The organism is Pseudomonas sp. P1_A1, assembly GCF_056406935.1.
Genome location: NZ_JBFTZE010000002.1, coordinates 169,606 through 227,276, shown reverse-complemented (window position 1 = coordinate 227,276; position 57,671 = coordinate 169,606). Strand labels below are relative to the sequence as shown.

Genomic DNA, 57,671 nt, shown 5'->3' with positions numbered 1-57,671 from the left:
AGGCGGTTTCGTTCTTCACGGCGTTCTTCATCATTTCGTACCTGCACATCGTGGTCGGTGAACTGGCGCCGAAATCCTGGGCCATCCGCAAACCCGAGTTGCTGTCGCTGTGGACGGCGGTGCCGCTGTACTTGTTCTACTGGGCCATGTACCCGGCCATCTACCTGCTCAACGCCAGCGCCAACCAGATCCTGCGCATCGCCGGGCAAGGTGAACCCGGCCCGCACCACGAGCACCATTACAGCCGCGAAGAACTGAAACTGATCCTGCACTCCAGCCGTGGCCAGGACCCAAGCGACCAAGGCATGCGTGTACTGGCCTCGGCGGTGGAAATGGGCGAGCTGGAAGTGGTCGACTGGGCCAACTCCCGGGAAGACCTGGTCACCCTTGAGTTCAACGCTCCGCTCAAGGAAATCCTGGCGTTGTTCCGCCGCCACAAGTTCAGCCGCTACCCGGTGTACGACAGCGAGCGCCAGGAGTTCGTCGGCCTGCTGCACATCAAGGATCTGCTGCTGGAACTGGCTGCCCTGGATCACATTCCCGAATCGTTCAACCTCGCCGAACTGACCCGGCCGCTGGAGCGCGTATCGCGGCACATGCCGCTGTCGCAGCTGCTGGAACAGTTCCGCAAGGGCGGTTCGCATTTCGCCGTGGTCGAGGAAGCCGACGGCAACATCATCGGCTACCTGACCATGGAAGACGTGCTGGAAGTGCTGGTGGGCGACATTCAGGACGAACATCGCAAGGCTGAACGCGGGATCCTCGCGTATCAGCCGGGCAAGCTGCTGGTGCGGGGCGATACGCCGCTGTTCAAGGTGGAACGCCTGCTGGGCATCGACCTGGACCACATCGAAGCCGAAACCCTCGCCGGGCTGGTCTACGAAACCCTGAAACGGGTGCCGGAAGAGGAAGAAGTGCTGGAAGTCGAAGGTTTGCGGATCATCATCAAAAAGATGAAAGGGCCGAAGATCATATTGGCCAAGGTGTTGATGCTGGACTGAGCCACGCCCTTGTAGGAGCCGGCTTGCTGGCGATCAGGAGCGCTGCGGTGTCTCTGTTATACCGCGTTATCGTTCATCGCCAGCAAGCCGGCTCCTACTGCCCAACGCAAAGTTGGGCAACGCCCCCACCGGTTGATTGAACTGGTACGGAATCGACACCAGACCCAACCCGGTATTGCGCTGCACCACGAAGTGCAGGTGCGGGCCGCTGCTGTTGCCGGTGTTGCCCGACAGCGCCAGCGCACTGCCCACCACCACCCGCTGACCTTCCCGCACGCAGACTGAACCTTTCTTGAGGTGCAGGTACACGCCCATGGTCCCGTCATCGTGCAACACCCGCACGAAATTGCCCGATGGATCGTTCCCGCGCCCGGTCTGGCCATTCTCGGTTTTCACCACCACTCCGCCGCGCGCCGCGATGATCGGCGTGCCTTCGGGCATGGCGATGTCCATCGCGTAACGGTTCTTCGGTCCGTAGTGGCTGTATTGGCCATTGGGGCCCTGGGTCAGCCGAAACGGACCGCCACGCCAGGGCAACGGATATCGATAGGCCATGGCAGCCCCTGAGGGGTCGCCCAGGAAATATGCGAACCTTGGGTTATACACGATCGGCCTTCCGGCCTTCGTCGGCGTGAGCAGGGCCAGACGAAGGTTACTGCGCGCCGGCATCACCCGCCGGATCGGTCGGCTCGGCGCTCCGCTGACGTTCTGCAGTCTGTCGAAACTCAGCTCGATCTCGACCGGCGCATACAGGTCGTTGCGCACGAACACGCTGTCCATGCCATTCAGCCGCTTGATGTCGAGGTACACCTGCCGCTCAAGGTGTTCGACCATTCGGTCGCGAAAAACGAACACCTTCGCGCCTTTGGTGGGGCGGTCGCTGTAAGAGACCACGCCACTGGCATCAGTGGACTTGTAGATCGTCATGGCCACAGCCGAGGTGGAGGCCATGAAAAGACCACAGAAAAACAGCAGGCGCGCGAGCATGGGCAAAATTCTGTTGAGTAGGCCTGGGAAGGAGCCTAGCAGCAGAAATGGACCTGCGTAGTCGACAGATGTTTCAAATGATCATTCCCACGCTCTGCCTGGGAATGCAGCACGGGACGCTCTGCGTCCCATCCGAAGCGGACGCGGAGGCATTCCCACGCAGAGCGTGGGAACGATCAGCGGTACACGTTACGCACCCGGTACGAAGTGCTTCTGCGCGGTGCCACGGGCGATCAGGCGCGAGATGTAATCGAGCTTCTGTGCATCCTGGTCGACAAAGCGGAACGTCAGTTGCAGCCACTCACTGTCCGGCTTCGGCTCGTGGGCGACGATGGCGTGCAGGTAGCCGTTAAGACGGGCAGTTTCGGCATTGTCGCCCTGCTCCAGGTCGAGTACGGCGTTGTCGAGGACTTGCGGCAAGGTGTCGGTGCGTTTCACCACCAGCAGCGCTTCCTTGATGCTCAAGGCCTTGATCACGCATTGCTGTGTGCCGCTCGACAGGCGCAGTTGGCCTTGGCCACGACCGCCAGCGGAGGCAGCGGCAGGCGCCTTGACCGGTGGATTGTTGAGCAGGCCGCGAGACGGCGCCGCAGCCGGGGCTGGCGCGGCGGCAGGTTTGGCAAACGGGTTGACCGCTGCAGCCGAGGGTGCGACTACCGCCGCTTTGCCACCGGTCAATGCGCTCAGGGAATCGTTGCCGAACGCCGAGTTCATTTTGGTCGGCGCGCTGTTCATCAAGGTATCGAGCTTGCCGACCTTGTTCAGGGCCTGCTTGACTTTGGTCAACAGCTGCTCGTTGGTGAATGGCTTGCTGACGTAGCCGGAAACCCCGGCCTGGATCGCCTGGACCACGTTCTCTTTATCGCCACGGCTGGTCACCATCACGAACGGCATGGTCTTGAGGTTGTCCTGCTCGCGGCACCAGGTCAGCAGCTCAAGACCTGACATTTCCGGCATCTCCCAGTCACACAGGACCAGGTCGAACGCTTCCTTGGCCAGCATGGCCTGGGCCTTTTTACCGTTGACTGCATCTTCGGTCCGGATCCCCGGGAAGTAGTTGCGCAGGCACTTTTTTACCAGGTCACGAATGAACGACGCATCGTCCACGACCAACACACTGATCTTGCTCATCCAACACCCCTTTAAAAATCCCGGCAAGCATAACGCTGGCTGATGGCACTTTGCCAAAACTCTTCAGTCACGCCGGGACTTTTCGTTCGCGGGTGCTGCTTTTCAATTCGGCTTTTCAGTTCAAAAGCCACACAAACAAAAACGCCCGGCCAAGGGGCCGGGCGCTTTTTCTTGGGCAACCTTACTTATCGTCAGCTTTGTCCGGAACATTAGCGGTTTCGGCACTTGTGCCTTCCACTTCTTCCTTCATGCGCTTGAGGCCCAGGTGACGCACGTCGGTGCCGCGCACCAGATAAATCACCAGTTCCGAGATATTGCGCGCGTGATCGCCGATTCGTTCGAGGGAACGCAGCACCCAGATAATGCTCAAGACCCGCGAGATAGAGCGCGGGTCTTCCATCATGTAGGTGGCCAGTTCGCGCAACGCGGTCTTGTATTCGCGGTCGATGATCTTGTCGTACTGCGCCACCGACAGCGCCAGGTCGGCGTCGAAGCGGGCAAACGCGTCCAGCGCATCGCGAACCATGTTGCGCACCTGGTCGCCGATGTGGCGAACCTCGACATAACCGCGCGGCGCTTCGCCTTCTTCGCACAACTGAATGGCGCGACGGGCGATCTTGGTGGCTTCGTCGCCGATACGCTCGAGGTCGATCACCGATTTGGAGATGCTGATGATCAGACGCAAGTCCGACGCCGCCGGCTGACGACGGGCCAGAATGCGCAGGCATTCTTCGTCGATGTTGCGTTCCATCTGGTTGATCTGGTCGTCGACCTCGCGCACTTGCTGGGCCAGGCCGGAGTCGGCCTCGATCAGCGCGGTGACCGCGTCGTTGACCTGCTTCTCGACCAGCCCGCCCATGGCCAGGAGGTGGCTGCGCACTTCCTCGAGCTCAGCGTTGAACTGCTGGGAGATGTGATGGGTAAGGCCTTCTTTACTAATCATGTTGGCGTCCTTGGAGCGTCCGGTAAGGTGCGGTGGGCCGCAGCGTCAGTTCAGTGAGCAAACAACAGCTTCCTAGCCGTAACGACCGGTGATGTAGTCTTCGGTCTGCTTCTTCGCCGGATTGGTGAACAGGGTGTCGGTGTCGCCGAACTCCACCAGTTTGCCCATATACATGAACGCCGTGTAGTCGGAAACCCGCGCGGCCTGTTGCATGTTGTGGGTCACGATAACAATGGTGAACTTGGATTTCAGTTCGTAGATCAGCTCTTCGACTTTCAGCGTGGAGATCGGGTCGAGTGCCGAGCACGGTTCGTCGAGCAGCAGCACTTCCGGCTCCACGGCGATGGTGCGGGCAATCACCAGACGTTGCTGCTGACCGCCGGACAGACCGAGTGCCGACTCGTGCAGGCGATCCTTGACTTCATCCCACAGCGCCGCGCCTTTCAACGCCCACTCGACGGCTTCGTCGAGGATGCGCTTTTTGTTGATACCCTGGATGCGCAAACCGTAAACCACGTTTTCATAGATGGTTTTCGGGAACGGGTTGGGCTTCTGGAACACCATGCCGACGCGACGACGCAGCTCGGCCACGTCCTCGCCCTTGCGGTAGATGTTGTTGCCGTAGAGGTTGATCGCGCCTTCGACGCGGCAGCCATCCACCAGGTCGTTCATGCGGTTGAAAGTGCGCAGCAGCGTGGACTTGCCGCAGCCGGACGGGCCGATGAAGGCGGTCACGCGCTGTTTCGGGATATTCATGCTGACGTCATACAGCGCTTGTTTGTCGCCGTAGAACAGGCTCAACCCCGGCACTTCGATGGCCACGGTTTCCTGCTCGAGACTCAGGCTCTGTTTGTCGCGGCCCAGGGCCGACATGTTGATGCCGTGAGTGTGTGCTTCGTGCTGCATGGGAGGCTCCCTGTGCTAACAAATTCGGTTCAGTGAGCCGCTGGCCTCACAAGATGGGCCAGCGGTGTCGCCGCTCTGCAGGAGCGGCGGTAATTAGCTATCCAGCGCCTTGTACTTCTCGCGCAGGTGGTTACGTATATAAACGGCCGACAGGTTCAATGTCGCGATCACCAGCACCAGCAGCAGCGCCGTGGCATACACCAGCGGCCGCGCGGCTTCGACGTTCGGGCTCTGGAAGCCGACGTCATAAATGTGGAAGCCCAGGTGCATGATCTTCTGGTCCAGGTGCAGGTACGGGTAGTTGCCATCCAGCGGCAACGACGGCGCCAGTTTCACTACACCCACCAGCATCAGCGGCGCCACTTCACCGGCGGCACGGGCCACGGCGAGGATCATGCCGGTCATCATTGCCGGGCTGGCCATCGGCAGCACGATCTTCCACAAGGTCTCGGCCTTGGTCGCGCCGAGGGCCAGCGAGCCTTCGCGCACGGTACGAGGAATCCGCGCCAGGCCTTCTTCGGTGGCCACGATCACCACCGGCACAGCTAGCAGAGCCAAGGTCAACGAAGCCCACAGCAGACCCGGCGTACCGAAGGTCGGCGCCGGCAAGGCTTCGGGGAAGAACAACCGGTCGATCGAGCCGCCCAGCACATAAACGAAGAAGCCCAGGCCGAACACGCCGTAAACGATCGCCGGTACGCCCGCCAGGTTGTTCACCGCAATACGGATCACTCGAGTCAGGGTGTTCTGCTTGGCGTATTCACGCAGGTAGACCGCCGCCAGCACACCGAACGGAGTGACGATCATCGCCATGATCAGGGTCATCATCACGGTGCCGAAAATCGCCGGGAAGATCCCGCCTTCGGTGTTGGCTTCGCGCGGGTCATCACTGAGGAATTCCCAGACCTTGCTGAAGTAGAAGCCAACCTTGGTAAAGGTGCTCATGGCGTTCGGCTGATAGGCGTGAACCACTTTGCCGATGCCGATCTCGACCTCTTTACCGTTCGCGTCACGAGCCGTCAGGCTGTCACGGTTGAACTGCTTGTGCAGGTCGTTCAGACGCGCTTCGACTTCCTGATAACGGGCATTCAGCTCGGCGCGCTCAGACTCCAGGTCCGCCTGTGCGGTAGCGTCGAGACGGCCGGCCAATTCCAGCTTGCGACCGTGCAGACGCACACGTTCGAGACCGGCGTTGATCGCGCCGATGTCGGTTTTTTCCAGGCTCTTGAGCTGCCCAGCCAACTGGTTGACGCGATCGACACGGGCCTGCAACTCAGGCCATGCGGCTTCGCCTTCAGCGACGACCTTGCCGTCCTCTTTGACGTTGACCAGGTAGCCGTAGAAGTTGCCCCACTCGCGACGCTCGATGGTCATCAGCTCTGGCGGGGTTTTCTGGTTGGTCAGCCACTCGCCGACAATCCAGGTGAAGTCAGTGCCGTTCAGATCGCGGTTGCCGACCTTGATCAGCTCGCGGGTCATGAACTCCGGGCCCTGATCGGGCACTGGCAGGCCAGCGGTTTTCAGGCGCTCGCGTGGCACTTCTTCCTTCTGCACCACTTCGCCGATGACCAGGTGGTTGGCCTGGCCCGGCACGTCGTAATTGGCGTGGATCAGGTCCGCCGGCCAGAAGTGCCCCAGACCGCGCACGGCAATGACCGCCAGCAGGCCAATGGTCATGATGACCGCAATGGACACCGCGCCGCCGCTGATCCAGACGCCGGGGGCGCCGCTCTTGAACCATCCATTCAGGGAGTTCTGTTTCACAGACTTCTACCTTTGTTAAAGCGACGAGTATTTCTTGCGCAGACGCTGACGAATCAGTTCCGCGAGGGTGTTCATGATGAAGGTGAACAACAGCAGCACCAGCGCCGAGAGGAACAGCACGCGGTAGTGGCTGCCGCCGACTTCCGATTCGGGCATTTCCACCGCGACGTTGGCTGCCAGTGTGCGCAGGCCTTCGAACAGGTTCATTTCCATGACCGGGGTGTTACCGGTGGCCATCAGCACGATCATGGTTTCACCGACCGCGCGGCCCATGCCGATCATCAGCGCCGAGAAGATGCCCGGGCTGGCGGTGAGGATCACCACACGAGTCATGGTCTGCCACGGCGTGGCGCCAAGGGCCAGGGAACCGAGGGTCAGGCCGCGCGGCACGCTGAACACGGCGTCTTCGGCGATCGAGTAGATGTTCGGGATGACTGCAAAGCCCATGGCCAGGCCAACCACCAGAGCGTTGCGCTGGTCATAGGTGATGCCCAGGTCGTGGGAGATCCACATACGCATGTCACCGCCGAAGAACCAGGCCTCCATGTACGGGCTCATGTACAACGACAACCAGCCCACGAACAGAATCACCGGAATCAGAATCGCGCTTTCCCAGCCGTCCGGCACTTTCAGGCGGATCGACTCAGGCAGGCGACTGAAGACGAAACCGGCCACCAGAATGCCGATCGGCACGAGCATCAGCAGGCTGAAGATGCCCGGCAAATGCCCTTCTACATACGGTGCGAGGAACAGGCCGGCGAAGAAGCCGAGGATCACCGTCGGCATCGCTTCCATCAGCTCGATCACCGGCTTGACCTTGCGACGCATGCCCGGAGCCATGAAGTACGCGGTGTAGATCGCTGCGGCGACAGCCAGCGGCGCGGCCAGCAGCATGGCGTAGAACGCGGCTTTCAGGGTACCGAAGGTCAGCGGCGAGAGGCTCAGCTTGGGTTCGAAGTCGGTGTTGGCGGCGGTCGATTGCCAGACGTATTTAGGCTCGTCGTAGTTCTCGTACCAGACCTTGCTCCACAACGCGCTCCACGAGACTTCCGGGTGCGGGTTGTCGAGCAGCAACGGTTGCAGCTTGCCGCCCTGCTCCACGATCACGCGGTTGGCCCGTGGCGACAGACCGAACAGGCCTTGGCCGTCGACCACCTGATCCACCAGCAAAGTGCGGTGCGCGGTGCTGTGGAACACGCCGAGCTTGCCGGACGCATCAAGGGCAACGAAACCTTTGCGACGTTCTTCGGCGGTGATTTCAACAATCGGCGCACTGCCCATCTGGAAGGTACGGATCTGCTTCAGGCGCAGCTCGCCATCCGGGTCGCGGGCCATGAACCACTGGGCCAGGCCGCCCTTGGAGTCGCCGAGAATCAGCGAGATACCGCCCACCAGCTGGGTGCTGGCGGTAATCTCGGCCTCACCGTTTTCGAGCAATTTGTAGCGACCGTTGAGACTCTTGTCGCGCAGGCTGAACACATCGGCTTGAGCGCGACCGTTGACCACGTATAACCACTGCTGACGCGGGTCGACGAAGATGTTCTTCACCGGCTCGGTCATTTGCGGCAGGTCAATGCGCTTCTGCTCGTTGGTGACTTCGCCGGTCATCATGTTTTCTTCGCTGGTCAGCGAAATGACATGCAGCTGCGCGCCGGTGGAACCTGCTAGCAGCAAGGTCGAATCGGTCGCGTTGACGCTGATGTGCTCCAGGGCACCACCAGTCTCGTTCAGCGCGATTGGCGTTTCGCCGTATGGGTATTCAATGGCCGGCGAGATGGTTTTCTTGCCGTCCGGGTAACTGACTTTATAGGTGTGACGGAACACCAGCACCTGACCGTTGGACAACCCCACTGCGACCAATGGATGGCCGGGTTGATCTTCACCGATGGAGGTCACGCTGGTACCGGCCGGGATCGGCAGGTCGACGCGGCGCAGTTCGGCGCCGCTATCGATATCAAAGAATAGCGCCTGGCCCTTGTCGGAAACCCGCATGGCCACCTGGTTCTGTTCTTCAAGGGAGATCATCAGCGGCTTGCCGGCGTCTTGCATCCAGGCGGGCGTGATGGCGTCTTTGGCGGTCAGGTCGGCACCCTGGAACAGCGGCGCGACAACATAACCGAGGAAGAAGAAGATCAGGGTAATCGCGCCCAGGACGGCGAGGCCGCCGACAAGCACATACCAACGGGTCAGGCGATCTTTCAGCGCACGAATACGGCGCTTGCGGTGCAGCTCAGGCGTATTGAAGTCAATTCGCTTGGGGGGATTTGTAGTCATGGTGGAGTTGGCCAGATCATTCATGCGCACACCCTAGCGATCCTGTATGACAGAAAGATGACAATGCAGTGACGCAACAAATCCGCCGCCAGTGGAAACTGGCAGTGGATCGGAAGTTTGGGGGGCCGGGTTGCCAGCGTGGCAACCCTGAGCCTTTGCAGGAGCGAGCGATGCGGCGATTCCTTCGCGGGCAAGCTTCGCTCCTGCAGGTCCGGGTTTACCCCGGACCTAGGGTTTTACTTTTTTGCGACTTCAGCGCCGCCTTCCGCGAGACCCAGGTCAGCCAGCGCTTTTGCAGCAACCTTGGCTGGCAGTGGGATGTAGCCGTCTTTCACTACAACTTCCTGGCCTTGTTTAGACAGGACCAGTTTCACGAACTCGGCTTCCAGCGGAGCCAGAGGCTTGTTCGGGGCCTTGTTGACGTAGACGTAGAGGAAACGCGACAGCGGGTATTTACCGTTCAGGGCGTTTTCTTCGGTGTCTTCGATGAAGTCAGTGCTGCCTTTCTTGGCCAGGGCCACAGTCTTCACGCTGGCGGTCTTGTAGCCGATGCCCGAGTAACCGATGCCGTTCAGCGAAGAGCTAATCGACTGCACGACCGAAGCCGAGCCTGGTTGTTCGTTGACGTTTGGCTTGTAGTCGCCTTTGCACAGGGCTTCTTCTTTGAAGTAGCCATAAGTGCCGGATACCGAGTTACGACCGAACAGTTGCACCGGCTTGTTGGCCAGGTCGCCGGTCACACCCAGGTCGCCCCAGGTTTTCACGTCAGCTTTGGCGCCGCACAGACGAGTCGAGGAGAAGATCGCGTCGACTTGTTCCATGGTCAGGTGCTGGATCGGGTTGTCTTTGTGTACGAAGACCGCCAGGGCGTCCACGGCCACCGGGATAGCGGTTGGCTTGTAGCCGTACTTCTGCTCGAAGGCCGCCAGTTCGGTGTCCTTCATCTTGCGGCTCATCGGGCCCAGGTTGGAGGTGCCTTCAGTCAGCGCAGGTGGCGCGGTGGCGGAGCCAGCGGCCTGAATCTGGATGTTTACGTTCGGGTATTCTTTTTTGTAGTTCTCAGCCCACAGGGTCATGAGGTTGGCCAGGGTATCGGAGCCGACGCTGGACAGGTTGCCCGACACACCAGTGGTCTTGGTGTAGCTCGGGATCGACGGGTCAACAGCGGCGAACGCGTTGGCAGTCGCAACGCCAGCAGCGACAAAAGTCATTGCCGCCATCAAACGCTTCAGTTTCATGCCTTACTCCTAGCAGATAGGTGTGTTAAGTCGGGGCCAAGTATCAGCAGGCCGTGTGAACACTCTATGGCTGAAATATGACAATTGGATGAAAGGCCAGTATTCAATTGCCGGACACATTCTGACTCTCTGAGCAGGTTGACAAATAAGAACTAAAATATAGTCTTGTCAACCACGAGAGGAACCCATGATTAATGACCGAATCCGCCGCGCTCGCCTTCTGCGTGGCATATCCTTGGAGGCGCTGGCGCTCCAGCTTGGCGACATTACCAAGCAAGCCCTCAGTAAATACGAAAAAGGGTTAAGCACCCCGAACTCCTCGCGCCTGCTGCAAATGGCAAAAGTATTGGAGGTCAATCCTGAGTACTTTTTCCGTGCGGACGCCATCCCGCTTGCGCCGTTGGAGTTTCGCAAGCTTGCGAAAATGCCCAGATACCGTCAGGTGCAAGTCGAAGAACAGATTCGTGAACACCTTGAGCGCTACATGGCTCTGGAGGAATGTTTCGACCCAGCGGACATCCAGACTCCAACCACTCCGGCTCAAATGCTGCCCGTTTCCTCTATTGAAGAGGCTGAACACGCCGCCGAGTTACTTCGGGATTTCTGGGGAATTGGTAGCGACCCCATCGCTAATCTGACCGAGCAGTTAGAAGAGCACAGCATTAAGGTAGCGATGCTCATGGGGCCGGATGATTTCGATGGGGCCTGCGCCGCTACCGGAGACGGGCGCCATGTCTTGATCGCGTTAAATGCCGAGCGTCCAGGTGAACGTATACGCTTCACCGCTGCCCACGAGCTTGGCCATTGGGTCATGCAGCTACCCGACGACATGCCGGAGAGAGACAAGGAAAACTGCTGTCATCGATTTGCAGGTGCATTCCTCTACCCCGCAAAAGGCGTCACCAGCGACTTCGGCAGCCACCCACGTTCACGGGTTCATCCGCGCGAGTTACTCATCGCCAAGCGCCAATACGGGATTTCGATGCACGCAGCACTACGGCGCCTCAAGGATCTGAACCTGCTTAGCGATGCGGGTTACAAATCTCTAACCATCCAATTCAGCGCGAACGGCTGGCGCAAGGCTGAGCCAGAACCCATGCCCTGTAAGCCACCACAACGTTTTGAATCGCTGGTGTTTTGGGGATTGGCAGAGGGGCTGATAACCAAATCCCGCGCAGCCGAACTTTTACGTAAGCCAGTGAGCGCCCTTGACCCAAATTTCCTAGGCTCATTGGAGAGTGCATGAGTCTGATCTACATCAGCGATACAAATATCTGGATCGATTTCAGAAACGCTGGATTGCTGGAACAGATGTTCAGACTTCCGTTCACACTTTGCTGCACCGATTTCGTGATGGATGAGCTGGAGGACTTTCCCCATGACGAATTGCTCGCCCATGGGTTGATTGTCGAATCTTTCGATGGCCCCGGAGTGGCTCGACTTTTCAAGCTCAAGGTAGAGCACAACAACAGTTCACTGGCGGATGTCTCCTGTTATTTGCTCGCGCAGGAGACAGGCCGACCGTTACTGACCGGAGACGGCAAGCTCAGACGCCAGGCTCAACGAGATGGCTTGCAGGTCCACGGGGCGCTCTGGCTACTCGACCTAATGGTCGAGCACCAAGTTGTTCCACCAGCACACGCTGCGGATGCCTTGGATAACATGCTCGAACATGGAGCACGTTTACCGCCTGGAGAATGTGATGCAAGGCTTTCGCACTGGCGAAAGCATTAACATCCAACCGTTGTTACCGTCCTTTTTTCCAAAGATACGCCCCCACCCCAATCCCGACCCCGCAAATAATCGCCACGTAATAGGCCGGCCCCATCGGGCTTTCCTTGAGCAGCAGGGTGACGACCATCGGGGTCAGGCCGCCGAAGATGGCGTAGGCCAGGTTGTAGGAGAACGACAGGCCGCTGAAGCGCACCACCGCCGGGAAGGCTTTGACCATCACGTACGGCACCGCACCAATGGTGCCGACCAGCAAACCGGTCAGGGCGTACATCGGGAACAGCCAGTCGGGATGATTGAACAGGCTGTGATAGAAGGTCCACGAGGTCAGCAGCAGCAACGCGCTGCCGAACACGAACACCCGCCCGGCGCCAAAACGGTCAGCCAGTGCGCCGGAGGCCACACAGCCCAGGCTCAGGAACACGATGGCCAGGCTGTTGGCCTGCAACGCGGTAGTCGGCGGGAAGTGGTAAACAGTCTGCAATACAGTCGGCGTCATGAGGATGACCACGATGATCCCGGCGGACAGCAACCAGGTCAGCAGCATGGAAATCAGAATCGCCCCGCGATGGTCACGCAGCACAGCGCGCAGCGGCACTTCTTCGGCCAGGGCTTTACGCAATTGCAGTTCAGCAAACACCGGGGTTTCGTGCAGCCAGCGGCGCAGGTAGACCGAGAACAGGCCAAACACGCCGCCCAGCAGGAACGGGATCCGCCAGGCGTAATCCGACACTTCCAGCGGCGTATAGAGGCTGTTGATTGCCGTGGCGACCAACGAGCCCAAAAGAATGCCGGCAGTCAGACCGCTGGTCAGCGTGCCGCAGGCATAACCGATATGCCGTTGCGGTACGTGTTCGGAAACGAATACCCAGGCTCCCGGCACTTCGCCGCCAATCGCCGCGCCCTGGATCACTCGCATCAGCAGCAACAGGATCGGCGCCCACATGCCTATCTGCGCATAAGTTGGCAGCAAGCCCATGATCAGGGTCGGCACCGCCATCATGAAAATGCTCAGGGTGAACATCTTCTTGCGTCCCAGCAGGTCACCGAAATGCGCCATGACGATGCCGCCCAGCGGCCGGGCCAGGTAACCGGCGGCGAAAATGCCGAACGTCTGCATCAGGCGCAGCCACTCGGGCATGTCGGCGGGGAAGAACAGTTTGCCGACGACCGTGGCGAAGAACACGAAGATGATGAAGTCGTAAAACTCCAGCGCACCGCCCAGGGCAGACAGCGACAATGTCTTGTAGTCGTTGCGGGTCAGCGGACGTGCAGGTTGGGCTGGTTGCGCGATGCTCGAGGGCGCTGTGGTCATGGCAAGGGCTTCTCTTATAGTCGGATCTGCAACCTCAACAACGCTGGCGGAGGCTTGGGCAGGTTCGGCACGATAGCAAATTGTTCGAAAAAGCACATAGAGGTGCGTATTTGACGGTCGAAATGAGAACCGGACGGTCGTCTCGGAGTCTATCGACCGATATACTCACAACGTTGCAACGGTTTGTAAGGGGTTGCTGTGCGAAACCGTCGTTGGCACCTGCCAGCCGATTTCGCAGAGTTTCCCTTTAGGCGCCTTACGAAAAACGTGACGAACGTAGTATGTTCGGGGCTGAATCGTTTTTCCAAGACGGCTATTCACCTTGAAGTACCAATGAAGAGTCACGGGTCAGAGGCACCCCCGGCATGATAGAGCTCGAACAAGAAGATCCAATCCCGCAAGGCGACCTGGCCCTGCAAATTACCGCGCTTCCGCGTGAAACCAACGGCTTTGGCGATATTTTCGGCGGCTGGCTGGTGGCGCAGATGGATTTGGCCGGCACCGCAATGGCCAGCAAGGTTGCCGGTGGTCGCGTGGCCACTGTTGCGATCGATCGCATGGCGTTTCTGGTGCCGGTGGCGGTGGGTGCTCAGCTCTCCTTCTATACCCAGGCCCTGGAAATCGGTCGCAGCTCGATTCAGATGATGGTTGAAGTCTGGAGCGACGATCCACTGTCCAGCGAGTGGCGTAAAGTGACCGAAGCCGTGTTTGTATTCGTCGCCATCGACGGCAGCGGCCGCACTCGTTCGGTTCCGCCCAGAGCTCGTTAAACAAGGCGCTCGTTAAACGCGGTGACCGTTTTGCGGTCCATAGCAGTCATTGTTCCTGATTGAGAGTCGCCCCATGAGCACGCCCACCGTCGAAGCCGTGAAACTGGATGAACTGAACTGCTGGCGCATCCGCCACGGTCAGGCCGAATTGCTGGTGGCCCAGCAAGGCGCGCACATCCTCAGTTATCAATTGGCCGGCCAACCGCCGCTGATCTGGCTCAACGACGAGGCGGTGTTCAAGACCGGCAAAGCTATTCGTGCCGGTGTGCCGGTGTGCTGGCCGTGGTTCGGCAATCTGTCGCGCAACCCGCAGAGTGTCCAGGCCATGCGCATCAGCCAGGAGCCGCCGACGGCTCACGGGCTGGTGCGGGCGATGGACTGGGAACTGGTCGGCATCGAGTCCGAGGGCGAAAGCCTGAAAGCGGAGTTCGTCCTGCCCTACCCCGAAGGCGGCCTGCCGGGCTGGCCGCATCAGGTGGACTTGAAACTGAGCATTCGTCTGGATGAACAGTTGCATATCAGCCTGACGAGCGAAAACAAGGGCGCTGACCCCGTCACGATCAGCCAGGCGCTGCACAGCTATTTCGCGGTCAGCGATGTGCGCAACGTGCACGTTGAAGGGCTGGATGGCTTGAGTTACATCGAGACGCTGGACGACTGGAAAACCGTCAGTCAGATCGGTGATCTGCTTTTTACCGGTGAGACCGACCGCATCTATCTCAATACCCCACCAAAGCTGAGCATCGTTGACCCGCATTGGGAACGACGCATTGAACTGACCAGCAGCGGCTCTCGTTCAGCGGTGATCTGGAACCCGTGGATCGACCGCGCGGCGGCGTTCAGCGACATGGCTGACGATGGCTGGCAGCGCATGTTGTGCATTGAAACGGCGAATGTGATGGATGATGTGGTGACGCTGGCGCCGGGGGCTAGCCATACCCTGGGCGTGAGCATCGCCAGCAAACCGCTTTAAGATCAAAAGATCGCAGCCTGCGGCAGCTCCTACGCTGATCTATGTAGGAGCTGCCGCAGGCTGCGATCTTTTTTGTGGTAACCGTGCTTACAAATCCGATTCCTTGACCACCCGCACCTGCGCCGCATCCAGCGCATACGCCGCATCCGCCAGGTCGTTGCTGACCTTCTCGATCTTCAGCGTGCCGGTCACCCACAGCGGCGTGTAGATGTCATTCAGCTTCAGGCCTTTGGGATAACGCACCAGCACCAGTTGGTTAGGCGGCGGCGGTGGCACGTGGATGCAAGCGCCCGGGTACGGCACGAGGAAGAACAACGTGCTGCGGCCCTTCGCATCGGATTCCAGCGGTACCGGATAACCGCCGATGCGGATGTGCTTGTCGTTCATCGACGGCACGGTTTTGGTCGAATACATCACCGCCGGCAAGCCCTTGCTCTGCTTCATGCCACCTTTTTGGGTAAAGGTGCCATTGGCTTCCGGTGAGTTGTGATCGATTTCGGGCATGGCCTCGAGGGCCTTCTGGTCCGACTTGGGCATTAGCTCGAGCCAGTCGGTTTCCGGCAGTTCGCCGGCATGGGCCAAACCACTGCCCAGGAAGAGAAGAGTCAACAGAAGACGGCGCATGAAGGTGCTCGGCAAAGGAAAGGACGGTATAACGCCAAGCATTCTAGCCCTCTCCGGTGTTGGCGCAGAGAGGGCTTTGTCGCTTGAATCAGTTCTTTTTGATCAGGCCGTAGATCACCAGCAATACCACCGCACCCACCAGAGCACCGATGAAACCCGCACCCTGACCGGCCTGGTAAATGCCCAGGGCCTGGCCGCCGTAAGTGGCCGCCAGCGAACCGCCGATACCGAGCAGGATGGTCATGATCCAGCCCATGCTGTCATCGCCCGGTTTCAGAAACCGAGCCAGCAGGCCGACGATCAAGCCAATAAAGATGGTTCCGATAATTCCCATGGCATTTCCCTCTGATTGAATTGGCTAAAGCCTAGCCAGACTTTGGCATCCTGCCATCAGAGAACGGCGGCCTCGGAAGGTTCCGCCGCCGCCACATGAAACTATTCGGCAATCAGCGCTTCGACCTTGAGGATCTGCGCGGCAAGCGTCGCACGGTCAGCACAACGCAGGTTGGCGTGACCAACCTTGCGGCCGACCTTGAAGGCCTTGCCGTAGTGATGCAGATGGCAATCGGCGATGGCCAGGACTTTTTCGGTGTCCGGTACTTTGCCGATGAAATTGAGCATCGCGCTCTCGCCGACCTTGGCCGTCGAACCCAGCGGCAAACCGGCAACGGCCCGCAGGTGGTTTTCGAACTGACTGCACTCGGCACCTTCGGTGGTCCAGTGCCCGGAGTTGTGCACACGCGGGGCGATCTCGTTGGCCTTGAGGCCACCGTCGACTTCGAAGAACTCGAACGCCATCACGCCGACGTATTCCAGCTGCTTGAGTACCCGGCTGGAGTAGTCTTCAGCCAACGCTTGCAACGGGTGGTCGGTGCTGGCCACGGACAACTTGAGGATGCCGCTGTCGTGGGTGTTGTGCACCAGTGGGTAGAACTTGGTTTCGCCATCGCGAGCGCGCACGGCGATCAGCGAGACTTCGCCAGTGAACGGCACGAAGCCTTCCAGCAAGCAGGCGACGCTGCCCAGTTCGGCGAAGGTGCCGACCACATCTTCAGGCTTGCGCAGGACTTTCTGACCCTTGCCGTCGTAACCCAGGGTGCGGGTTTTCAGCACGGCCGGCAGGCCGATGGCGGCCACGGCGGCGTCCAGATCGGCCTGGGACTGGATGTCGGCGAACGCGGGAGTCGGGATCCCCAGGTCCTTGAACATGCTCTTCTCGAACCAGCGATCGCGGGCAATGCGCAGCGCTTCGGCGCTCGGGTACACCGGAACGAATTGTGACAGGAAGGCCACGGTTTCGGCCGGGACGCTTTCGAACTCGAAGGTCACCAGATCGACTTCATCGGCCAACTGACGCAGGTGATCCTGATCGCCGTAATCGGCCCGCAGGTGTTCGCCCAATGCGGCCGCACAAGCATCCGGCGCCGGGTCCAGGAAAGCGAAGTTCATGCCCAGCGGAGTGCCCGCCAGCGCCAACATGCGACCCAACTGGCCGCCACCGATTACACCGATCTTCATCGTCAACAACCTCAGGCGATGCGTGGGTCTGGATTGTCCAGGACGCTGTCTGTCTGCTCAGCGCGGAATTTTTTCAGCACGGTATGAAACTGCGGATGCTTGGCGCCCAGGATGCTCGCCGAGAGCAGGGCTGCGTTGATCGCACCGGCCTTGCCGATGGCCAGGGTGGCGACCGGAATGCCGGCTGGCATCTGCACGATAGATAGCAGCGAATCGACGCCCGAGAGCATCGACGACTGCACCGGCACGCCCAGCACCGGCAGGTGGGTCTTGGCCGCACACATGCCTGGCAGGTGGGCCGCGCCACCGGCACCGGCGATGATCACCTCGATGCCACGGGCCTCAGCCTCTTCGGCATACTGGAACAGCAGGTCCGGGGTGCGGTGGGCAGAGACCACTTTCACCTCGTAAGGGATGCCGAGCTTTTCCAGCATATCGGCGGTGTGGCTAAGGGTGGACCAATCGGACTTGGAGCCCATGATCACGCCAACCAGTGCGCTCATCGTCGTGCCTCTTCTCTCTGGGCGCCCGCAGGCGCGTCAAAAAACAACAAGCCACGCAAAATGCGTGGCTTGATTGTACGAATTATGGCCAGTCAAACCGGCCGAAGGCCGCGCAGTATACCTCAATGAAGCAGATAAACAGCCCCCCATACGACCATCTGTCATACGGCGCAAAGTGCCGGTTTTATTGACTTCAGGGTCAGCCAGGCGCCTGCAAAAAAAATCATTAAACCGCAGGGTTTTGCGCGGTGCCGCCTTCCAGCTTGCGCCAGAGCAACCGAACATTCGCCTTGCGCACCAGCGCGCAGCGATACAGCCGAATCTCCAGCGGCACATGCCATTGCGGGCCACCGCAGATGACCAACTCGCCGCGAGCCAATTCGGCGCGCACGCTCAAGCGCGGCACCCAGGCGATGCCCAGGCCTTCCAGTGCCATGCTTTTCAGGCTGTCGGCCATGGCGGTCTCGTAAATAGTGGTGAACCTCAGGGCACGCTGGCGCAACAGCATGTTCACCGAGCGCCCGAGAAATGCCCCGGCGCTGTAGGCCAGCAAAGGCACGCTGGTCTCGCCTTCCAGGTCGAACAACGGTTTGCCGTCAGCGTCCGCGGCGCACACCGGGAGCATTTCAGTGTCCCCCAGATGCAGTGACGGGAAAATTTCCGGGTCCATTTGCATCGCGGAGTCCGGATCATAGAACGCCAGCATCAGATCACACCCGCCTTCACGCAGCGCATGCACCGCATCGCCGACGTTGGTGGCCACCAGCCGCGTGGCAATGTTCAGCCCTTCGTTACGCAATTGTGCGATCCAGCGCGGAAAGAAACCCAGCGCCAGGGAGTGGGCAGCGGCGACCTGGATCACCTCGCCCTGCCCGCCTTCCAGGTGATGAAGATGACGTAACACTTCACCCAGCTGTTCGACCACGGTTCGCGCGGTCACGAGAAACAACTGCCCCGCTGCCGTCAGCTCGACCGGGGTGCGAGAGCGATTGACCAGGGTCAGCCCCAGTGCGGCTTCGAGGCTGCGGATCCGCCGACTGAAGGCGGGCTGAGTCACGAAGCGTCTTTCGGCCGCCTGGGAGAAGCTGCGGGTGGCAGCCAGAGCACTAAAGTCCTCCAGCCATTTGCTTTCCAGATTCATCACGCCCTCCCGGACATGCACCAATTTAGGTCACACGTTCGCCGCGTACGCGGCGTCACACCGACATTATGCCGAATGTGCATAGCCCAGTGTTTAACAGCATTGGCCCAAAATTCTTCACAAGCCTAGCATTTGCGCTGTTCCGGCATAGACCGGGTCCATATCGAGATGATTTCTATCATGTCCTCCGCTGCATCTTTCCGCACAGAAAAAGACCTGCTTGGCGTACTCGAAGTACCTGCTCAAGCGTATTACGGCATCCAGACCCTGCGAGCGGTGAACAACTTCCGTCTCTCCGGCGTTCCGATTTCGCATTACCCAAAACTGGTTGTTGGTCTGGCGATGGTCAAACAGGCCGCCGCTGACGCCAACCGCGAGCTGGGTCACCTGAGCGAAGCCAAGCACGCTGCCATCAGCGAAGCCTGTGCCCGATTGATCCGCGGCGATTTCCACGAAGAGTTCGTGGTAGACATGATTCAAGGCGGCGCTGGCACTTCAACCAACATGAATGCCAACGAAGTCATCGCCAACATCGCGCTGGAGGCCATGGGCCACAGCAAGGGCGAATACCAGTACCTGCACCCGAACAACGACGTGAACATGGCGCAGTCGACCAACGACGCCTACCCGACGGCCATCCGCCTGGGTCTGCTGTTGGGTCACGACGCGCTGCTGGCCAGCCTCGACAGCCTGATCCAGTCGTTCGCCGCCAAAGGTGAAGAATTCAGCCACGTTCTGAAGATGGGTCGTACCCAGCTGCAAGACGCCGTGCCGATGACCCTGGGCCAGGAATTCCGCGCCTTCGCCACCACCCTGAGCGAAGACCTGGCGCGCCTGAAAACCCTGGCGCCTGAACTGCTGACCGAAGTGAACCTGGGCGGCACCGCGATCGGTACCGGCATCAACGCCGACCCGCGTTACCAGGCCCTGGCCGTTCAGCGTCTGGCCCTGATCAGCGGTCAACCGCTGGTGCCAGCCGCCGACCTGATCGAAGCCACCTCCGACATGGGCGCCTTCGTGCTGTTCTCCGGCATGCTCAAGCGCACCGCGGTCAAGCTGTCGAAGATCTGCAACGACCTGCGTCTGCTGTCCAGCGGTCCACGCACCGGCATCAACGAAATCAACCTGCCTGCGCGTCAGCCAGGTAGCTCGATCATGCCAGGCAAGGTCAACCCGGTTATCCCTGAAGCCGTGAACCAGGTGGCGTTCCAGATCATCGGCAACGACCTGGCCCTGACCATCGCGGCCGAAGGCGGCCAGCTGCAGCTGAACGTGATGGAGCCGCTGATCGCCTTCAAGATCTTCGACTCGATCCGCCTGCTGCAACGCGCCATGGACATGCTGCGCGAACACTGCATCGTCGGCATCACCGCCAACGAAGAGCGCTGCCGTGAACTGGTCGAACACTCGATTGGCCTGGTCACCGCGCTGAACCCGTACATCGGCTATGAAAACGCCACCCGCATTGCCCGTGTCGCCCTCGAAAGCGGCCGCGGCGTGCTGGAACTGGTGCGCGAAGAACGCTTGCTCGACGAAGAAATGCTCGCCGACATCCTGCGCCCGGAAAACATGATTGCTCCGCGTCTGGTGCCTTTGAAGGCTTAACCAAACGCAGGCTCTTTTGAAGAGCACGCTCACCAGGTCGAGGGACTAGACACCTCTCACCTTTTGAGGGCTTGGGGATTTACTCCCTCAAGCCCTTTTTTTTCAACACTTTTGCGGATTTTACGAACATGTTGAATGTTTTCAGTACCGCAAAGATCGCAGCCTTCGGCAGCTCCTACCGGGTTTGACAGAGACCCGTAGAGGCTGCCGAAGGCTGCGATTTTTTGATTTTGCAGCGCTTACGTTTCGTCGCTCGCACCACAACCGTGCAGACGGACGGCACTCTCCTATGTATAGTGCCGGCCCTCTTCGTATGAGCGGTCGTCGATAACGAGGCCTAAACCCATGCGAACCCGAACTAATAACAACCCGCGAAATGGAACAGAGACGAACCTTCGGCCCACCTGTTGTGCCACGCACAATCCGGTGTAACGCGATGTGTCGACCACCCAGTATTCGCACACACAAAAAATAGCGAGGAATAATCCATGCTCGAAGTCATCAACGACTTCCTCTCAGGGAAAGTACTGATCGCGCTCATTGTCGGGCTCGGTAGCTACTTCACGATCCGCTCGCGTTTCGTCCAACTACGCCACTTCTTCCACATGTTCGCGGTGTTCCGCGACAGCCTGCGCAGTAGCGCCGGTCAACTCAGCTCGTTCCAGGCCCTGATGCTCAGCCTTGCCGGCCGCGTCGGTGCGGGCAACATCGCTGGTGTCGGTATCGCCGTGACCCTCGGTGGCCCCGGTGCGGTGTTCTGGATGTGGGTGACTGCGCTGGTCGGCATGTCCAGCAGCTTCTTCGAATGCTCCCTCGGCCAGCTCTACAAGCGCTGCGACTCCGAAGGCCAGTTCCGTGGCGGCCCGTCCTACTACATCCAGCACGGCCTGCAGAAACGCTGGTTGGGCATGGTTATGGCCGTGCTGCTGCTGGTGACCTTCGGCTTCGCCTTCAACGGTCTGCAATCCCACGCCGTTACCCACTCGCTGAACAACGCCTTCGGCCTCGACACCACGTACACCGGGCTGGCCCTGGCGGTATTGCTGGGCCTGGTGTTCATCGGTGGTATCAAGCGGATCGCCAAGGTCGCTGACCTGCTGGTACCGGTGAAAACCCTGGTGTACATCGGCGTGACCATCTACGTGATCGTGCTGCAGTTCGACCACGTTCCGGGCATGTTGATGACCATCGTCAAAAGCGCCTTCGGTCTGGACCAGGCCTTCGGCGGTCTGATCGGCAGCGCTATCGTCATGGGCGTGAAGCGTGGCGTGTTCGCCAACGAAGCAGGCCTGGGCAGTGCACCGAACGTGGCCGCCGTGGCCGCGGTCGAGCACCCGGTTGCGCAAGGCGTGGTTCAGGCATTCAGCGTGTTCCTCGATACCTTCGTGATCTGCACCTGCACCGCGTTGCTGATCCTGCTGTCGGGCTTCTACACCCCGGGCTTCGAAGGTGACGGCATTGCCCTGACCCAGAACTCCCTGGCAGCCGTGGTCGGTGACTGGGGCCGGATGTTCATCTCCGTGGCCCTGGCATTGTTCGTGTTCACCTCGATCCTCTACAACTACTACCTGGGCGAGAACAGCCTGCGCTTCCTGGTCGGTGAAAACCGCAAGGCGCTGATGGGCTACCGTGCGCTGGTACTGGCGTTGATCTTCTGGGGTGCCATCGAGAACCTGAGCACAGTGTTCGCGTTCGCCGACATCACCATGACCCTGCTGGCGTTCGTCAACCTGATCGCGCTGTTCCTGCTGTTCAAGGTCGGCATGCGGATCCTGCGTGACTACGATGACCAGCGTGCCTCCGGCATCAAGACCCCAGTGTTCGATTCGAGCAAATTCCCGGATCTGGACCTGGACCTGAAAGCCTGGCCGGCCAACCCGCCAGCCGCCGCGCCTCAGGCACAGCCTCAGCCGGAAGGCGTGACCGCAGCGCAACGCTGATCGGTAAAAAACCGGGCGCATCCCCTGCGCCCGGCGTGACACAACGTATGACCGGCGTCATGCTCGGTCGTACGTTGTTTTGGTGTCGAGCCTGAAGTCCAATCGCGAGCAGGCTCGCTCCCGCAAGTCATCGTTTTCGGAGAACCTCCATGAATTCCTCGACCTACCCTGCCGCGCAGCACGTCATGGTGCTCTACACCGGTGGCACCATCGGCATGCAAGCCAGTGCCCACGGCCTGGCCCCGGCGTCCGGCTTCGAAGTGCGGATGCGCGACTACCTGCACAGCCAGCCTGAGCTAGTGGTGCCGCAGTGGCGTTTTCGCGAGATGTCGCCACTGATCGACAGCGCCAACATGACACCCGCGTACTGGCAGCAACTGCGTGAAGCGGTGGTCGACGCCGTTGATGTCCAGGGCTGCGACAGCGTGTTGATCCTGCATGGCACCGACACCCTGGCCTACAGCGCCGCAGCCATGAGCTTTCAGCTGCTCGGCCTGAATGCCCGTGTATGTTTCACCGGCTCGATGCTGCCGGCCGGCGTGACCGACAGTGATGCCTGGGAAAACATCAGCGGCGCACTGGTTGCCCTTGGCCAAGGTCTGGCGCCGGGTGTTCATCTGTACTTCCACGGTGAACTGCTCGACCCGACCCGTTGCGCCAAGGTTCGCAGTTTCGGTCGTCATCCGTTCAAGCGGCTGGAGCGTCAGGGCGGCGGCGTGAAAGCTTCCTCGATACCTGCCCGACTGAACTACAACCAGCCAAAGCAACTGGCGAAGGTCGCGGTGCTGCCGCTGTTCCCCGGCATCGGCGCCGAACAACTGGATGGCCTGCTCAACAGCGGTATTCAGGGTCTGGTGCTGGAATGTTATGGCAGCGGTACCGGACCAAGCGACAACCCCGGGTTTATCGCCAGCCTGGAACGGGCACGAGACAATGGCGTGGTAGTGGTTGCGGTCACCCAATGTCATGAGGGTGGCGTGAAGCTCGACGTGTATGAGGCGGGCAGCCGTTTGCGCGATGCCGGTCTGTTGTCCGGTGGCGGCATGACTCGCGAGGCGGCATTCGGCAAGTTGCATGGATTGCTGGGTGCAGGACTTGAAACTGCAGAAGTGCGTCGACTGGTCGAACTTGACCTGTGTGGCGAACTGAGCTGACACAACACATAACCTTGTGGGATCGCCGCGCCGCCGCTCCCACAAGATCGTTGTTGGGCACATAACTTGCTCCCGTTCCAGCATCTCGACGCTGGAAGACTCCATGCTCCACTCCCACCTCACCACCCTCAACGCCGTCTCCCTGGTGCTCAACACCTTCAAGGCCGAAGGCCTGTCCAGCGAGGCGTTATTGGCCGGCAGCGGCATCAGCCCGGCGGATCTGAGCCGGGCGGACACGCGCATCACCACCAATCAAGAGATGCTGGTGTGCGCCAATGCCGTCGCGCTGCGCCACGATATCGGTCTGGAGTTGGGCCGGCGGATGCACGTTTCGTCCTATGGCATGCTCGGGTACGCCTTACTCACCAGCGCCACTTTAGGTGACGCCTTGCAGTTGGCGCTGCACTACCCGGCGCTATTGGGAACACTGTTCGAGTTGAGCCTGGAGGAGGATGGCGAGCGCATCTGGCTCACTGCCGGCGACTATCGGGAAAACCCCGCGCTGGCCCCGTTCAATGTCGAGTTTTGCCTGGTCTCGATGAAAGTCACCTGCGAAGACCTGCTCGGCCACCCTCTGCCTCTGCTTGGCGCTCGCTTCGATTACCCGGCACCGGACTATCAGGCGCGCTACAGCGAGCGTTTCGACTGCCCGTTACAGTTCGATGCAGCATCCAACGGATTTGCCTTCGACAAGCGCTGGCTCGAACACCCCCTGCCGCTGGCCGACGCCATCACCCACCAGGCCATGGCCGAACGTTGCCGCAAGCAAAACACCGAGTTCACCGGGCGTCAGGCCTGGCTCGGGCGCATCCGCCAATTGCTCGCCGCGCAACTGAGCGCGGCGCCGGGTCTGGACGGGTTGGCCGAACAGCTGAACTGCTCGTCGCGCACCCTGCGCCGCCATCTGAAGGACCTGGGATGCAGCTATCAGGAACTGCTCGATGAACTGCGATTCGAGCAAGCCAAACGCATGCTTTGCGAGGATCAACTGCCGATCTATCAAATCGCCGAAGCACTGGGCTTCAGCGAGACCGCGAGCTTCCGGCATGCGTTTGTGCGCTGGAGTGGCGTGGCGCCCAGCCAGTTCCGGCCCTGAAGATCAGAAGATCGCAGCCTTCGGCAGCTCCTACAGGGGAACGCGTGCTTCTGTAGGAGCTGCCGAAGGCTGCGATCTTTTGGGGCTCCGCGCACCAGTAAGGGGCGAATTGCGGTCAAATGTTTTGGCCACATAGATCCCCTTTTGGCCTTTCCTGCCATTCTCCCAAACGTCGCCTGCCGCAAGACTGTGTTCAAACCGAATCAGCCTGCGGAGAACAACAATGCTGACGATCTACTCGGACGATCACCACCTGCATCACGGCCGTTGTGAATTGATGGACGGGCAATTGATGCCCTGCTTCGAAATGCCTTCACGGGCCGATCACGTATTGCAACGGGTCAAGGACCAGAACCTCGGCCCGGTTGAAGTGCCGAAAGACTTTGGCCTTGATCCGATCGCGCGCATCCACAGCCGCGACTACCTCGACTTCTTCAAAGGCGCCTGGGCGCGCTGGACCGCATTCAATACCGACGGCGACTTGCTGCCCTACACCTGGCCGGCCCGCACCTTGCGCCGAATCATGCCCACCAGCCTCCACGGCCAACTCGGCTATTACAGCTTCGACGGCGGCGCACCGATTACCGCCGGCACCTGGCAAGCGGCGTACAGCGCAGCGCAAGTTGCCCTCACGGCCCAAGCGGCGATCCAGCGCGGCGCCCGCAGTGCCTTCGCCCTGTGCCGTCCACCGGGACACCATGCCGCCAGCGATTTGATGGGCGGTTATTGCTACCTCAACAACGCGGCCATCGCCGCCCAGGCCTTCCTCGATCAAGGCCACAAAAAGGTCGCGATCCTCGATGTCGATTACCACCACGGCAACGGCACTCAATCGATTTTCTACGAACGCAGCGACGTGCTGTTCACCTCGATCCACGGTCATCCAGAAGCCGAGTTTCCGTTCTTCCTCGGCTACGAAGACGAACGCGGTGAAGGCGCAGGCGAAGGATTCAACTTCAACTACCCATTGCCCGCCGGCAGCGCTTGGGACCGTTGGAGCGCCGCGCTGGAACAAGCCTGCAAAGAGATCGAAACGTACGGCGCCGACATCGTTGTCGTGTCCCTGGGCGTCGATACGTTCAAGGACGACCCCATCTCCCAATTCAAACTCGACAGCCCGGATTACCTGGCGATGGGTACCCGCATCGCAGGCCTCGGCAAGCCGACGCTGTTCGTGATGGAAGGCGGTTACGCGGTAGAAGAAATCGGCATCAACGCCGTGAACGTTCTCGAAGGTTTTGAAAGCGCCCAATGAGGAATTAGAACAAATGAACCGACTCAAGCGTTTTATCGCGCCAGCGCTCTTCCCCACAATGCTATGCGCCACGCTGCTCAGTGGCGCCGCCCATGCTGAAGAACGTACTTTGCGGGTCTACAACTGGTTCGACTACATCACCCCCAAAGCCCTGGACGATTTCAAGGCTCAGAACACCCAGACCAAACTGGTCTACGACATCTTCGACACCAACGAAGCGCTGGAAGCCAAGCTGCTGACCGGCAACTCCGGCTACGACGTGGTGGTGCCGTCCAACGTGTTTCTCGCCAAGCAGATCGAAGCCGGTGTCTTCCAGCCAGTGGACCGCAGCAAACTGCCGAACTGGAACCACCTCGATCCCAAGCTGATGAAGCTGATCGAAGCCAACGACCCGGGTAACAAATTTGCCGTGCCCTACATGTACGGCACCATCCTGATCGGCTTCAACCCGGCCAAGGTCAAGGCTGCGCTGGGCGACAACGCACCGGTGAACAGCTGGGACCTGATCTTCAAGGAAGAGAACATCAGCAAGCTCAAGCAGTGCGGCGTGGCCCTGCTCGACTCACCTTCGGAGATCCTGCCGCTGGCCCTGCAACACCTCGGCCTGGACCCCAACAGCAAGAAGCCGGCGGACTACGCCAAGGCTGAAGCGCTGCTGATGAAGATCCGGCCGTACATCACCTACTTCCATTCATCCAAGTACATGGCCGACATCGCCAACGGTGACATCTGCGTCGCGGTCGGGTATTCCGGCAGCTTCTCCCAGGCCGCCAACCGCGCCAAGGAAGCCAAGAACGGTGTGATTGTCGACATGCGCCTGCCCAAGGAAGGCGCGCCGATCTGGTTCGACATGCTCGCGATCCCCAAAGGCGCGAAAAACCCGGAAGACGCCTACACCTTCATCAACTACCTGCTGCAACCCCAGGTCATCGCACCGGTCAGCGACTTCGTCGGCTACCCGAACCCGAACAAGGACGCCACGGAGATGGTCGACCCGGCGATTCGCAACAACCCGAACCTGTACCCGACCGAAACGGCGATGAGCACGCTTTACACCCTGCAACCCTTGCCTCGCGATGCTGAACGGGCACGGACCCGGGCCTGGACCAAGATCAAGTCCGGGACCTGAAACCCGGCTGAACACCGAAGACCCGCACTCGCGGGTCTTTTTTTTACACGCGATATTTATATACCACCAGGCAAGTCGGCCGAGCCAATACCGTTCCCTGAATCAGCATTGCGCAATCAATTGCGCCCCCAGTCAGGAGACGACGACCATGCCCGAAACCGCTTCCCCGAGTGCAGAAGATGTACTCACCCAACTGGTCACCGGCCCCTCGATCAGAGAGGTCGCGGCGACTGCTTTAGCGCCCGCGCTCAATGAGTTGTATCCGTCGTTGAAAATCGATCCGACGCTCGCCACAGTCGTCACCCCGACGTGGGTTATCACTGACGACAGTGTCGTGCCGGGTGAAAACCTGTATGAATCCCTTACCGATGTGCTGGTGCGACTCGGGCTGTCGGGATCGGCTGTGACATTCATCGACGGTGAACACTTTTTGACCTTGCAACCCGGTGTCGAGCCACTGGCTCACCTACCGGTGAAAATCGATGCGATAGGACGCCTGATCAATACGCTCGCGCCACAGCTGTTCATCGCCTTTCAGCAACAACAGCTGGATTACTGGAACCAGGAAACAAAACCCTCGACCCCACGCTGGCATCAGCTTTCGCAGTCATTGCAGGACCTCTGGAACACCGCGCCCCCCACAGACTGGGACGTGGACCAGAAAGCGATGGCCCGCACCCTGTTCAATCACCCGGATCAGGTGACCCGACGGCCTCAGGACCGATACCTGAGCAAGGCCTGCCTGATCGACATCGACCACGTGGAAAACGGTGTGAACAAACATCTGCGGGTTCTGGACACCGCCGTTCTCGTGGGCACGTCGGGCAGTCGCAGCCTTGTACTGACGCACTCTATTGCTGAGGGGTTCAAGCGCTACGAATCTCTTGAGGCATTGGGTGAAACGCTGTCCAGTTCGAGACAGAGCCTGCAGTGGCGTCTGTATGAACCCGAAGGGAATTTTTTCCATCACCAGGCGTGCGCACTGATCGCGCTTGAAGCCGAGGCCATTGGTACCTTACAGACATTTCAGAACGCGTCCTCTGTGGGTCTTTCAACACAACTCAGTGCCGCCGCAAAAAACTTCACCGACTTTGAAACCTTGCCCTCGTCGCGCTTCAACAAGGTTAAGGGTTTATTGTCAGGCTGGCTGCAGACCGCTTCACCTGCGGATCTTACGCGTTGCAGCCGGCACTTGATGGATCTGGCGCTGCTGCGGGAACAGGACGCCGGAAAGTCCTTCGACGAGGGCATCGCAGCGCTGCCTGAGTTTGCCCTGCAAGCCCTGCGCGAACAAATGATCAAAGATCATCCCGCGGCAGCGGATCTGGCACTGAAGGACATTGAAATCAGCGTCACCAGCGCCGTTGTGCTGGGCACCATCGTGGTACCCGGCAAGACGCAGACGGTCACGCTGTCGCTGACTGAACTGGCATTGCAAAACCTGATTGCCGTTCCGTTGGGCAACAAGACCGTGCAATACAAGAACGGTGATGCCGCGCCGTCCTGGATGACCGTGGCATATCTGGAAAAGCTCGTTACGCAGGTAAACATCGGTGCGGTGTACCCGGCGTTGATCAAGGGCAAACTGCTTGACGATCCGCGGGAGAGCTTGCGACGACAAGACCTCTACACCCGGCACTTGCGCATTCAGCTACCGTTGCAGGCACTGCAGCACAAGATGCGTGGCGAAGCAGACATCAACGAACGTGGTTATCAATACGTGGTAGCGGCCATGCAGGAAAACGCGGCCGATCGCGTTGTCAATGGACAGCCAATCGTCATTCGTCTGCTGGCTTTCGTGACCGGCGATCGCACGGACACTACCGCCGACGTAGTCACCAACATGTTCGTGATTGGCCCCCGGAACCCGGATCAGGGACCGTGCCTGCTGTACCGTCCACTGCTCACCCCCTCGCTGACACAATATCCGAACGAAACCAATCTGCTATACGCAATCAAGCATGACAAAGCCTTGCGCCAATCGGTTCTGGCCTGGCTCCCTGACGATGTGCGCTTCAACTATTCCCAGTATGTGTTTTCAGGTGACCTGCCGTCGGTCTGGACGCTGACCCAATTGCTGGTCGATCCCACATCGGTACTGGCCAGGATGGGTACGGTGACACTCGGCACCACCGCACTGGATGACGATCCGTTGGCAACGCTGTTCAAAACCAACGCCAATGCGCTGATCAGCCTGGCGGATCGTCAATCGGTATCCAATGCGCAAGCTCGCTGGGCAACGTTCAAGCAGGGCGCCTGGATGCTGTTCAACATCGCGCTGCCCTTCCTCGGACGCAATATCGGCATCGCCGCCTGGATCTGGCAGATCATGGACGATTTACAGGAGGTGACCGATGCCGTAGAGAACGATGACGGTGATCGTGGCTGGACCGCCCTGACCGATCTGCTGTTGACGCTCGGCATGGTGCTCGCCCATCAGGCAGCATCTCGCCATAAACCGGTGACCCGGCCGCTGGGACAGCCTGAAATCCCCCTCGAAACGCCTGCGATCCAGCCAGCCCCAAAGCCGACGGTGACACGCCTGCCCGACCTCACCCGGTTACCGCCTACCCATGAAGCATCCCTGCATGCCGTCGCAGCACTCCCTGCTTCTTCCCTGGGCACTTTTCTCGATGAGCTGGCCATCACCGAACCCAAGGGCATGACCGCCGGTGCCCCGGAACCCGGACCTCACCAATACCTCGGTTCACTCAATGGAAAGTGGTATGCGCAGGTCGGTCAGCGATGGTTCGAAACCAAGCTCAACGACAACGGCGACGTGCAGATCATCGACTCTCGCCAGTCTCCCGCACGCACCGGCCCGCTATTGATCAAGAATGCCAAAGGCGAATGGTTCATTGATACGCGGTTGAGACTGAGGGGTGGAGGCAAGAAATTACAACAGAGAGAACAACGAACATCAGAACGTCAGATAGAACTGAAAAGCCAGATGAACGCGTTTGAAATAGAGAAAAAAAGTTGGGAGACGCAACTGAAGGAGGTGCAAACAAAAGCGCAGGCTTCGACAGCCACCGACACGCAGCGCCGCTTGTACCTTGAAATGCTCGACATGCAAATGGCATCGGTCAGCACCAACATCGAGCAGATGAAAGAGTTTCAATTTCGCGGGAAGATCGAAAACTACCGCGCAGCGATGATAAGCCGTCTGGGTTTTCAGCTTGGGCGGTTAGAAAAGTGGTTCGACCAGCAGGGCCCGGTCTACGAGAACCAGAGGCGCCTCGCCCTGGCCATTATTGACGGCGAAAGCACAGAAAACGCACAGACTGCTCATCAGACCTACCAGGACATGAGCGATCTCGTCGAAGCCTACATCAACAAAATCGAATTCGCGCAATCGCGTTTCGAGCAACTGAACGTCCTTGGTAGAGATGGCGCCGAAACGATACGTGAATTCAAAAAAATCATGCCTGCGATGGAGGTACAGGATCTGAAACTGTTCCAGATCACGCTGGCGCAAGAGTTGTGCGTCAACGAGGCCGGTACCACCGCTACCCAGGAGGTACGAGAGGCACTCGAGGACGTGGTCGAAGATGCCACCCTCTCCATCCAGTCTTCGCTTGATCTGGCCACTGAGGATGACGTCCTGCGTTTGCCCGAGCGGATCGACGGCCTGAGTGATCTACTCGAGCAACTGACCACCGTCAACCAGCGCATCATCGATCTGCCGGGCGAGTTCCCGGGTCAGCTGCTGCAACCACCGCTCGACCTGATGCGCCAACGTATAGAAGTGTTCCAGCAACAAACCGAGACGCACTTGGCGAGCCTGCTGCGAGAGCGCCAGAGCCTTGATCCGCAACCCGGGCCTTCCCGGCCACCAAACGCTCCTGCCAAGCGCATCGTCAAGACCCGCTTCCGGGGCACGGTGGTCGGCCAGATGCGCAGCGATCCGGGGATGAAGGGATCTGCACTGCTTGATGTGACATCAGCGCAGACCGGAAAAATCACGACCTTTCATGAAAAATCCCCAGGGGTCTGGGTTGAAAGGGTGAACCCAAAAGCGGTTTCACCCACCGCAAATATCCCCACGCTGGCCAACAGCATTTTCCTGGGACAAACATTGCTGGACGGTGTGGATGCGTTCATTCGGCGCACAGAGGCCCACTCAAAAGGGCTACGCAGAATTCCCGTGGAAATAGAGGAAATGTTCCATCAGCAGGCCCATCGACTGAATGAAGCGGCGAACGTTATCGACGAAGCCCTGACGTCCAGCAATTCGACCGATGGCGGCCCGGGATCCGCCGTTACGGTGGCCAAGCAACTCAACGACGAGGCCACCAGGCTTTACAGTAAAGGGCATCAGGTTCGAGTCAGCATGACCAAGCTGCAGCCTCCAACTGCGGGCCGCGTCCAGTGGTTGCATGAGGAAGGCGAAGTAAGCATGGTCAAAATGCCGGGCCGACGCTTGCTCAAGAGCCGCAAAAAAGATTACCTCGATGAATATGAGATTCGTGACGCCACCGACCAAAGCGTCTTGTGGTACGCACATTTCCACTACGGCGCCCCCGCGGCGCCTGTGCAAAACTTCACGGCGGCGCACCTGAAAACCGCTCAACAAAGGCGCTTGGGCGGCGCGCACGAAGCGCGTGGTACGAATGACAATCTGCAGGCGATTTCGATCTACCGCAGCGAGATCAGTCCTCAGCTGGCTAAAGCGCTGTTCTTCGCAAAGAAGACGCCGACAGCGCCTGAATCGTGAGTTGTAGCCCCGGATGAACTCGAGACCCGCCTTGGCGCGGGTCTTTTTTCCCCTGCAAGAGGCTCAGCGACGCCAGACCTTTTCCAGGCGCCCGAGCGCAGCGCTGATCGCCGTCTCGGGTACCGCCGCGAAACCCAGGACCAGCCCGGCACGCTGGTCCACCGGTCGTTGCGAATCCGGCAGCCAGTAGCTGCTCAGCGCATTGATCTCGACATTGACGCCGGCAGCCTGTTCCACCAGCTCGCGCTCACGGGCCTGCGAGTCGACCGGCACCGTCAGATGCAGCCCCGCCACGACGCTCGGCAGGCTACCGATACCGGGGATGTTCTGAGGCCAACCGGCCAGCAACGTATTACGTCTGCTGAGGGCCGCACGCCGCATGCGCCGGATGTGGCGCTGAAAGTGCCCGGCCGCCATGAACTCGGCCATGACCGCCTGGGTGCTCACTTCGGAATGTCGAACATCAACCGCACGGCGCTGCGAGAAGGCCTGAACCAAACCGGGCGGCAGCACCAGATAACCCAGTCTTAACGCCGGGAAGGCGACTTTGCCAAACGTCCCGACGTACAAAACCCGGCCCTGCCGGTCGAGTGCGGCCAAGGGTGCCAGCGGCGCGCCGCTGTAGCGGTATTCGCCATCGTAGTCATCTTCGACGATCCAGCCTTGGGTGCGTTCGGCCCAGGCCAGCAACTCAAGGCGTCGCGCCAGGCTCATCACCACCCCGGTCGGGTACTGATGCGACGGCGTGACATAGGCCAGTCGACAGTCGCTGAGCCCGGCCAGCTCCGTGCAGTCGATGCCCTCACTGTCCACCGCCACGCCATGTAATCGCGCACCGGCCACGGCGAAGGCATGACCTGCCGCCCGATACCCCGGATTTTCAATCGCCACGCCATTGCCCGGCTCCACCAGCAGCTGTGCACAAAGACTAATCCCCTGCTGCGCGCCGCTGGTGATCACTATTTGCTCAGCTGAACACTGCATCCCCCGTGAACTGCGCAGGTACGCGGCGATCATGCCGCGTAAACGCTCGTCGCCCGCCGGATCGCCATAACACAGCTGCTGTAAATCCGGCTTTCGCCAGAAAGCCGCGTTCAGCTTGGCCCACACGTCGAAAGGAAACAGATCGAATGCCGGAACGCCAACCCGAAAGGCCTTGGGTGGACCAGCCGGCGGCGTCTGCAAATGGTTCTTCTCCACGCGCCCCAACGCACCGTTGTGGATAACTTTACTGGATGAAACCACAGGTAAATCGAGCCAATTTGTGGATAAGGTTGTGGGTAACCCTGTTGACAACCCTGTGGATACTTTTGTGGATAATTTTTTTGCCGGTAGTGTGGGCTGGGGCAATTGCGCAACGTAAGTCCCGTCCCCCACTCTCCCTTCGATAAACCCCTCGGCGTACAGCTKATCGTAGGCACGTACCACGCTATTGCGGGAAATCGCCAGCGCCGCCGCCAGATCCCGACTGGCCGGCAATCGCGTACCGCTGGCAAGTCGTCCATCGAGCACCCGCAGGCGCAATGCCTGGTAGAGCTGGCGACTCAAGCCCTGACGGCGATCGAGTTCAATACCGGCGGGGTTGAATGACAGGGAAAGCGACGCTTCGCTCATGGCAATGGACCTATGAAATTGGTCGTTAATGGCTCTTACAACAGACCAATAGCCTGCCTAGGATGAAGGCATTCGCCAAGGAATTTTCCATGTACCTGCCACTTTGACGCGTTAAGGAATGAACATGAGTCAGATCGACATCCGCCAGGTCACCGCCGACGATCACGCTGCCTGGCTGCCGTTGTGGCAAGCCTACTTGCGCTTCTACAACACCGAACTGCCCGAGGCGGTCACTCAAAGCACCTGGCAGCGCCTGCTCGACACGAACGAACCGACCCACGGGGCGCTGGCCTGGGTCGACGGCAAAGCGGTGGGCATGGTGCATTTCATCTATCACCGCTCGAACTGGAGCATCGAGAACTCCTGTTACCTGCAAGACTTGCTGGTAACGCCTGAAACCCGTGGCACCGGCGTCGGTCGGCAACTGATCGAATTCGTCTACAGCACAGCCAAGGCCGACGGTTGCTGCAAGGTCCACTGGCTGACCCACGAAACCAACGCCACCGCGATCCAGCTCTACGAGCGCATCGCCGAACGCCCCGGTTTCATCCAGTTTCGCAAAGCCCTTTAAGGTTCAAGGAGAACACCATGTCGACTTCACTCGCAGACTGGAAAGGCGTTCCGGCGCCCTCGGTCCAACTGATCGAAGGGCGTTTCATTCGCCTGGAAAAACTCGACCCGGCGCGTCACACCGACGGTTTGTGGAAAGCCCTGGAAGGCCCGGGCTCGGACCCAAAACTCTGGGATTATTTGCCTTATGGTCCTTTCCCGGAACGCAGCGCATTCAACGACTGGCTGAACAACCATGCGGCCAACAGCGATCCGTATTTCTTCACGGTGATCGACCGTGCCAGCGGTGATGTCCAGGGCATCCTCAGCCTGATGTCGATCGTTCCTGCCCAGGGTCGCATCGAGATCGGCCATGTGACCTTTGGTGCACCGATGCAGCGCTCGCCGAAAAGTACCGAGGCGGTTTACCTGCTGGCCAGGGAAGCCTTTGCGTTGGGTTACCGGCGCCTGGAATGGAAGTGCAACAACGGCAACGCTCGCTCCAAGTACGCAGCAGAGCGGTTGGGGTTCAGTTTTGAGGGGGTGTTCCGCCAGCACATGGTGGTCAAGGGTCAAAACCGCGATACGGCGTGGTATTCGATTCTGGATTCGGAATGGCCGGTGATTCAGGCGGGGTTCGAGCGGTGGTTGAGCGATGAAAACCAGACGGAATCGGGGCAGGTGAAAACGTTGGTGGAGTGCCGGGGCTAAAAACCTTAACGGCAAAAGATCGCAGCCTCCGGCAGCGCCCACAGGCGCGTAGGAGCTGCCGAAGGCTGCGATCTTTTGATCTTTCTTTTTTACACCAACGTCTACACCAGCTTTTGCGCCAACACCGCAATATGCTCCGGCCCGATCCCGCAGCACCCGCCCAAATGGCTGGCCCCGCGCTTGCGCCAATCGGCCGCCCACTGCAGATAACCCGGCGGGTCGAGATCATCACGCAACGGGTCCAGACCGTCGTTGGCCGTGGCCTCTTTCGGCTGCGGCGGGAAGGCATTGGCGTATGCGCCAATGTGAATCTTTACCCCCAAACGCTCGAAGGTTTCCCGCGCCGCATCAATCGCCGCACCGATCACTTCCGGCTGGCTGCAGTTGAACAGCAACGTCTCGACACCCAACTCAGCCGCCACCGCGGCGGCCTCAGCCACCGGCTCACCGGAGCGTAAACGTGGCACTTCGTCGGTGTCTTCATCCTTCAAGGTAAACGACAGCCACAACGGTTTGCCGTCCTTCGGCAGCCCGGCATGGATCGCCCGTGCTTCGACGATCGAGCTCTGGGTTTCGGCCAGCCACAGGTCGACATGAGGCGCCAGGCCATTGACCAGAGGGGTCAGCAGTTCAGTCACCCGAGCAGCGTCGAACAAGTCCGGGCGATAGGAGCCGAACAACGGCGGCAATGAACCGGCCACGCGCACCGGTTGGCCCGAAGCATCGACTGCACGCCGAGCCAGCTCGCCGGCCAACGCCGCAAGGGCTTGGCCTTCAGCCGCAAAACGCTCCTCGCCAATGTGGAACGGCACCACCGCGTAACTGTTGCTGGTGATCACGTTGGCACCGCTTCCGATATAAGCCGCGTGCACTGCCTCCACGGCTTGTGGCGCCTCGCTCAAGGCCAATGCCGACCACTCGGGTTGCCGGAACGGCGCCCCTCGGCGTTGCAGCTCCCGACCCATGCCGCCATCCAGAATTACCGTGCTGTTTGCGCCCATATGCTTTTCACTCATAAGCTTATGAAAATAACTCACTATCAGAGTCGTTCTTATAACTATTTAATGCGCACCATACGGTTAATAACAACCTCTTTTTTCAGGGATCAACTGTGAAATTTCAACCGCTGCTGGCCCTGGGCCTGACGATACTGGCTGCCTCCACCCAAGTCTTTGCGGGCGCCACTCTGGATCGCATCGAACAAAAGAAAGAACTGGTCGGTGTGTTGATGGAAAGCTATCCACCCTTCTCGTTCCTCAACGATCAAAACCAGCTCGACGGTTTCGACGTTGAGGTGGCCAAGGCCGTGGCGGATAAGCTGGGCGTCAAGCTGCGCCTCGAGACGCCGTCCTGGGATGTGATCGCCGCCGGCCGCTGGAGCGGGCGTTACGACATCTGCATCTGCTCCATGACCCCGAGCAAGGCCCGCGCCGAAGTCTTCGACTTCCCGGTCGAGTACTACGCCTCCCCCGCCGTGATCGTGGTCAATGCCAAGGACGATAGCATCCACAGCGCCAAGGACCTGAGCGGCAAGAAAGTCGGCCTCACCAGCGCCTCCAGCTATGAAAGCTACCTGAACAAAAACCTGGTGATCGAAGGGGCCGAAGACACCCAACTGCAATATCCGTTCGAGAACGTGCAGATCGCCCCGTATGACACCGACAACGTAGCGTTCCAGGATCTGGGCCTGGGCGCTGGCGTGCGTCTGGACGCGATCCTCACCAACCTCGTCACCGCGCAACCGCGCCTGAACGAAGACAAGCGCTTCAAACTCGCCGGCCAGCCGCTGTACTCGGAGCCGAACTCGGTGGCCATCGAAAAAGGCGACGCCCAGTGGGACGCCAAAGTGCGTGAAGTGTTCGCTCAGTTGAAACAGGACGGCACCTTGAGCAAGCTGTCGCAAAAATGGATCGGCGCCGACATCAGCAAATGACTTCTTTCCCCAAACCTCCTCAGCCACCGCAACCGGTGGTTGAGTCATTACTGCAACGAGCCTTCGGCTTCCGCACCCGGCTGTACCTGACCTGGGCAGCGATGTTCGGCTTGTTCGCCAGTTTCTTCCTGAGCTTCGACCTGAAGTTCTCGATCATCCTCGACAAACTGCCGAACCTGATCGGCCTGCACCTGGCGCCCAACGGCTTTCTGCAAGGCGCGGCGCTGACGCTGTTTTTATGCCTGTGCTCGATTGTGGCTTCGTCGCTGCTGGGCTTCATCACGGCCCTGGCTCGACTGTCGAAAAGCGCCGTGGCGTTCGGCATCGCAAGCTTCTATGCCTCGTTCTTTCGCGGCACGCCGCTGCTGATCCAGATATTGCTGATCTACCTCGGCTTGCCGCAATTGGGCGTCGTGCCGGGCGCCATCGCCGCCGGCATCATCGCCCTGTCGCTGAACTACGGCGCGTACCTGAGCGAAATTTTCCGCGCCGGCATCCTCGGCGTTCCCCACGGCCAACGCGAAGCATCGCTGGCCCTGGGCATGCGCGAAACCGTGATCTTCTGGCGCGTCACCCTGCCCCAAGCCATGCGCACCATCATCCCGCCCACCACCAACCAGTTCATCTCCATGCTCAAGGACTCATCACTGATCTCGGTGATGGGGGTTTGGGAAGTGATGTTCCTGGCGCAATCGTACGGGCGCTCGAGCTATCGCTATATCGAAATGCTGACGACGGCGGCGGTTATTTATTGGCTGATGTCGATTGGACTGGAGCTGATTCAGGCGCGGATGGAGCGGCATTACGGGAAGGCGTATGTGAGCCGGTAGGAGCTGCCGAAGGCTGCGACGTTTTGATCTTCAACGTTCGGCAGCTGCGTTTCTGAGGGCGCGATAGCCCCCCCGCATCTTGATTCTTTGTAGGAAAAAGCATCAGCTCGAACGGGTAAAAACAGCCTCTCTCAAACGGCTGGCAATTTTCTACACAACCTTCTGACATCCCCCGCAAGCTCGCCGGAAGCAGCTGACATCGGCACCTATAGCCTCCCTCTTAGAGTTTGGCCTCCTGTCAAAAGAGGCCAAACTCGATGCCCGTTCAACACAAATACCGACCACAACATCTGGCGTTGGCCATTGCGCTTGCGTTGGGTTGCACCGATTTCGCAATTGCCCAGCAGATGGCATTCGACTTCTCTACAAATCCCGCTGAAACACCCGATGAACTGATAGCGATACTTGACGCTTTCATCAGTGATCCGAAGACCGTCAAGACCGAAGTCAAAAGTAAACTCAAGGTAAAGGACGGCGCTTCCCTGCAACGGGACAACCGGAATGATTTGGTCATTGTGCTGCCCAGAGGCGGATTCGCCGGGCTGGTGGACGGTGGTGGTGGCGAAAACGTTCTGCAACTCGATGCAAAGGAGGGCACGCTGGGCGAATCCCGGAACTTCCTGGGGCTGGAGGTCAAACAGGGAACCTGGACACGCAATGGAGACGCAGACTTCAGTATTGGGGTTCTGGTTCGCTCCAAGGCCACATTCACTAATGAAGGACATATCACTGGTCGTGCATTGACCGAAGGCATATTCATCAATAAAGGCCAGATCGGAGCCAGTGCCAATGTGCTCTCTGGTGGGGATCTGACCAACTTGGGGAGCATTGCGGGCACCGTCGACGTTCACGAAAATGGCCATTTCGCCGGTAGCGGCGCGATCGGCGCATTGAACGTCCGGGGACGTTTTTCCGTGGACCACGTGTACGGCGCACCTAAGGTTGCAGGAGACCTGAACCTGTCCAGCACGGCGGTATTGGTCTATGGAATCACTGCCGACGCTCCTGGCGAGACTATCGATGTCGGTGGCACCGCCAGCCTCGGCGGCGCAACCCTGAAGATCGTCGCTGTACCCGGTGACTACCCGCAAAGCAGCCAGTACACCATCATCAGGGCCGCCAATATCAAGGGCGAATTCGGCGCCGTTGAAAACAACCTCGCGTTCATGACCCCTACCGTGAAGTACCCCGAGGGAGAAGTCATCCTGACCTACGCTCGCAACGAAGTGCCAATCGAGAGTGTTGCAACTACCGAAAACGGTCGAGAATTTGCCCGCAGTCTGGAGGAGCCAAAAGTCGGTGCAGCGACGCCGTCGCCAACCCGCACGGAAAACACCCCCGCGACTCAACAGCCATCCAACGCCGCCGTTACAGCCCTGCTCGCCTCCAACAAGGAAACCGCTTCACGGACCATCGAGCTGCTGGCCGGCGGCAACAACGCAAACCTCGCCAAGGCAACCCTGAACAGTGACAGTCCTGTCAGCGCCACCCTGCTTTCGGCGATGCGCCAATTGGACAGCGCCAGCGCTTACAACAAACCCGGCAGTCAAACCAACGCACCACGCCTCGCCGCCGGCAGCGAAGAAAACGGCAGAGTCTGGTTACAAGCCTTGGGCCACGGCGGAACGCTGGATCGCGACCACGATGCCTTGCAACACTCCACCAAAGGTCTCGTTTTGGGCGCGGATTGGGGCATTGATGAGGAATGGCGCATCGGTGTGATGGGTGGCAAATCCGAAACTCGCCTGGACAGTCGCGAACTCGACGGCGATCTCGACAGCTGGCACATCGGCGCATATGCCCTACGCCAGAGTGGCCCCATGTCGCTACGCCTGGGGGCGACTTATAGCAATCACGACGGCAGCACTAAACGCCGGATTGTCTTCAACGGTTTTAGCGACCGTCCCGAAGGCCGTTACGATGCCAGCACTCAGCAGGCCTTTGCGGAAGTGGGTTACAACCTGAGCCGAGCAAATGTCAGCATCGAACCGTTTGCCAGCCTTGGCTATCAACGCTATCAGCGTGACGGCTACACGGAAAAAGGTGGCGCCGCAGCGCTGAAAGTCCACGGCCAAACCCAAAACAACCTCAACAGCACATTAGGCCTGCGACTGGCGAAGATCAACACACTCGATAACGGCATGCAACTGACGCCGCGATTCAGTGCCGGCTGGAAACACACTTACGGGGATATCGAGAGCGACACCCGCCAACGATTGGCAACGGGCGGGAAAAACTTCACCGTTTCCGGCGCCCCACTGGATCGTGACAGCCTGAAGCTGGTTACCGGTCTAGACCTTGGTTTGTCAGCCAAACATACTCTAGGCGTAAGCCTCAACGGTGAGATCGGCACAGACAGTCGAAGCCATGGCGTAACAGGTCAATGGCGGATGAGTTTCTAATCCCTCACAAATCCAGGGCAAAAAAAAGGGGAGCACATGCCCCCCCGAGGTTAAAGCGTTATATCGAGGCTGTTAAATCAGCCTTCGATCTCGATCAGGATCTCGCCCGGGTTCACCCGGTCGCCCTTGGCCACGTGGATGGCGGTGACTTTACCGGCGATGGCCGACTGGACTTCGGTTTCCATCTTCATCGCCTCGGTGATCAGCACGGCCTGGCCGGCTTTCACGGTGTCGCCTTCCTTGACCAGCACATCGACGATGTTGCCCGGCATGGTGGTGCTGACGTGGCCTGGTGCAGTGGCTTGCTTGCGCTTGCTGCTGCCGCCGCTGACGAATTCGTTGAGCGGTTCGAACACCACTTCTTCCGGCATGCCGTCGATGGACAGGTAGAAGTGGCGCTTGCCTTCAGCCTTGACGCCGACACCGGTGATGTCGACGCGGTAGGTTTCGCCGTGAACGTCAATGACGAACTCGGTCGGCACACCTTCGCCACCGGCCGAAGCCACACCGCCCGCTTCCGGAATCGGCAGCAGCACTTCCGGGGTCAGGGTGCCGGCTGCGCGTTCTTCGAGGAACTTGCGGCCGATGTCCGGGAACATGGCGTAGGTCAGCACGTCTTCTTCAGACTTGGCCACGGCGCCGATTTCGGCACGCAGCTTGGTCATTTCCGGCTTGAGCAGATCGGCCGGACGCACGTCGATCACCTCTTCGCTGCCGATGGCCTGACGACGCAGCTTTTCGTTCACAGTGCCCGGCGCCTTGCCGTAGCCGCCTTGCAGGTAAAGCTTCACTTCGTTGGTGATGGTCTTGTAGCGCTCGCCGGCCAGCACGTTGAAGAACGCCTGGGTGCCGACGATCTGCGAGGTCGGGGTCACCAGCGGAGGGAAGCCGAGGTCTTCACGAACGCGCGGGATTTCCGCCAACACTTCGCTCATGCGGTTCAGGGCGCCCTGCTCTTTCAACTGGTTGGCCAGGTTGGAAATCATCCCGCCCGGAACCTGGTTGACTTGCACGCGAGTGTCGACGGCGGTGAATTCGCTTTCGAACTGGTGGTACTTCTTGCGCACGGCGTAGAAGTACAGGCCGATTTCTTGCAGCAGTTCCAGGTTCAGGCCGGTGTCGAACTCGCTGCCTTTAAGGGCGGCGACCATCGACTCGGTACCCGGGTGGCTGGTGCCCCAGGCGAAGCTGGAGATCGCGGTGTCGATATGGTCGGCGCCGTTTTCGATGCCCTTGAGTTGGCACATCGCAGCCAGGCCGGCGGTGTCGTGGGAATGGATGAACACCGGCAGCGACTGCTCGGCTTTCAGTGCCTTGACCAGTTCGCCAGTGGCGTACGGGGTCAGCAGACCGGCCATGTCCTTGATCGCCACAGAGTCGCAACCCATGGCTTCCATTTGCTTGGCTTGCGCCACGAAAGCCTCGATGGTGTGCACCGGGCTGGTGGTGTAGGCGATGGTGCCCTGGGCGTGTTTGCCAGCAGCCTTCACCGCTTCGATGGCGACTCGCAGGTTACGCACGTCGTTCATGGCGTCGAAGATGCGGAACACGTCGATGCCGTTGACCGCGGCCTTGGCGACGAAGGCTTTGACCACGTCGTCGCTGTAATGGCGGTAACCCAGCAGGTTCTGGCCACGCAGGAGCATTTGCAGACGCGTGTTGGGCAACGCGGCACGCAGTTGGCGCAGACGCTCCCACGGGTCTTCTTTCAGGAAGCGTACGCAGGCATCGAAGGTCGCGCCGCCCCAGACTTCCAGCGACCAGTAGCCGACTTTGTCGAGCTTGTCGCAGATCGGCAGCATGTCTTCGGTGCGCATGCGGGTGGCGAGCAGCGATTGGTGGGCGTCGCGCAGGATTGTGTCAGTTACATGGATCTTCTTGGACATTGTCATATTCCTCACAGGCCTGCGTGGGCGGCGATGGCGGCGGCGATGGCCAGGGCCAGCTCTTCGGGTTTGCGCTTGATCGAGTAGTTGGTCAGTTCAGGGTGGCTTTCAACGAAGCTGGTGTTGAACTGGCCGCTACGGAATTCCGGGTTACGCAGGATTTCCTGGTAGTACGCGGCGGTGGTCTTGACCCCTTGCAGACGCATGTCGTCCAGGGCACGCAAGCCACGGTCCATCGCCTCTTCCCAGGTCAGCGCCCAGACCACCAGTTTCAGGCACATCGAATCGTAGAACGGCGGAATGGTGTAGCCGGTATAGATCGCTGTGTCGGTGCGCACACCCGGACCGCCGGGCGCGTAGTAACGGGTGATCTTGCCGAAGCTCGGCAGGAAGTTGTTTTTCGGGTCTTCGGCGTTGATCCGGAACTGCAACGCGAAACCGCGGTGCTGGATGTCTTCCTGTTTCACCGAGAGCGGCAAACCGGACGCGATACGGATCTGCTCGCGAACGATGTCGATGCCGGTGATTTCTTCGGTGATGGTGTGTTCCACCTGCACCCGGGTGTTCATTTCCATGAAGTACACCTCGCCCTCGGCGAGCAGGAACTCCACGGTGCCGGCGTTCTCGTAACCCACGGCCTTGGCTGCACGCACCGACAGGTCGCCGATGTAGGCGCGCTGTTCCGGGGTCAGTTGCGGACTCGGAGCGATCTCGATCAGCTTCTGGTTGCGACGCTGGATCGAGCAATCACGCTCGAACAGGTGCACCACGTTGCCGAAGCTGTCGCCGAGGATCTGCGCTTCGATGTGTTTCGGGTTTACGATGCATTTTTCCAGGAACACTTCCGCCGAACCGAACGCCTTGGTGGCTTCGGAAATCACTCGCGGAAAGGCTTGTTCGAGTTCTTCGCGACTGTTGCAACGACGAATGCCGCGGCCGCCGCCACCGGAGGTGGCCTTGAGCATCACCGGGTAACCGATACGGTCACCTTCGGTCAGGGCTTCTTCGATGCCCGACACGTTGCCTTCGGTGCCCGGGGTGACCGGCACGCCGGCCTTGATCATGCTGCGTCGCGCTTCGGTCTTGTCGCCCATGCGGCGAATGACTTCCGCCGACGGGCCGATGAATTTGATTCCGCGTTCGGCGCAGATGTCCGCCAGCTCGGCATTTTCCGAAAGGAAGCCGTAACCAGGGTGCAACGCATCGCAACCGGTTTCCACCGCCAGGTTCACCAGCTTGCGCGGGTTCAGGTAGCCGGCCAGTGGCTCGGCACCGATGCTGTGGGCCTCGTCCGCACGCTTCACATGCAAGGCATGACGGTCGGCGTCGGAATAGATCGCGACCGAGCGAATGCCCATCTCGGCGCAGGCGCGCACGATTCGTACGGCAATCTCACCACGGTTGGCAATCAGGATCTTTTTTATCACTTGGAGGTTCCCTTGAGCCGGTGGCACCCACGACCCGATTAGACAGGTCGACGCGTGACCAAATGTTTCAATTCAGTCGCAGCTCCACACTAGCTCTCGCAAGGGATTAACAAAAATGAATAATAATTGGGTCAGGCATAAGCAAAGACTTATAGTTGAGCCATCGGCCTTCGCTCAGGATTTATAGAAAATGCGTAAGTCATTGATGCGTATGACATTGCGTCAATTGCAGATCTTCAATGAGGTGTGCGATTTAAGGTCCTACAGCCGCGCTGCCGACGAAATGTCTCTCACACAACCTGCCGTGAGCCTACAGATTCGTCAACTCGAAGAGCTGATCGGTCAGCCCTTGTTCGATTACGTCGGCAAAAAACTCTACATGACCGAGGCGGCCGAAGCGCTGCAGCGCGCCAGCCGGGATATTTTCGGCCGCCTGGAAAACCTCGATATGCAGCTGTCGGACATGCAAGGTTCATTGCAGGGTCAGCTGAAACTGGCGGTGGAATCCAGCGCCAAGTATTTCGTGCCGCACCTGTTTGCCGCGTTCAAGCGCCAGCACCCGGAAGTGAACCTGCACCTGACGGTGGTCAACCGCGGCCAGGTTATCCGGCGCCTGTCGGATAACCGTGATGATCTGGTGATCATGTCGATGGTTCCACAGGACATGGGGCTGGAGTTTCTGCCGTTCCTCAACAACCCGATTGTAGCCGTGGCGCCGCCGGATCATCCGCTGTGCCACATGGGGCCGCTGCGCTTGCAGGATCTGGAACCCTACACGCTGCTGTTGCGCGAACCCGGTTCCGGCACGCGACTGGCCTGCGAGGAGTATTTCAAAGAGAAGCGCGTGCACTTCACCCAGACCCAGGAGGTCGCGTCGGCGGAAGCTCAGCGTGAATGCGTGCTGGCGGGTCTGGGCCTGGCGCTATTGACGCGCCATGCCCTGAACCTTGAATTGGCGACCGGCGCCCTGATTGAGCTGCCGGTCGAAGAGCTGCCGCTGCTGCGTAGCTGGTGCCTGGTGCAGGCCAAGGCCAAACGGCTATCGCCGGTGGCCCACGCATTCCTTGCGTTTATCCGCAGCGAACGGGCACAAATCAGCGCACTGGTTGAGCGTTTCGACGGGAAGTTACCGGTGCTGCCTGCCAGTAGTTGAGCTCGAGGTCGTCGGGAAATTCGCCGATTTCGGCCAGAAGCTGGCGGCGCTCGCAGCGATCTTCGATGGCGCGGCGAAATTCCATGCGGCGCTGGTCTTCTTGCTGACGACGGGTTTTGACGGCGCTGTTGCGTTCTTCGTAGGGCTGGGCCATTTCGAGTCTCCCAAGGCGAGTACGGGAGTTTCAAGATAGGCGCGGGGGATGACGGTTTGGCGGCGGGAGGGTTACAGGGAGGTTAAAATTGTAAAAGCAAAGATCGCAGCCTTCGGCAGCTCCTACAAGTAAACACATTCCCTTGTAGGAGCTGCCGAAGGCTGCGATCTTTTGATCTTAATCGTCCAGCGCTTTTACTGACTTTGGCGACAACCGCAAGCTGCGAAGGCTGCGCTTGACGCTCTTCAGGTGATTGACCAGGCTCGGCCCACGAGCCATGGCCACGCCCATCGCCAACACATCGATCACTACCAGGTGGGCGATGCGCGACGTCAGCGGCGTGTAGATTTCAGTGTCTTCGTGCACGTCGATCGCCAGGTTAACGGTCGACAGCTCGGCCAACGGTGTCTGGCTCGGGCACAGGGTGATCAGCGTGGCGCCGCTTTCGCGCACAAGATTGGCGGTGATCAACAGGTCCTTTGAGCGACCGGACTGAGAAATGCAGATCGCCACGTCGGTCGGCTTCAAGGTCACCGCCGACATCGCCTGCATGTGCGGGTCGGAATACGCCGCCGCAGTCAGCAACAAACGGAAGAACTTGTGCTGGGCATCCGCTGCCACCGCACCCGACGCACCGAAGCCGTAGAACTCGACACGCTGGGCCTGGGACATCGCGGTCACGGCTTTCTGCAACGCTACCGGATCAAGTTTCTCGCGAACTTCCATCAGGGTGTGCAGGGTGGTGTCGAAGATTTTCAGACTGTAGTCGGCAACCGAATCGTCTTCATGGATCGCGAATTGCCCGAAGCTCGCGCCGGCCGCCAGGCTCTGCGCCAGCTTCAGTTTCAAATCCTGGAACCCGGAGCAACCGATGGCGCGGCAAAACCGCACGATGGTCGGCTCGCTGATGCCTACGCTGTGGGCCAGGTCGGCCATGGAACTGTGCATCACCGCCGCAGGATCAAGCAGCACGTGGTCGGCGACCTTGAGCTCCGACTTGCGTAACAGGTGGCGTGACTGGGCGATGTGTTGCAGCAGATTCAAGGGGCTGGACTCTTTGTCATTGGCAGGTGCCGGGGATGTAGCACGCTTGTAGTTATACTACATGAATCGGCTTTTTGCCTGCTCAATGCGTAACTCAATGTCCCCATATCACGCGACATATGCTCCATGTAGCACCTACGAGGTTTTTTCGTCCGCGCGCAACAGCTCAGCCAGGTCAGTAGCCTCAACCGGACGACTGATCCAATAACCCTGCACTTCATCACAACGCTCGACCTTCAGAAACTCCAGCTGCTCCGGCCGTTCGACGCCTTCGGCCACCACTTTCAACGACAGGCCGTGGGCCATGGCAATAATCGCCCGGGTGATCGCCGCGTCCTCGCTGCTCTCTCCCAGACCACGGATAAATGCCTGATCGATCTTCACGTAATCCACAGGAATACGTTTGAGGTAGCTCAGAGACGAATACCCGGTACCAAAATCGTCGATCGCCAGCTTCACCCCCAGATCGCGCAATTGCTGGAAGGTCGCGATGATGTGCTCGACGGTGTCCAGCAACTGGCTTTCAGTAAGTTCCAGTTCCAGGTAGCGTGGCGCCAGACCGGTTTCCTCCAGCACCTGACGCACCAGGCTGACCAGTTTCCCCTGACGCAGCTGATGCACCGACAGATTGACCGACACCCGAATCGGCTCAAGCCCCTGACGCTGCCATTCGCAGGCTTGCCAACAGGCCTGACGTAATACGAACTCGCCGATAGCGTTGATCAGGCCGGTTTCCTCGGCCAGACCGATGAAATCCCCCGGCGGTACCTGGCCAAGGGTCGGGTGATTCCAGCGCACCAGCGCTTCGGCGGCATTCAGCCGGCCGGTGGCGAGGCAGAGTTTCGGTTGATAAAACACCTTCAACTGCTTTTCTTCGATGGCTTTGCGCAATTGGTTCTCAAGCTGCAAACGCTCGAGCGTGCTGGCCTGCAGGCTGTCCGTGTAGAACTGGAAGTTGTTGCCGCCCAAGTGTTTGGCATGCTGCATGGCCATGTTCGACTGGCTGACCAGCGCGGAAATCTCCCGCGCGGTGTCCGGCAACAGGCTGATGCCCATGGACGCGCTCATCACCAGTTCATGCCCCTCGACGGTGATCGGCAAACGCAGCTTGGTCGACAATCGGGTCGCCACGCGCGCCAGACTCGACAGGTTGCCGTAGGCGTCGAACAGCACCGCAAATTCATCGCCGGACAACCGGGCGATGGTGTCCGCTTCCGGCAACGCATTGACCAAGCGCCGGGCCATTTTCTGTAACAGCTGATCGGCGATTTCGTGACCGAGGCTGTCGTTAAGCAGTTTGAAGCGATCCAGATTGATGTGCAGCAACGCCAGGCTGCGGCGACCGCCCTGGCGCACCCGCTGATGAGCCTCGTGCAGCCGTTCCCGGAACAACGAACGGTTGGCCAGCCCCGTGAGTTCGTCGTAATGGGCGAGGTAGCGCATACGCTCTTCGGATTCACGCCGAGCGGACAGGTCGGCGAAGAAGCCGACGATATGACTGACATTTCCCCGCAAATCGCGCACGGCATTCAGTTGCAGCCACTGCGGATACAACTCGCCATTCTTGCGGGTCTCGACCAACTCGCCCTGCCAACTACCGTGCTGCTCCAGCGCCTGACGAATCGCTGCGTAATGCCGACGGGCGTCGCGGCTGCAAGGCAAATCGACCACGTTACGCCCAAGCATGTCGTCGATTTCATAGCCAGTCACCCGACTGAAAGCCTGATTGACCGCGATAAGCGCGTAGTTCGGGTCGAAAATCACGATGCCTTCGCTGGCCGCCTCAAACACCGTCGCCGCCAGTTGGCGCTGTTCTTCCAGGTGCTTGCTGGCGCTGATATCGCGGCGGGTGCCGACCATGCGGATCACCCGGCCGTTTTCACTACGCTCGACCGCTCGACCTCGGTCCTCGATCCAGACCCAATGGCCATCGCCATGTCGCACCCGGTACTCGATCTGATAATCCTCGGTACGGCCCTTCAAATGCTCGACCAGCGCCCGCTTCAGTGCTGGCAAGTCGTCGGGATGCAGCCTCGGCTTGAGGTGGCGGAGCATCGCTGTCACGTATTCCGGCTCCAGCCCGAACAACTCCTGGAGCTGAGTGTGATGAACTTCGTCGGTCTGCAGGTTCCAGTCCCACAAACCAAGTTCACTCGCTTTCAACGCCAGCGCCAGCCGCGCTTCGCTCTTGCTCAAGGCCTGGTTGGCCGCATCCAGCTCCAGACTGCGTTGGGCAACCCGGTTTTCAAGGTCGACCTGGGTTTCGCGCAATTCGTCTTCGGCGCGACGACGCTGGTCGATTTCCTTGGCCAGTTCGTGATTGAGTTGCTCGCTGCGACTTTGCGCCTGCTGCAAGTGTTCGATCAGCGCCTGATTTTGAAAACGCCGCAACAAACCCTGATCGATCAACCGATTGACCTGCCAGGCGACCACGCTCAACGAGCCCAGAAGAATCAGCCCGAACCAGCCCCAGCCCTGCTCCTGTTCATCGCCGCCCCAGAACAGATAGCCGATGGCGGGCAACAGACAGGGCAAGGTAAAGGATAGAAATGCTGGCAGGCTGACCGCATAAGCGACGCTGGCCGAGAGGGCTGCGGCGCCGATCAGGCCGAACACCCAGGCTTGCTGGATGAAATTGTCAGCGGGCACCAGCGCGATACCGGCACCGGCCAGCGTCAGGCCGGTCATCGCCGAACCGAGCAGAAACATGCGACGCCAGATCGGATGGGCCTGACGGTTGGGAATCGCCGAATCGAAGGCCGCGACCTGAATCACTCGCAACGCCACCAGCGACAACAACCAGATCAGCCAGACGCTGACCACGAAGTAACGCTGCGGGCTCCAGAGCAACCCGGCGCAGACCAGACCGTTGATCAACATGAATAGCGTCGGCAACAGCGAGCCCTGGTACAGCAGACGCGTGCGTTCGACCGCCATCTCCATGGCGTATTGTTTGCGGATAGCCCGAGGCTCCACAGAGGGGCCCGACAGGTCGGAACTGAGGGTCATAGGCAATGTTCTTGTTCTTATAGTTGAGCATGCGAGCCCGAATTGTGGACGGAGCATACACAAGCAAATGCCCGGACCAAACTGCCTCAGGTCATAAAATAGACAAAAGTTTTAGTCGCCCGCATCCGGCGCAAAAGCATCCAGACGAGCCCCGCCCCTGCTCGCAGCCAGTGACCGACCGGTCGTCATCGGTGCTTCTTTCATCGGCTAATGCAAAGCTCGGTTTGCCCGGTGTGACGGCGCACCCTAGAATGCCTCGATGCGCGATGATCTCTCCCTTCTGCTGAACTCCCTCAACGATGCCCAACGCCAGGCCGTAGCTGCCTCCGTGGGTCGTCAGTTGGTCCTGGCCGGTGCTGGCTCCGGTAAAACCCGAGTGCTGGTGCACCGTATCGCCTGGTTGATCCAGGTCGAAAACGCCTCGCCCCACTCCATTCTGTCGGTGACCTTCACCAATAAGGCCGCTGCCGAGATGCGTCATCGCATCGAGCAGCTGATGGGTATCAACCCGGCCGGCATGTGGGTCGGAACCTTCCACGGCCTGGCGCACCGCTTATTGCGGGCGCACTGGCAGGAAGCGGGCCTGAGCCAGACCTTCCAGATTCTCGACAGTGATGACCAGCAACGGCTGGTCAAGCGGGTGATCCGCGAACTGGGCCTGGACGAGCAACGCTGGCCGGCCCGGCAGGCCCAGTGGTTCATCAACGGGCAGAAAGACGAAGGTCTGCGTCCGCAACATATTCAAGCCAGCGGCGATCTGTTCCTGGCGACCATGCGCAGCATTTATGAAGCCTACGAGGCTGCGTGCCTGCGCGCCGGCGTCATCGACTTCTCCGAACTGCTGCTGCGCGCCCTCGATCTGTGGCGCGACCACCCGGGCCTGCTCGCCCATTATCAGAAGCGCTTCCGGCACATTCTGGTGGACGAGTTCCAGGACACCAACGCCGTGCAGTACGCCTGGTTGCGTCTGCTGGCCAAGGGCGGCGACAGCCTGATGGTGGTCGGCGACGACGATCAGTCGATCTATGGCTGGCGCGGCGCGAAAATCGAGAACATCTATCAGTATTCCGACGACTTCCCGGATGCCGAGATCATTCGTCTGGAGCAGAACTACCGCTCCACCGCCGGGATCCTCAAGGCCGCCAACGCCCTGATCGCCAACAATACCGGGCGCATGGGCAAAGAGCTGTGGACCGATGGTGGCGAAGGCGAAGCGATCAATCTGTACGCCGCGTTCAACGAACACGATGAAGCACGCTACGTGGTTGAAACTATTGAAAGCGCGCTGAAAACCGGCTTGGCTCGCAGTGATATCGCGATTCTGTACCGCTCTAACGCCCAATCGCGCGTTTTGGAAGAAGCCTTGCTGCGCGAGCGCATCCCGTACCGCATTTATGGCGGTCAGCGCTTCTTCGAACGGGCAGAAATCAAGAACGCCATGGCTTACCTGCGTTTGTTGGAAGGCCGTGGCAACGATGCGGCCCTGGAGCGGGTGATCAACGTTCCGGCCCGTGGCATCGGCGAAAAAACCGTCGAAGCGATTCGCGATCATGCGCGCCACAGCGACGTGTCGATGTGGGAAGCCATGCGTCAGCTGGTGGCCAACAAGGGCCTGACCGGTCGCGCTGCCGGCGCCCTTGGGGCGTTTATGGAGCTGATCGAGAACCTCGCCGCCAAGTGCATGGAAATGCCGCTGCACCTGATGACCCAGACCGTCATCGAGCAGTCGGGGCTGATCGCCTACCACCAGGCGGAAAAAGGCGAGAAAGGCCAGGCCCGGGTAGAAAACCTTGAGGAACTGGTCAGCGCCGCGCGCAACTTCGAAAACCCAGAAGAGGACGAAGAGCAATCGCCACTGGCGGCATTCCTCGGCCACGCCTCGCTGGAGGCCGGGGACACCCAGGCTGACGAGCACGAAGACAGCATTCAGTTGATGACCCTGCACAGCGCCAAGGGCCTGGAATTCCCTTACGTGTTCCTGGTGGGCATGGAAGAAGGCCTGTTTCCGCACAAAATGAGCCTGGAAGAACCCGGTCGCCTTGAGGAAGAGCGTCGTCTGGCCTATGTCGGTATCACCCGGGCGATGCAGAACCTGGTGCTGACTTATGCCGAAACCCGACGCTTGTACGGCAGCGAGACCTACAACAAGGTGTCGCGCTTCGTACGTGAAGTGCCGAAAGGCCTGATCCAGGAAGTGCGACTGTCCAACAGTGTCAGCCGTCCGTTCGGCGGCGGCCAGCAGCAGAGCTCCAGCAGCCTGTTCGGCGGCAGCGAGATCCCGGACACCGGGTTCAGCCTCGGTCAGACTGTGCGGCATTCGGTGTTCGGCGACGGTGTGATCCTGAATTTCGAAGGCGCCGGTGCTCAGGCGCGGGTGCAGGTGAACTTCAGCGAAGGCAGCAAGTGGCTGATGCTCGGTTACGCCAAGCTGGAAGCGATCTAAAGCGTGATGATCGTTCCCACGCTCTGCGTGGGGAATGCATCCCGTGACGCTCCGCGTCCAGGGTGGCGTTCAGAGCGTGGGAACGATCTATCATGGTGATCTCGCAGTGGCGCTGGTCGCCTTTCCTACAGAACTTATCCACTCCTCCTACAGACCAAAGTTAACAGGCCCTATTGCACTGACTGAACCTGAACAGAACCTGTCAGGCAAAAGCCCGAAACACTCTGCCGCTAGCCAGTGACACTTCAGCTGTGCAACATGGCGCGCGTGCCATCCACAAATGGGAATTCCCTTTATGAAACGTTTTCTTAGCATCGCCATGGCGTTGTGCATCGGCCTGACGATGAGCCTGGACGCCAACGCCAAGCGCTTTGGTGGCGGCAAGAGTGTCGGCGCTGCGCCGACTCACCAGACCAGCCAAATGGCTCCTTCTTCTCCTGGCGTGGGCGGTGCAGCCGCCACTGCCGGCGCGGCCGGTGCCGCTGGCGCTGCCGCCAAGGCCGGCGGTGCTTCGCGCTGGCTCGGCCCTCTGGCCGGTATCGCGGCCGGTGGCCTGCTGGCCTCCATGTTCATGGGCGGCGGCTTCCAGGGCATGCAGTTCTTCGACATCCTGATCATGGCGGTCATCGCCTTCCTGGTCTTCCGCTTCATCGCCGCTCGTCGTCGCAAGCAGCAGGAGCACCTGGCCCCGGCCGGCGCGCCGATGCAACGTGAAGTATTCGAGCAGAAGCCCGCCATGGGTTCGATCTTCGGCGGTTCGGCTGCACCTGCTGCCGCTCGTCCGGTGATCAATGCTCCGGCCTGGTTCAACGAACAGCGCTTCGTCGAAGCGGCCCGCAACCACTTCCAGTCCCTGCAGCAACATTGGGACGCCAACGAAATGGACAAGATCGCCGAGTTCGTGACCCCGCAGTTGCTGGAGTTCCTCAAGCGCGAACGTGCCGACCTGGGCGACGGCTTCCAGTCGACCTACATCGACAACCTCCAGGTACAACTGGACGGCGTTGATGACCGTGCGGACAAGACCATCGCCACCCTGACCTTCAGCGGCGTGTCGAAGACCTCGCGTTTCGACCAGGGCGAAGTGTTCAGCGAAAGCTGGAACATGGAACGTCCACAGGGCGAAAACCAGCCTTGGCTGGTAGCAGGTATCCGCCAGAACGGCTGATAACTCCGCGTTTCGCATGCTGTAATGAAAACCCCGGCTCTGCCGGGGTTTTCTATTTCACGGTTGCATCTATAGCGAGCTACTGTATAAACCGCCCCAACTAAACCGCGCCATCAAGCAAGAGGATCCCGGACGTGGAAGAAATCATCGAACAACTGCGTGAAGCCAACGAACCGGTACCGGTCCCCTTGGAGTTGCCCGACGAAGATCTGCTGGTAGAAATCGAAGAACAACTGTTCATCGACATTCCCTTCGTATTCAGAGAATTCCTGCTGACCGTCAGCGATGTAGTCTACGGCAGCCTGGAGCCGGTGACCGTTACCGACCCGCAATCCCACACCTACCTGCCGGACGTTGCCGCCAACGCCTGGGACGCTGGTGTTGATCGCAGCCTGATCCCGATCTGCCAGGACGGTGACAACTACTACTGCGTCGAAGAAGACGGCACCGTGGTGTTGTGGCTGGCCGAAGAAGAGTTACTCGCCGAAGAAACCTGGGAATCGGTCTGGCACTGGGCGCGGGACGTCTGGCTGGAAAGCTGATCCACCCCTGCACGACTTTTTGTAGACGCGCAACGTCAGTGGCTTGAGGAGTCCTTGTGGTTATCCAGGGTTTCCAGCAAGGCCACCTGCATCCGCGTATGCACGCGGATGAACCAGCGCCAGAGCAGCGCCGCCACCGCGGCCGCGACCACTACAATCAGCACCAGCAACTTGTTGGTCGGCAGAATACTGGCCGACAAGGCCGCCAGCAGCAGGAAAATCACCAGCAGCGAGAGGATCGGGATCACTTCGGCGATCACCCGACGCACTCGCTGCGTGTGGCGACCGGCCATCTCCGACTTCACCCCCATTTCTGCCAGCAGCATCGACAGCGCCTTGAGCTTGCGATAGGCGGCGATCAGGAACGGCAGCGACAACAGCAACGCCCCGCCCCAGATCAACGCCTTCTGCCAGCTCGGATCGCTGATCCAGTCTTGCAGGTAAACGGACATGCGCTCGGCGAAGAAGGCGCCCGATAAAAAGATCGCAACCACCAGCGCCAGATTGACACCCACCTGCAACAGAATCCGCCGAATCATCGACGCCAACAGCGCGCCCTCGCCCTGAGGCTGGATGCTGCGCAGCCATTCGCCATACATCCCCAGCACACGAGCCAGACGCTGCGGCATTACGGCAGCAAGCTTGATCGACAGCGGATCGGCCGCGCGGATCAGATAGGGCGTCAACAGCGTGGTGATCACCGAGACGGCCACAGCCACCGGATAGAGAAAGCTGCTGGTGACCTGCAGCGTCATGCCCAGCGCGGCGATGATGAAAGAGAATTCGCCAATCTGTGAAAGCCCCATCCCCACGCGCAGTGAGGTGCGTCCGTCATTGCCGGCGATAAACGCGCCGAGGCCGCAGGACAGCATCTTGCCCAGCACTACCGCCACAGTGATCACCGCAATCGGCCAGGCGTATTGCAGCAGGATCATCGGGTCGAGCATCAGGCCGATGGCGACGAAGAAAATGGCACTGAACAGGTCGCGAACCGGCTCGATCAACTGCTCGATCTTCAGCAGCTGGCGCGATTCGGCCATGATCGCGCCGATCAGGAATGCGCCGAGAACCATGCTGTATTCAAGTTTGACCACCAGCAGGCAGAAGCCGAAACACAGGCCCAGCACGGTAATCAGCAACATCTCATTGCTTTCGAATTTCGCCACATAGGCCAGTAGTCGCGGCACCAGCAGAATGCCGATGACCAGTGCGACAATCATGAACAGGGAAAGCTTGCCGACGGTGGAAAAGACTTCGCCGGAACTGACCGTGCCGCTGACCGCGATGCTCGACAGCAAGGCGATGATGCCGATACCGAGGATGTCCTCGACGATCAGTACGCCAAAGATCAACTGCGCAAAACGCTCGTTCTTCATCTTCAGGTCGTTGAGCGCCTTGACGATGATGGTGGTCGAGGAAATCGCCAGGATCGCGCCGAGGAACAGCGAGTCCATGGTATTCCAGTCGAACCAGCGGCCGATTTCGTAGCCGATCCAGATCATCAGGACGATTTCCAGGAAGGCCGCGATAAACGCCGTGGCGCCGACCTTGAACAGCTTGCGCAGGCTGAACTCCAGCCCCAGGCAGAACATCAGGAAAATCACCCCGAGCTCGGCGAGGGTCTTGATGGTTTCTTCGTCGTGGATCAGGCCGAAGGGCGGCGTGTGCGGGCCGATAATGAAACCGGCGACGATGTAGCCGAGCACCACCGGTTGTTTGAGACGATGAAAGAGCACGGTCACCACACCCGCGATCAACATGATCACTGCCAGATCCTGAATGAAACTGATGGCATGCATGGTGTGTGGCTCCTTCGGGGGTGGGCTTTTGAAGGGTAACACCACGACTTCCGCCGCAAAGACGGTGCAATATATGGAAACAGATCGCTTCGGGCGTGACGGCGCCTCCCCGCCCGGCGTCCCGATAACTGTTGGTTTGAAAAACACCGACAAGCACCCACAGAGGTGTAACCCCCAAACCCTGCCTTGAACCCGTGAGTACGTTATGGAACCCGGAAACGCCCAGCTGTCGATGACGGTATTGATGACCCCCGACATGGCCAACTTCTCTGGCAATGTCCACGGCGGCACCTTGCTCAAATACCTCGATGAAGTGGCTTACGCCTGCGCCAGCCGGTATGCCGGCCGTTATGTAGTGACCTTGTCGGTGGATCAGGTGATCTTCCGCGAGCCGATTCATGTCGGTGAGCTGGTGACCTTTCTGGCCTCGGTCAACTACACCGGTAATACCTCGATGGAAGTGGGCATCAAGGTCGTGACCGAGAACATTCGCGAGCGTTCGGTGCGCCACACCAACAGCTGCTTCTTCACCATGGTCGCGGTGGATGACCAGCGTAAACCGGCCTCCGTCCCGCCACTGCAACCGCAGAACAGCGAAGACAAGCGTCGGTACATGCAAGCCCAGCAGCGTCGGCAGATTCGTCAGGAACTGGAAAAGCGCTATCAGGAAATCAAGGGCGACGCCTGACGTGTTCGGTCTTTAGATCGCTTTCGCGGGCAAGCCTCGATCCTACGGGTAATACACCATCCCTGTGCAGGAGCGAGGCTTGCCCGCGAAGCTTTTAAAGACTGATCGCGGTCGCCTCGAACCGCACCCGCGGATGGGCGATCCGGTCCTGCGCCCGCACCAGTTCCAGTTCATAGCTGGCACACGCCTGGGTTTCCAGCAGCACTTCATGCACCGCCGCCGCGGTGAATTCGAAGGCGCTCAGTAGACTGTCACCCAGCAGCACACGCGCCAGGAACAGCCCGGAAGTCAGATCGCCAACGCCCACCGGCTGACGCGGGAACGCCAGCAACGGCCGACGCAAGTGCCAGCTGCCTTCAGCGGTCACCAGCAACATCTCGAAGCCATCCGTCAGTTTGCCGGGATAGTCGAGATGCTTGACCAACACCGCCTTCGGACCGCGCGCCAGCAGCGCCCGCGCCATGGCCAGGCAATCGAACAGTGACTGCGCCTTGCGCCCCGAGAAGCTGTTCAGCTCCAGCTGATTCGGGCACATGAAGTCGGCTATCGCCGCAGCCTCTTCCAACAGGAAATCGCTGACTTCGGCTGGAACGCTGCAGCCCTTCTCCGGATGGCCCATCACCGGATCGCAGAGGTACAAGGCTTTGGGATTGATCGATTTGATTCGCTCCACCCCCGCCAGAATCGCCCGCCCTTGGGCCGCGCTACCGAGGTAGCCGGACAACACGGCGTCGCAGTTGCCCAGTTCGCCAATCGCCGCGATGCCTTCCACCAATTCCGGAATCTGATGCGGGGCCAGCACTTCCCCGGCCCACTGGCCATATTGCGTGTGGTTGGAGAACTGCACGGTATTGAGTGGCCAGACGTTCACCCCGACCCGCTGCATCGGGAAAACCGCGGCGCTGTTGCCAGCGTGGCCGAACACCACATGGGACTGGATGGCGAGCAGATGGGGCGTACGTTTCATGCGGTGAGTTTTCCATAAACCGATTGAAATTCGAGCCGCGCAGTATGCGACTAAACGCAGCCTGTACGACAGACCAGAGACGCAGTTAAGCTGACACTATCTTGTTGGAGCACCCTGTTGATGCTGACCCTAGGAAATATCTTCGTGCTGATGCTGCTCGCCACCGGTGGCGCATGGCTGTGGCACAACCACGGCTTGCGCGAACGCGCACTGGAGCGGGTTCAGCAGCATTGCGCCAAGCTGCGGATCGAGCTGCTGGACGGCAACGTAGCCTTGAAAAAGATCGCTTTCATTAAAGACGCCAACGGCCGTCGGCGCCTGGCCCGTGTGTATAACTTCGAATTTACCGTGACCGGCGAAACCCGCCACAACGGCACCATCACTCAGTTCGGCGCCCATAGCGCACACATCGAGCTCGCGCCCTATCCAATGCCATTCGACGACACACCGCCGGTGGTCGAAGTCGCAAAACCCAGCGCCGAGGTGATTGAATTGAGCCAGTGGCGGCAAGAACACACCAAGTGGCGTCCCTGAAGATTAAAAGATCGCACCATAGGAGCTGCGGTCTTTTGATCTTCACCCCGACCGGCAATCGGCCAGATCTCTTTGCAGTGACTCAACACCCTGTACCTCACTGAAAATCAGCTCGATGCGCGAATCCCGTCGCCATTCGCTGGGTTGCCAATCCAGTAACGAGTTATCCAGTGCGTTGGCCGACACCCAGCCCTCGACACTGTGGATAACCAGCTTCGCCCGCAGCCATTCAAGGCTCTCAAGCCACTTTCCGACAAGCACGGCATCGAATGTCTGACTCGGATGCCAGCGCCAGCCGACGCTCCAGCCACCCTCTTGCGCCTGACTCAAGCAAATCGGCTGCGCAGGGTCAGTCCAGATGGCCGGCATCTGCGCCAGCCCCTTGGGCACGATGAAGTTATCCACACCCGCGACAGCCTGAGCCTTGAGGCCCGGTAACTCACTCAACGGCAAAACAGCCTGCTGCGTCCAGTACAAACGACGCGACGGCAACTGTGCGACAACTCGCTGGCGATCACTGTCGTTCAGGCTTTCCGCCTTGTTCAGCAACAGCAACCCGGCACTGTCCAAGGCTTGCTGTTGCGCCGCTGGCAGCGGTTTTCCGGCCGCGAGTGCCCGGGCATCCAGTACCAGCACGCAAGACTGCACCGCCAGGACGCCTTGCCACGGCGCCTCGCTCAATTGCCTGAGCAACTGAGCCGGATGCCCCAGTCCGGACGGCTCGATGAACAGTCGATCCGGTCGTGCCTTGCGCAGCAACCGTCCGAGGCCGACCTGAAACGGCGCACCATTGACGCAACACAAACACCCCCCGGCCACTTCCCCCAGTGCGATACCATCGGCGTCCTGGGTCAGCAACGCAGCATCCAGGCCGATCTGGCCGAATTCGTTGATCAGCACCGCCCAGCGCTCACCGGCCGGCCGCTGCGCCAGCAGGTGCTTGATCAGGCTGGTCTTGCCGGCACCCAGCGGGCCGGCGATGACGTGGGTGGGAATGTTCTGCAACATGGTCGAAGTTTTCTGAGGAGGTAAAGGATGCGGTTGATGGGATGGTCGTTGCTTCTGGCGCTCACGTCGGGTGAAGCGCTGGCCCAGGCCTGCGT

Annotated in this window: 47 protein-coding genes (2 of these 47 only partly in view); 24 read left to right on the top strand and 23 right to left on the bottom strand. The window is 59.8% G+C overall.

Going from position 1 to position 57,671, the window contains the following annotated elements:
* Positions 1-1,001: the 3' portion of a hemolysin family protein gene (locus AC1D2Q_RS03920; protein ID WP_007934513.1), read on the top strand. It extends 340 nt beyond the left edge of the window; the window shows 1,001 of its 1,341 coding nt (coding positions 341-1,341); its start codon lies off the left edge, out of view; the stop codon is at positions 999-1,001.
* A 66-nt stretch (positions 1,002-1,067) separates the two neighbouring features.
* Here the strand turns inward: AC1D2Q_RS03920 and AC1D2Q_RS03915 are convergent, their stop codons facing one another.
* The 7 genes from AC1D2Q_RS03915 to AC1D2Q_RS03885 form a co-directional block, all read right to left on the bottom strand.
* Entirely contained in the window at positions 1,068-1,988 is a 921-nt protein-coding gene (locus AC1D2Q_RS03915; RefSeq protein ID WP_018927394.1) for a peptidoglycan DD-metalloendopeptidase family protein, read from the bottom strand.
* A gap of 189 nt (positions 1,989-2,177) precedes the next feature.
* Positions 2,178-3,119: a response regulator gene (locus tag AC1D2Q_RS03910; RefSeq protein ID WP_305410567.1), complete on the bottom strand. Its 942-nt coding sequence runs from the start codon at positions 3,117-3,119 to the stop codon at positions 2,178-2,180.
* 181 nt (positions 3,120-3,300) lie between these two features.
* Positions 3,301-4,062 (bottom strand): phosphate signaling complex protein PhoU, encoded by a 762-nt coding sequence (gene phoU / locus AC1D2Q_RS03905; RefSeq protein ID WP_007934507.1) that lies wholly within the window; start codon positions 4,060-4,062, stop codon positions 3,301-3,303.
* A 72-nt stretch (positions 4,063-4,134) separates the two neighbouring features.
* Positions 4,135-4,968, bottom strand: a complete 834-nt coding sequence (gene pstB / locus AC1D2Q_RS03900) for a phosphate ABC transporter ATP-binding protein PstB (RefSeq protein WP_008150054.1) — start codon at positions 4,966-4,968, stop codon at positions 4,135-4,137.
* A gap of 93 nt (positions 4,969-5,061) precedes the next feature.
* Positions 5,062-6,732, bottom strand: coding sequence for a phosphate ABC transporter permease PstA (gene pstA / locus AC1D2Q_RS03895; protein WP_477812317.1), 1,671 nt, complete (start codon positions 6,730-6,732; stop codon positions 5,062-5,064).
* A 15-nt stretch (positions 6,733-6,747) separates the two neighbouring features.
* The gene (locus AC1D2Q_RS03890; protein ID WP_477812460.1) at positions 6,748-8,781 is read right to left on the bottom strand and encodes an ABC transporter permease subunit; all 2,034 of its coding nucleotides are present in this window, start codon (positions 8,779-8,781) and stop codon (positions 6,748-6,750) included.
* 461 nt (positions 8,782-9,242) lie between these two features.
* Positions 9,243-10,244, bottom strand: a complete 1,002-nt coding sequence (locus AC1D2Q_RS03885; RefSeq protein ID WP_462047848.1) for a phosphate ABC transporter substrate-binding protein PstS — start codon at positions 10,242-10,244, stop codon at positions 9,243-9,245.
* A gap of 187 nt (positions 10,245-10,431) precedes the next feature.
* Here AC1D2Q_RS03885 and AC1D2Q_RS03880 point away from each other — a divergent pair, with 187 nt between their 5' ends.
* Together AC1D2Q_RS03880 and AC1D2Q_RS03875 are read left to right on the top strand one after the other, a co-directional pair.
* Complete coding sequence (locus AC1D2Q_RS03880) at positions 10,432-11,490, top strand: helix-turn-helix domain-containing protein (RefSeq protein ID WP_477812316.1); 1,059 nt, start codon at positions 10,432-10,434, stop codon at positions 11,488-11,490.
* Positions 11,487-11,978 carry a PIN domain-containing protein gene (locus AC1D2Q_RS03875; RefSeq protein WP_477812315.1) on the top strand — a complete coding sequence of 164 codons (492 nt, stop codon included), beginning with the start codon at positions 11,487-11,489 and terminating at the stop codon, positions 11,976-11,978. The genes AC1D2Q_RS03880 and AC1D2Q_RS03875 overlap by 4 nt, the downstream gene beginning before the upstream one ends.
* Positions 11,979-11,991: 13 nt before the next feature.
* On the opposite strand, the gene AC1D2Q_RS03870 is transcribed toward AC1D2Q_RS03875, so the two are convergent.
* Complete coding sequence (locus AC1D2Q_RS03870) at positions 11,992-13,290, bottom strand: MFS transporter (protein WP_477812314.1); 1,299 nt, start codon at positions 13,288-13,290, stop codon at positions 11,992-11,994.
* Between the two features lie 365 nt (positions 13,291-13,655).
* Here AC1D2Q_RS03870 and AC1D2Q_RS03865 point away from each other — a divergent pair, with 365 nt between their 5' ends.
* Positions 13,656-14,060: an acyl-CoA thioesterase gene (locus tag AC1D2Q_RS03865; protein ID WP_007896491.1), complete on the top strand. Its 405-nt coding sequence runs from the start codon at positions 13,656-13,658 to the stop codon at positions 14,058-14,060.
* A gap of 73 nt (positions 14,061-14,133) precedes the next feature.
* The gene (locus AC1D2Q_RS03860; RefSeq protein ID WP_477812313.1) at positions 14,134-15,033 is read left to right on the top strand and encodes a D-hexose-6-phosphate mutarotase; all 900 of its coding nucleotides are present in this window, start codon (positions 14,134-14,136) and stop codon (positions 15,031-15,033) included.
* Positions 15,034-15,120: 87 nt separating this feature from the next.
* Here the strand turns inward: AC1D2Q_RS03860 and AC1D2Q_RS03855 are convergent, their stop codons facing one another.
* The 5 genes from AC1D2Q_RS03855 to AC1D2Q_RS03835 form a co-directional block, all read right to left on the bottom strand.
* Entirely contained in the window at positions 15,121-15,657 is a 537-nt protein-coding gene (locus AC1D2Q_RS03855; RefSeq protein ID WP_026286519.1) for a DUF3299 domain-containing protein, read from the bottom strand.
* Between the two features lie 88 nt (positions 15,658-15,745).
* The gene (locus AC1D2Q_RS03850) at positions 15,746-15,991 is read right to left on the bottom strand and encodes a GlsB/YeaQ/YmgE family stress response membrane protein (protein WP_008030708.1); all 246 of its coding nucleotides are present in this window, start codon (positions 15,989-15,991) and stop codon (positions 15,746-15,748) included.
* A 101-nt stretch (positions 15,992-16,092) separates the two neighbouring features.
* On the bottom strand, positions 16,093-17,175 hold the full coding sequence (locus tag AC1D2Q_RS03845) for a 5-(carboxyamino)imidazole ribonucleotide synthase (RefSeq protein WP_477812312.1): 1,083 nt from the start codon (positions 17,173-17,175) through the stop codon (positions 16,093-16,095).
* An 11-nt stretch (positions 17,176-17,186) separates the two neighbouring features.
* A complete protein-coding gene (gene purE, locus AC1D2Q_RS03840) occupies positions 17,187-17,678 on the bottom strand; it encodes a 5-(carboxyamino)imidazole ribonucleotide mutase (protein ID WP_003196369.1) in 492 nt (163 codons plus the stop codon).
* A 226-nt stretch (positions 17,679-17,904) separates the two neighbouring features.
* On the bottom strand, positions 17,905-18,819 hold the full coding sequence (locus tag AC1D2Q_RS03835) for a LysR substrate-binding domain-containing protein (protein ID WP_477812311.1): 915 nt from the start codon (positions 18,817-18,819) through the stop codon (positions 17,905-17,907).
* Between the two features lie 180 nt (positions 18,820-18,999).
* Between AC1D2Q_RS03835 and aspA the strand changes: the two genes are divergently transcribed.
* From aspA to AC1D2Q_RS03800, 7 genes are all read left to right on the top strand, one after another.
* A complete protein-coding gene (aspA, locus tag AC1D2Q_RS03830; RefSeq protein WP_105342433.1) occupies positions 19,000-20,424 on the top strand; it encodes an aspartate ammonia-lyase in 1,425 nt (474 codons plus the stop codon).
* Between the two features lie 488 nt (positions 20,425-20,912).
* A complete protein-coding gene (locus tag AC1D2Q_RS03825; protein ID WP_477812310.1) occupies positions 20,913-22,364 on the top strand; it encodes an alanine/glycine:cation symporter family protein in 1,452 nt (483 codons plus the stop codon).
* Positions 22,365-22,513: 149 nt separating this feature from the next.
* Positions 22,514-23,518 (top strand): asparaginase, encoded by a 1,005-nt coding sequence (locus AC1D2Q_RS03820; RefSeq protein ID WP_477812309.1) that lies wholly within the window; start codon positions 22,514-22,516, stop codon positions 23,516-23,518.
* A gap of 103 nt (positions 23,519-23,621) precedes the next feature.
* Entirely contained in the window at positions 23,622-24,614 is a 993-nt protein-coding gene (locus AC1D2Q_RS03815; protein WP_477812308.1) for an AraC family transcriptional regulator, read from the top strand.
* Positions 24,615-24,837: 223 nt separating this feature from the next.
* A complete protein-coding gene (locus AC1D2Q_RS03810) occupies positions 24,838-25,869 on the top strand; it encodes a histone deacetylase family protein (RefSeq protein WP_018927381.1) in 1,032 nt (343 codons plus the stop codon).
* 13 nt (positions 25,870-25,882) lie between these two features.
* Complete coding sequence (locus AC1D2Q_RS03805; protein WP_477812307.1) at positions 25,883-26,998, top strand: polyamine ABC transporter substrate-binding protein; 1,116 nt, start codon at positions 25,883-25,885, stop codon at positions 26,996-26,998.
* Positions 26,999-27,146: 148 nt separating this feature from the next.
* Positions 27,147-31,715, top strand: coding sequence for a dermonecrotic toxin domain-containing protein (locus AC1D2Q_RS03800; RefSeq protein WP_477812306.1), 4,569 nt, complete (start codon positions 27,147-27,149; stop codon positions 31,713-31,715).
* A 63-nt stretch (positions 31,716-31,778) separates the two neighbouring features.
* Here the strand turns inward: AC1D2Q_RS03800 and pdxR are convergent, their stop codons facing one another.
* The gene (gene pdxR, locus AC1D2Q_RS03795; protein ID WP_477812305.1) at positions 31,779-33,329 is read right to left on the bottom strand and encodes a MocR-like pyridoxine biosynthesis transcription factor PdxR; all 1,551 of its coding nucleotides are present in this window, start codon (positions 33,327-33,329) and stop codon (positions 31,779-31,781) included.
* Positions 33,330-33,453: 124 nt separating this feature from the next.
* Here pdxR and AC1D2Q_RS03790 point away from each other — a divergent pair, with 124 nt between their 5' ends.
* Together AC1D2Q_RS03790 and AC1D2Q_RS03785 are read left to right on the top strand one after the other, a co-directional pair.
* Complete coding sequence (locus tag AC1D2Q_RS03790; protein ID WP_477812304.1) at positions 33,454-33,900, top strand: N-acetyltransferase family protein; 447 nt, start codon at positions 33,454-33,456, stop codon at positions 33,898-33,900.
* Positions 33,901-33,917: 17 nt separating this feature from the next.
* A complete protein-coding gene (locus AC1D2Q_RS03785; RefSeq protein ID WP_477812303.1) occupies positions 33,918-34,589 on the top strand; it encodes a GNAT family N-acetyltransferase in 672 nt (223 codons plus the stop codon).
* A 101-nt stretch (positions 34,590-34,690) separates the two neighbouring features.
* Here the strand turns inward: AC1D2Q_RS03785 and AC1D2Q_RS03780 are convergent, their stop codons facing one another.
* The gene (locus AC1D2Q_RS03780; RefSeq protein WP_477812302.1) at positions 34,691-35,590 is read right to left on the bottom strand and encodes a homocysteine S-methyltransferase family protein; all 900 of its coding nucleotides are present in this window, start codon (positions 35,588-35,590) and stop codon (positions 34,691-34,693) included.
* A 110-nt stretch (positions 35,591-35,700) separates the two neighbouring features.
* On the opposite strand from AC1D2Q_RS03780, the gene AC1D2Q_RS03775 reads away from it, so the two are divergent.
* The 3 genes from AC1D2Q_RS03775 (at position 35,701) to AC1D2Q_RS03765 (ending at position 39,754) form a co-directional block, all read left to right on the top strand.
* Positions 35,701-36,522, top strand: coding sequence for an ABC transporter substrate-binding protein (locus AC1D2Q_RS03775; RefSeq protein ID WP_253417513.1), 822 nt, complete (start codon positions 35,701-35,703; stop codon positions 36,520-36,522).
* Positions 36,519-37,352, top strand: coding sequence for an amino acid ABC transporter permease (locus AC1D2Q_RS03770; protein ID WP_477812301.1), 834 nt, complete (start codon positions 36,519-36,521; stop codon positions 37,350-37,352). Before AC1D2Q_RS03775 ends, AC1D2Q_RS03770 begins: the two co-directional genes overlap by 4 nt.
* A gap of 257 nt (positions 37,353-37,609) precedes the next feature.
* Positions 37,610-39,754, top strand: coding sequence for an autotransporter outer membrane beta-barrel domain-containing protein (locus AC1D2Q_RS03765; RefSeq protein ID WP_477812300.1), 2,145 nt, complete (start codon positions 37,610-37,612; stop codon positions 39,752-39,754).
* A 77-nt stretch (positions 39,755-39,831) separates the two neighbouring features.
* On the opposite strand, the gene oadA is transcribed toward AC1D2Q_RS03765, so the two are convergent.
* Both oadA and AC1D2Q_RS03755 read right to left on the bottom strand, forming a co-directional pair.
* Positions 39,832-41,640: a sodium-extruding oxaloacetate decarboxylase subunit alpha gene (oadA, locus tag AC1D2Q_RS03760; RefSeq protein WP_019580380.1), complete on the bottom strand. Its 1,809-nt coding sequence runs from the start codon at positions 41,638-41,640 to the stop codon at positions 39,832-39,834.
* 11 nt (positions 41,641-41,651) lie between these two features.
* Positions 41,652-43,067: an acetyl-CoA carboxylase biotin carboxylase subunit gene (locus tag AC1D2Q_RS03755; protein WP_007896523.1), complete on the bottom strand. Its 1,416-nt coding sequence runs from the start codon at positions 43,065-43,067 to the stop codon at positions 41,652-41,654.
* Between the two features lie 190 nt (positions 43,068-43,257).
* Between AC1D2Q_RS03755 and AC1D2Q_RS03750 the strand changes: the two genes are divergently transcribed.
* Positions 43,258-44,220 (top strand): LysR family transcriptional regulator, encoded by a 963-nt coding sequence (locus AC1D2Q_RS03750; protein WP_007934452.1) that lies wholly within the window; start codon positions 43,258-43,260, stop codon positions 44,218-44,220.
* Here AC1D2Q_RS03750 and AC1D2Q_RS03745 read toward each other — a convergent pair.
* The 3 genes from AC1D2Q_RS03745 to AC1D2Q_RS03735 all read right to left on the bottom strand — a co-directional run bounded on the left by AC1D2Q_RS03745 (position 44,162) and on the right by AC1D2Q_RS03735 (position 48,427).
* Positions 44,162-44,374: a PA3496 family putative envelope integrity protein gene (locus AC1D2Q_RS03745; RefSeq protein WP_019020903.1), complete on the bottom strand. Its 213-nt coding sequence runs from the start codon at positions 44,372-44,374 to the stop codon at positions 44,162-44,164. The genes AC1D2Q_RS03750 and AC1D2Q_RS03745 overlap by 59 nt on opposite strands.
* 177 nt (positions 44,375-44,551) lie before the next feature.
* Entirely contained in the window at positions 44,552-45,418 is an 867-nt protein-coding gene (hexR, locus tag AC1D2Q_RS03740; protein WP_017850032.1) for a transcriptional regulator HexR, read from the bottom strand.
* 135 nt (positions 45,419-45,553) lie between these two features.
* Positions 45,554-48,427: an EAL domain-containing protein gene (locus AC1D2Q_RS03735; protein ID WP_477812299.1), complete on the bottom strand. Its 2,874-nt coding sequence runs from the start codon at positions 48,425-48,427 to the stop codon at positions 45,554-45,556.
* 259 nt (positions 48,428-48,686) lie between these two features.
* On the opposite strand from AC1D2Q_RS03735, the gene uvrD reads away from it, so the two are divergent.
* The 3 genes from uvrD (at position 48,687) to AC1D2Q_RS03720 (ending at position 52,580) form a co-directional block, all read left to right on the top strand.
* Positions 48,687-50,870, top strand: coding sequence for a DNA helicase II (gene uvrD, locus AC1D2Q_RS03730; protein ID WP_007934438.1), 2,184 nt, complete (start codon positions 48,687-48,689; stop codon positions 50,868-50,870).
* Between the two features lie 295 nt (positions 50,871-51,165).
* On the top strand, positions 51,166-52,038 hold the full coding sequence (locus tag AC1D2Q_RS03725; RefSeq protein WP_305410583.1) for a Tim44 domain-containing protein: 873 nt from the start codon (positions 51,166-51,168) through the stop codon (positions 52,036-52,038).
* Between the two features lie 134 nt (positions 52,039-52,172).
* Positions 52,173-52,580 carry an SMI1/KNR4 family protein gene (locus AC1D2Q_RS03720; RefSeq protein WP_007934432.1) on the top strand — a complete coding sequence of 136 codons (408 nt, stop codon included), beginning with the start codon at positions 52,173-52,175 and terminating at the stop codon, positions 52,578-52,580.
* 35 nt (positions 52,581-52,615) lie between these two features.
* Here the strand turns inward: AC1D2Q_RS03720 and AC1D2Q_RS03715 are convergent, their stop codons facing one another.
* Positions 52,616-54,379, bottom strand: a complete 1,764-nt coding sequence (locus AC1D2Q_RS03715; protein ID WP_477812298.1) for a cation:proton antiporter — start codon at positions 54,377-54,379, stop codon at positions 52,616-52,618.
* Between the two features lie 205 nt (positions 54,380-54,584).
* On the opposite strand from AC1D2Q_RS03715, the gene AC1D2Q_RS03710 reads away from it, so the two are divergent.
* Positions 54,585-55,067, top strand: a complete 483-nt coding sequence (locus tag AC1D2Q_RS03710) for an acyl-CoA thioesterase (protein WP_007934430.1) — start codon at positions 54,585-54,587, stop codon at positions 55,065-55,067.
* Between the two features lie 94 nt (positions 55,068-55,161).
* Here AC1D2Q_RS03710 and pdxY read toward each other — a convergent pair whose 3' ends face one another.
* Positions 55,162-56,034 carry a pyridoxal kinase PdxY gene (gene pdxY, locus AC1D2Q_RS03705; protein ID WP_477812297.1) on the bottom strand — a complete coding sequence of 291 codons (873 nt, stop codon included), beginning with the start codon at positions 56,032-56,034 and terminating at the stop codon, positions 55,162-55,164.
* 120 nt (positions 56,035-56,154) lie between these two features.
* Between pdxY and AC1D2Q_RS03700 the strand changes: the two genes are divergently transcribed.
* Positions 56,155-56,568 carry a DUF3301 domain-containing protein gene (locus AC1D2Q_RS03700; RefSeq protein ID WP_064621161.1) on the top strand — a complete coding sequence of 138 codons (414 nt, stop codon included), beginning with the start codon at positions 56,155-56,157 and terminating at the stop codon, positions 56,566-56,568.
* 42 nt (positions 56,569-56,610) lie between these two features.
* Here the strand turns inward: AC1D2Q_RS03700 and AC1D2Q_RS03695 are convergent, their stop codons facing one another.
* Positions 56,611-57,576, bottom strand: a complete 966-nt coding sequence (locus AC1D2Q_RS03695) for a CobW family GTP-binding protein (protein WP_477812296.1) — start codon at positions 57,574-57,576, stop codon at positions 56,611-56,613.
* Between the two features lie 27 nt (positions 57,577-57,603).
* Here AC1D2Q_RS03695 and AC1D2Q_RS03690 point away from each other — a divergent pair, with 27 nt between their 5' ends.
* Positions 57,604-57,671, top strand: the start of a protein-coding gene (locus tag AC1D2Q_RS03690; RefSeq protein WP_028940098.1) for a hypothetical protein. 289 nt of this gene lie beyond the right edge of the window; 68 of the gene's 357 nt are visible here — the first part of the coding sequence; it begins with the start codon at positions 57,604-57,606; its stop codon lies off the right edge, out of view.

What these genes read in the sequence shown, in the direction of transcription:
- AC1D2Q_RS03915 (WP_018927394.1), bottom strand. Translation starts at nt 1,988, where the DNA reads ATGCTCGCGCGCCTGCTGTTTTTCTGTGGTCTTTTCATGGCCTCCACC.
- AC1D2Q_RS03910 (WP_305410567.1), bottom strand. Translation starts at nt 3,119, where the DNA reads ATGAGCAAGATCAGTGTGTTGGTCGTGGACGATGCGTCGTTCATTCGT.
- phoU (WP_007934507.1), bottom strand. Translation starts at nt 4,062, where the DNA reads ATGATTAGTAAAGAAGGCCTTACCCATCACATCTCCCAGCAGTTCAAC.
- pstB (WP_008150054.1), bottom strand. Translation starts at nt 4,968, where the DNA reads ATGCAGCACGAAGCACACACTCACGGCATCAACATGTCGGCCCTGGGC.
- AC1D2Q_RS03890 (WP_477812460.1), bottom strand. Translation starts at nt 8,781, where the DNA reads ATGCAAGACGCCGGCAAGCCGCTGATGATCTCCCTTGAAGAACAGAAC.
- AC1D2Q_RS03885 (WP_462047848.1), bottom strand. Translation starts at nt 10,244, where the DNA reads ATGAAACTGAAGCGTTTGATGGCGGCAATGACTTTTGTCGCTGCTGGC.
- AC1D2Q_RS03880 (WP_477812316.1), top strand. Translation starts at nt 10,432, where the DNA reads ATGATTAATGACCGAATCCGCCGCGCTCGCCTTCTGCGTGGCATATCC.
- AC1D2Q_RS03875 (WP_477812315.1), top strand. Translation starts at nt 11,487, where the DNA reads ATGAGTCTGATCTACATCAGCGATACAAATATCTGGATCGATTTCAGA.
- AC1D2Q_RS03870 (WP_477812314.1), bottom strand. Translation starts at nt 13,290, where the DNA reads ATGACCACAGCGCCCTCGAGCATCGCGCAACCAGCCCAACCTGCACGT.
- AC1D2Q_RS03865 (WP_007896491.1), top strand. Translation starts at nt 13,656, where the DNA reads ATGATAGAGCTCGAACAAGAAGATCCAATCCCGCAAGGCGACCTGGCC.
- AC1D2Q_RS03860 (WP_477812313.1), top strand. Translation starts at nt 14,134, where the DNA reads ATGAGCACGCCCACCGTCGAAGCCGTGAAACTGGATGAACTGAACTGC.
- AC1D2Q_RS03855 (WP_026286519.1), bottom strand. Translation starts at nt 15,657, where the DNA reads ATGCGCCGTCTTCTGTTGACTCTTCTCTTCCTGGGCAGTGGTTTGGCC.
- AC1D2Q_RS03850 (WP_008030708.1), bottom strand. Translation starts at nt 15,991, where the DNA reads ATGGGAATTATCGGAACCATCTTTATTGGCTTGATCGTCGGCCTGCTG.
- AC1D2Q_RS03845 (WP_477812312.1), bottom strand. Translation starts at nt 17,175, where the DNA reads ATGAAGATCGGTGTAATCGGTGGCGGCCAGTTGGGTCGCATGTTGGCG.
- purE (WP_003196369.1), bottom strand. Translation starts at nt 17,678, where the DNA reads ATGAGCGCACTGGTTGGCGTGATCATGGGCTCCAAGTCCGATTGGTCC.
- AC1D2Q_RS03835 (WP_477812311.1), bottom strand. Translation starts at nt 18,819, where the DNA reads ATGAATCTGGAAAGCAAATGGCTGGAGGACTTTAGTGCTCTGGCTGCC.
- aspA (WP_105342433.1), top strand. Translation starts at nt 19,000, where the DNA reads ATGTCCTCCGCTGCATCTTTCCGCACAGAAAAAGACCTGCTTGGCGTA.
- AC1D2Q_RS03825 (WP_477812310.1), top strand. Translation starts at nt 20,913, where the DNA reads ATGCTCGAAGTCATCAACGACTTCCTCTCAGGGAAAGTACTGATCGCG.
- AC1D2Q_RS03820 (WP_477812309.1), top strand. Translation starts at nt 22,514, where the DNA reads ATGAATTCCTCGACCTACCCTGCCGCGCAGCACGTCATGGTGCTCTAC.
- AC1D2Q_RS03815 (WP_477812308.1), top strand. Translation starts at nt 23,622, where the DNA reads ATGCTCCACTCCCACCTCACCACCCTCAACGCCGTCTCCCTGGTGCTC.
- AC1D2Q_RS03810 (WP_018927381.1), top strand. Translation starts at nt 24,838, where the DNA reads ATGCTGACGATCTACTCGGACGATCACCACCTGCATCACGGCCGTTGT.
- AC1D2Q_RS03805 (WP_477812307.1), top strand. Translation starts at nt 25,883, where the DNA reads ATGAACCGACTCAAGCGTTTTATCGCGCCAGCGCTCTTCCCCACAATG.
- AC1D2Q_RS03800 (WP_477812306.1), top strand. Translation starts at nt 27,147, where the DNA reads ATGCCCGAAACCGCTTCCCCGAGTGCAGAAGATGTACTCACCCAACTG.
- AC1D2Q_RS03790 (WP_477812304.1), top strand. Translation starts at nt 33,454, where the DNA reads ATGAGTCAGATCGACATCCGCCAGGTCACCGCCGACGATCACGCTGCC.
- AC1D2Q_RS03785 (WP_477812303.1), top strand. Translation starts at nt 33,918, where the DNA reads ATGTCGACTTCACTCGCAGACTGGAAAGGCGTTCCGGCGCCCTCGGTC.
- AC1D2Q_RS03780 (WP_477812302.1), bottom strand. Translation starts at nt 35,590, where the DNA reads ATGGGCGCAAACAGCACGGTAATTCTGGATGGCGGCATGGGTCGGGAG.
- AC1D2Q_RS03770 (WP_477812301.1), top strand. Translation starts at nt 36,519, where the DNA reads ATGACTTCTTTCCCCAAACCTCCTCAGCCACCGCAACCGGTGGTTGAG.
- AC1D2Q_RS03765 (WP_477812300.1), top strand. Translation starts at nt 37,610, where the DNA reads ATGCCCGTTCAACACAAATACCGACCACAACATCTGGCGTTGGCCATT.
- oadA (WP_019580380.1), bottom strand. Translation starts at nt 41,640, where the DNA reads ATGTCCAAGAAGATCCATGTAACTGACACAATCCTGCGCGACGCCCAC.
- AC1D2Q_RS03750 (WP_007934452.1), top strand. Translation starts at nt 43,258, where the DNA reads ATGCGTAAGTCATTGATGCGTATGACATTGCGTCAATTGCAGATCTTC.
- AC1D2Q_RS03745 (WP_019020903.1), bottom strand. Translation starts at nt 44,374, where the DNA reads ATGGCCCAGCCCTACGAAGAACGCAACAGCGCCGTCAAAACCCGTCGT.
- AC1D2Q_RS03735 (WP_477812299.1), bottom strand. Translation starts at nt 48,427, where the DNA reads ATGACCCTCAGTTCCGACCTGTCGGGCCCCTCTGTGGAGCCTCGGGCT.
- uvrD (WP_007934438.1), top strand. Translation starts at nt 48,687, where the DNA reads ATGCGCGATGATCTCTCCCTTCTGCTGAACTCCCTCAACGATGCCCAA.
- AC1D2Q_RS03725 (WP_305410583.1), top strand. Translation starts at nt 51,166, where the DNA reads ATGAAACGTTTTCTTAGCATCGCCATGGCGTTGTGCATCGGCCTGACG.
- AC1D2Q_RS03715 (WP_477812298.1), bottom strand. Translation starts at nt 54,379, where the DNA reads ATGCATGCCATCAGTTTCATTCAGGATCTGGCAGTGATCATGTTGATC.
- AC1D2Q_RS03710 (WP_007934430.1), top strand. Translation starts at nt 54,585, where the DNA reads ATGGAACCCGGAAACGCCCAGCTGTCGATGACGGTATTGATGACCCCC.
- pdxY (WP_477812297.1), bottom strand. Translation starts at nt 56,034, where the DNA reads ATGAAACGTACGCCCCATCTGCTCGCCATCCAGTCCCATGTGGTGTTC.
- AC1D2Q_RS03700 (WP_064621161.1), top strand. Translation starts at nt 56,155, where the DNA reads ATGCTGACCCTAGGAAATATCTTCGTGCTGATGCTGCTCGCCACCGGT.
- AC1D2Q_RS03695 (WP_477812296.1), bottom strand. Translation starts at nt 57,576, where the DNA reads ATGTTGCAGAACATTCCCACCCACGTCATCGCCGGCCCGCTGGGTGCC.